The following is a 57,508-nucleotide window of genomic DNA, read 5'->3' on the forward strand; positions in this document are numbered from 1 at the left end:
CAAGTCGTACGGCCGGGGTGAGGGTTATCTCGACGCGGTCGCGAACCTCACCGAGGAGGAGCCGGGCTACGTCACCGCCGTCGTATACGGAAACGACACCTACGCGGTGGTCCTCGAATACGGAGCGGACGGCCTCACCGGCGACTGCGACTGCCCGTACGGCGAGCAGGGCTACTTCTGCAAGCACTGTGTCGCCGTTGGCCTCGCCTTCCTGCGCTCCGCCACGGCCCGCCCGGTCGAGGCAGCCGAAACCGCCGCGTTCGACCTCCGCGCCTACCTGGCCTCGCTCGATCCCCACGAACTCGTCGACCTCCTCGACGAGGCGGCCCGCAGCGACCCCGACCTGCGCCGACGGCTCACCCTGCGCGCGGCCCGCACCGACTGCGGCGCCGGCCCGGACATCACGTCGATCCGCGAGCACCTGGGCCGCGCGCTCCGCACCTACGGCTACCTGGACCGGCGCGGCGCCCACGCCTACGCCGAGGCGGTCGCCGACGTTTCCGAGACCCTGCGAGAGCTGCACGAGGGCGGCCATCACACAGCCGTCATGGATCTCTCCGGCCGCGCCCTGGCCCTGATCGGCTCAGCGCTCGGCGAGATCGACGACTCCGACGGCGGCATCACCGACGAAGGCGAAGTCCTGGTGGAACTGCACGCCGAAGCGTGCGCCGCCGCCCCGCCCGACCCGGCCGAACTCGCCGACTGGCTCCTTGCCTTCCAACTCGCGAACCACGATTGGCCGGAGCTGGCGCTCCGGGACTACACAGAGCCGCTCGGAGAAACCGGGATCACGCACTACGCCGCCCGACTGCGCGCCGTACAAGAAGACCGCGCCGGCCGCGACGACCACCGGTGGTTGATCCAGCACCTCCGTGAGGACCTCGCCAAAGTACGAGAAGACACGGACGCGCAGGTTGAGGCCCTCGCGGACAACCTCACCCACGGCTACGCCTACCTCCGCATCGCCGAGGTCCTCACCGCCGCCGACCGCAAGGACGAAGCCCTCTCCTGGGCCGAACGCGGCTTCGCCGAATACCCGAACGAATCCAGACTCGCCGACCACCTGACGCAGCGCTACAGCGCCGCAGGCCGGCATGCGGACACCCTGAAGATCCGCTGGGAGCAATTCCGCCACCAGCCGAGCGTCGCGCTCCACAACCAAGTCCTCGAAGCCGCCCGGGCGATCGGCGAACTCGACCACTACCGCGCGGAGACCCTGCGACTACTGCGCGAGGCAGCCGGCGAAACGCCCACCGGCACTTGGGCGGCCCGAGTCCTGATCGACGTCCTGCTCGCCGAGGAGCACTTCGACCAGGCATGGAAGGCAGCCGAAACCCTCGGCGCCAACCGCGACCAATGGCTGCGCCTCGCCGAAGTCTGCCAAACCACCCGCCCCGCCGAGGCCCTGGCCATCTACGTCCGAGAAGCCGCAGCCCTCATCAAAACCATGGGCAACGACGCCTATGCCCGCGCCGCCGACCTCCTGGCCCGCGCCCGAGAAATGTCCCGAGCCACCGGCCACGAGCCCGAGTGGCAGGAGCACTTCACCAAACTCCGCACCGAACACCATCGCAAACGAAACCTGACCACCCAACTCACCCGCCGGGGCCTCATATGAAGCCGCCGCTCGACCGAGTGGTTGATCGGATGTCGGAGGATCCGCGCCGTGGAGATCCGGGCACAGGATGGGCGCGGACAGCGCAACACAGCGAAAAGCGCCCGGCCCCAGTAGGACTGAGAGCGGACGCTTCGTCATCGCGTTCCTGCTGGTCAGGTCACACTTGCACACCCTGACCTCTGTGTGCCCCTGGCAGGATTCGAACCTGCGCACACGGCTCCGGAGGCGCCTGGAGACTATGGCATTTACGCAGGTCAGGGGTATGTCGGGTGTTGTGTTGGTGTGGCCACGCCACCAATACGCCGCAGGCTCGACCTTCTTGCCACACGAGTGATGGTTGGGGGTGGTTCCCTCCTCGGCCGGGTGTGCTTGCACGAGCCGGGGCGCTCGGTGGGTGGGGCGGTCGGGGTGTGGCCGCCCCACCCACCGAGGGGTCTGGTACGCCTCTGGCACCCGGCCGAGGAGGGAACCACCCCCAACCCCAAGGAACCACCCATGCACCGCAGCCGACCGTCAGGCCCACCCCTCCGAAGGCCCGGGGCGGGGTCCGGAGCCTTGCCCCGGCTGTACGAGTACATGACCGGCTGTCGCTCGCCCTGAAGCCGACGAGCAGCATGGAGGCGGAGGTGGCTCGGCGAGCGGGCAACAGCGTGGAAGTCCTGCTCAGCCGGTACGCGAAGTGCATCGATGGCCGGGACGAGCTGAACAACCGCAAAATCGAGGCGATGTTGCGCGACGACGCCTGAGCGACGGAGCATGAGTGGACCCCGGGTCTCCCGGGGTCCTTCGTCGTTTTGGGGTTGACCTGCGGCGATGCTTCAAGATCCCCGCCGCGTATACGCCGCAGCACCTGTCACAGGGCTGCATATCGCGACTCACGGTCGCACATGGTCTAGACCCTACAAACAGCGATGGCCCCTGGTGAGGGGCCATATCTGCTGGTCAAACGGTGTGCCCCTGGCAGGATTCGAACCTGCGCACACGGCTCCGGAGGCCGTTGCTCTATCCCCTGAGCTACAGGGGCTCGGGTGACGTGAACATTACCAGCTCTGGGGAGTGGGTTGCGAAGGGGTTGGTGGTTGGGGTGGGGGGAGGTGGGGGTGAGATGTGCGGATCGGGCCCGCGGGTGGGTGTGGGGGGCCTAACCTCACTGGCGTGGGCGGGATTGGTGGTGAGGCGGCGCGGGTGCTTGTCGTGGATGACGACGAGGTGATTCGGCAGCTGATCGCGGTCAATCTGCGGCTGGAGGGGTTCGTGGTGAGTACCGCGTGTGATGGTGAGGAGTGTTTGCGGCTCGTGCACGAGGTGCGGCCGGATCTGGTCACGTTGGATGTGGTGATGCCGCATTTGGATGGGATCGGGACCGCGGCGCGGTTGCGGGCGGATCCGCGGACCAGTGGGTTGAAGATATTGATGATCAGTGCCTGTGCGCAGGATGAGGATTTTTCTCGGGCGCGGGCGGTCGGGGTGGATGGGTATCTGACCAAGCCGTTTCATCCCGAGCAGCTCATTCGGCTTGTGCGGGCGTTGTCGCCGGGGCCGTTGCCGGCCGATCCCCTGGCGGATCTCTCGACCGATCCCGCGCCGGACGCCTAGGTCGAGCCCGCGGCCGTTCCCGCGGGGGATGCCTCGGCCGGTCCCTCGGCCGACCCCGCGGCGATTTCTTGACCGACCTCGCAGCGCACCCCGTGGCCGCGCACTCGGCTGACCCCCTGGCGGACTTGCGGCCGACCTCGCGCCGGACCCCGCCGACTCCGGGTCCACGCCGGCGGCCACCTCGCGCCGCAGCCCCGGTCCACCCCGCGCTCGCGCTCGGCAACCTTGCGCCCGGCCACCTCGCGCCCGCTCACCCGGCCGACCCCGCGCCCTCGGCCGAGCTCCTGCCGGACTCCCGGCCGTCCCCGTGCCCGCGGCCACCTCGCCGGCCCCGCCCGACCCTGCACCCGCCTCCTCAGCCGATCCCGCGCCGGACCCCAGGCCGTCTCGTACCGGCCCCCGGCCATCCCGCCCCGGCCCCCGGCCACCCCGCCCCGGCCCCCCGGCCCACCCCACCCGGCCCCCGCCCCCGCCCGACCCCGCCCGACCCGCCCCCACGACTCCCCCCGCTTCCTCCCCGGAGTGTCACTCGAATGACCGACCCCGCCCGCCGGGCGGGTTGGTCGGCGGGTCGCCTACGCTTGTCCCCGTGACCCCCGCAGAGCTTTCGCAGTCAGTGTTGTCCGCGGTTCGTGCCGCCGTCGAGGCGGGCGAGCTCGCCGTTGCCGTGCCCGAGAGCACGACGGTGGAGCGACCCAAGAACCGCGAGCACGGGGACTACGCGACGAACATCGCGTTGCAGCTCGCGAAGCCGGCCAAGCGACCGCCGCGGGAGATCGCCGAGTTGCTGGCCGCGCGGATCGCGCAGGCGCCCGGCGTGGCCAAGGTCGACATCGCCGGTCCGGGCTTCCTGAACATCACCTTCGACACGGCCACCCAGGGCGAGTTGGCCCGCACCATCGTCGAGGCCGGCGCCGAGTACGGCAGCAACAACGCGTTCGACGGGCTGAAGATCAACCTGGAGTTCGTCTCGGCGAACCCGACCGGGCCGATCCACATCGGCGGCGTGCGGTGGGCCGCCGTCGGTGACTCGCTCGGGCGGATCCTGCGTGCGTCCGGTGCGGATGTGACCACCGAGTACTACATCAACGACGCCGGCGTGCAGATCGACAAGTTCGGCAAGTCGCTGATGGCGGCGGCCAACGGTCGGCCCGTCCCCGAGGACGGCTACGTCGGCGCGTACATCAACGACATCGCCGCCGACATCGTCGCCGAGCACCCCGACGTGTCCGGCCTGGCCGAGGCCGAGCAGGAGAAGGTCTTCCGGGCCACCGGGCTCAAGCTGATGGTCGCCGAGATCCAGCGCTCGATGGAGAACTTCGGCGCGCACTTCGACGTGTGGTTCTCCGAGACCACGCTGCACGAGTCCGGCGCGGTGGAGAAGGCGATCGAGCGGCTGCGCGAGCAGGGCCACGTCTACGACGACAACGGCGCGATCTGGCTGCGCACCACGGACTACGGGGACGACAAGGACCGGGTCCTGGTCAAGTCCGACGGCGAGAAGACCTATTTCGCCTCCGACGCCGCGTACTACCTGAACAAGCGCGACCGCGGCAACGAGGTCGCCGTCTACATGCTCGGCGCCGACCACCACGGCTACGTCGGGCGGCTCAAGGCGATCGCGGCGTGTGCGGGCGACGACCCCGAGCGCAACATCGAGATCATCGTCGGCCAGTTCGTGAAGATGATGCGCGCCGGCGAAGAGGTCCGGATGTCCAAGCGCGCGGGCAACATCATCACCATCGACGACGTCGTCGAGTGGATCGGCGTCGACGCCGCGCGGTACTCGCTGGCGCGCTCGTCCACCGACTCCACCATCACGCTGGACATCGACATCCTCACGTCGCACAAGAACGAGAACCCCGTGTTCTACGTTCAGTACGCGCATGCGCGGATGTCCGCCGTCGAGCGCAAGGCGGCCGAACGCGGCATCGTCAAGGGCGAGTTCAAGCCCGAGCTGCTGTCCACCGAGTGGGAGTCCGACCTGCTCGGCATGCTCGGCGAGTTCCCGCGCGTGGTGGCCAAGGCCGGCGAGATGCGCGAGCCGCACCACGTCGCGCGTTACCTGGAGCAGCTGGCCGGCACGTACCACCGCTTCTACGACCACTGTCAGATCCTGCCCAAGGGCGAGGAAGAGGTCACCGACCTGACGCACGCCCGAATGTGGTTGGCCGAAGCCACGAAAACCGTGGTGGCCAACGGCCTCGCCCTGCTCGGGGTGTCCGCCCCCGAGCGCATGTGACGGATCGTCACAACGCAGGCGACAGGCCGAAGGCCGGGCACATGCCCGGCCTTCGGCCGTTCCGGGCCACCGGGCCACAGGCCACAGGACGCCGGCCGACAACCCCCGGCCGACAACCCCCGGCCACCGACCACCCACCGGGCGCCACCCCGCCGGCGCCCACCCCCGCGAGCGGTCCACCACCCCGCACGCGACCCACCCCACACCGACGCCCTCACCCCACGGGGAGCACCACGACATGAGCCGCTCCGCCCACCCCGCCGGTCCCCGCCACGCGGACGTCCTGCCCGACGGCGCGCCGCCGATCGCGCCCGAGGACCTGACCCTGCTCGACCCGAAGATCTGGCCCGCGGGCGCCGAGCGCGGCGCCGACGGTGTGGTCACCATCGCCGGCCTGGACGTACGCGAACTCGCCCGCGAGTTCGGCACGCCCGCCTACATCCTCGACGAGGCGGACTTCCGGGCCCGCTGCCGTGCCTGGCGCGAGGCGTTCGAGGGCGCCGACGTGTTCTACGCGGGCAAGGCCTTCCTGTGCCGCGCGCTGGTGCGCTGGATCGCCGAGGAGGGGCTGAACCTGGACGTGTGTACGGCCGGCGAGCTTGCGGTCGCGCTGTCCGCGGGCATGGACCCGGCCCGGATCGCCTTCCACGGCAACAACAAGTCCGCCGCCGAACTGGAGCGCGCGCTGGAGGTCGGCGTCGGCCGGATCGTGGTCGACTCGTTCGAGGAGATCAGCCGGCTCGCCTTCCTGGCCGACCGGCGCGGCGTCACCCAGAAGGTACTGGTCCGGATCACCGTCGGGGTCGAAGCGCACACCCACGAGTTCATCGCCACCGCGCACGAGGACCAGAAGTTCGGCTTCTCGCTGGCCGACGGCCAGGCGGCCGAGGCGGTCCGTCGGATCCGCAAGCTCGAATCGCTCGAACTGATCGGTCTGCACTCGCACATCGGCTCGCAGATCTTCGACACGGCGGGCTTCGAGGTGGCCGCACGCCGGGTGGTCGGCCTGCTGGTCGCGGTCCGCGACGAGCACGGCGTCGAACTGCCCGAGATCGACCTCGGCGGCGGTCTGGGCATCGCCTACACCTCCGCCGACGACCCGCAGTCGCCCGCGGTGATCGCCGCCTCGCTGCTGGACATCGTGCGCCGCGAATGCGCCGCCGCCGGCCTGGCCGCACCCCGCCTGTCGGTCGAACCCGGCCGCGCGATCGCCGGGCCGGGCACCTTCACGCTGTACGAGGTGGGCACGATCAAGCCGCTGGAGGGCCTGCGCACCTACGTCAGCGTCGACGGCGGGATGTCGGACAACATCCGCACCTCGCTCTACGACGCCGAGTACAGCGTGACGCTCGTCTCACGTGCGAGCGACGCGGCGCCGATGCTCTCCCGGGTGGTGGGCCGGCACTGCGAGTCCGGCGACATCATCGTCAAGGACGCCTACCTGCCCGCCGACCTGGCTCCCGGCGACCTGCTCGCGGTGCCCGCCACCGGCGCCTACTGCCGCTCGATGGCGAGCAACTACAACCACGTGACCCGCCCGCCGGTGATCGCGGTCCACGACGGCACCGCACGCGTCATCGTGCGGCGCGAAACCGAAGAGGACCTGCTCCGCCTCGACATCGGCTGAGCAAAACCTGATCGGCCGAGCAAGATCGGGCCGGCCGGGCAAGACCAGGCCGGCCGAGCAAGACCCGATCGGCCGGGCAAAACCCGACCGGCTGGGCAAACCCCGCGGCAGCGGATCGCCGACAGCGGCAGGATGCAATGCGCGGGCCCCGGCCGGGCACCACCCGGCACCCGCCGGGGGCACCACCCGGCACCCGCCGGACACCCGGCCCCGGTCGGACACAGCCGGCACGGTCCGGACGACCGCAGGAAAACGAGAACAACGAAACAAGAACAATGGAACGATCGGGGGTCGCCGCGTGGCGGCCCCCGGGCTCGGGAGAAAATCCCGTTGCCCGCATGTGAGGCCGCAAGAATTGTCGTCTCGGATCCTGGACCGGCCCCGGTTCGGCCAATGATCCGAGCGACACTTGTCGGCACTGCCTGTCTCCGGAAATCCCCCGGACGGCAGACTCGGACAACCTTTGTCTTCGAGAAGTGAGGTCGGATGATGCGTACGCAGCCGCTGAAGGTGGCGCTGCTCGGTTGTGGTGTGGTCGGCTCCGAAGTGGCCCGCATCATGACGACGCACGCGACCGACCTCGCCGCCCGAATCGGGGCCCCGATCGAGCTCGCCGGAGTGGCCGTACGCCGCGCCGGGCGCGAGCGCGCGGGCATCGACCCCGCGCTGATCACCACCGACGCGGTGGAACTGGTCAAACGCGACGACATCGACGTGGTGATCGAGGTGATCGGCGGCATCGAGCCCGCCCGCGGCCTGATGTTGTCCGCGATGGAGCACGGCGCCTCGGTGGTCTCCGCCAACAAGGCGCTGCTGGCCGAGGACGGCTCCACGCTGCATGCCGCCGCCGCGAAACACGGCGTGGACCTCTACTACGAGGCCGCCGTCGCCGGCGCGATCCCGCTGCTGCGTCCGCTGCGCGAGTCGCTCGCCGGGGACAAGGTGGAGCGGGTCCTGGGCATCGTCAACGGCACCACCAACTTCATCCTGGACCGGATGGACTCGACCGGTGCCGGCTTTGCCGAGGCGCTCGACGAGGCGACCGCGCTGGGCTATGCCGAGGCCGACCCCACCGCCGACATCGAGGGCTTCGACGCCGCCGCCAAGGCCGCGATCCTGGCCGGTCTGGCGTTCCACACCCGGGTGACCGCCGCCGACGTGTACCGCGAGGGCATCACCGAGGTCAGCGCCGCCGACGTGGCCAGTGCCAAGGCGATGGACTGCGTGGTCAAGCTGCTGGCGATCTGCGAGCGCGGCGCCGACGGGCAGAGCGTCAGTGCCCGCGTGCACCCGGCGATGATCCCGCGTACGCACCCGCTGGCGTCGGTACGCGAGGCGTACAACGCGGTCTTCGTCGAGTCCGAGGCGGCCGGGCAGCTGATGTTCTACGGCCCCGGAGCGGGTGGCGCGCCGACCGCGAGCGCGGTGCTCGGCGACCTGGTCGCGGTCTGCCGCAACAAGCTCTCCGGCGCCACCGGGCCCGGTGAATCGGCCTACGCCCAGCTGACCCCGCAGCCGGTGGGCATCGCCCGCACCCGCTACCACCTCAGCCTGGACGTGGCCGACCGGGCCGGCGTGCTGTCCCAGGTGGCCGCGGTGTTCGCCCAGCACGACGTGTCCATCGACACGGTCCGTCAGCAGGGCCGGGACGGGGATGCCACACTCGTGATCGTCACCCATACCGCCACCGACGCCGCCCTCGCGGCGACCGTCGCCGATCTGCGCGGTATGGACATCGTCCGTGACATCGCCGGCATCATGCGGGTCGAAGGGGAGTAGAGGGACCGTGAGCGCGCTCAAGGAAGGCGTCCGCACCACTCAGTGGCGCGGGGTCATCGAGGAATACCGCGACCGTCTGCCGGTCTCGGCGAACACACCCGTGGTCACCCTGCGTGAGGGTGGTACGCCGCTGGTCCCCGCCCAGGTGCTCTCCGAGCGCACGGGATGTGAGGTTCACCTCAAGGTCGAGGGCGCCAATCCGACCGGGTCCTTCAAGGACCGCGGCATGACGATGGCGATCTCCAAGGCCAAGGAGGAGGGCGCGCAGGCGGTCATCTGCGCATCCACCGGCAACACCTCGGCCTCCGCCGCCGCATATGCGGTGCGCGCCGGGATGGTCTGCGCCGTACTGGTCCCGCAGGGCAAGATCGCGCTGGGCAAGATGGGCCAGGCGCTCGTGCACGGCGCGCGCATCCTCCAGGTCGACGGCAACTTCGACGACTGCCTCACGCTCGCCCGCGATCTGGCCGAAAAGTATCCGGTCGCGCTGGTGAACTCGGTCAACCCGGTCCGCATCGAGGGCCAGAAGACCGCCGCCTTCGAGATCGTCGACATGCTCGGCGACGCGCCCGACATCCACGTGCTTCCGGTGGGCAACGCGGGCAACATCACCGCGTACTGGAAGGGCTACAACGAGTACGCCGCCGATGGCCTGGCCGGCCGCAGGCCGCGCATGTGGGGCTATCAGGCGGCCGGTTCGGCGCCGCTGGTCAACGGCGCGCCGGTGCTCTCGCCGCAGACGATCGCCACCGCGATCCGGATCGGCAACCCCGCCTCGTGGGACTTCGCGATCGCCGCACGGGACGAATCGGGGGGTCACATCGAATCGGTGACCGACCGTCAGATCCTCTCGGCGTATCGTCTGCTGGCCGCGCAGGAGGGCGTCTTCGTGGAGCCGGCGTCCGCCGCGAGTGTGGCCGGATTGCTCCAGGCGGCCGAACAGGGTCGCGTCGATCCCGGCCAGCGGATCGTCTGCACGGTCACCGGAAACGGCCTCAAGGACCCCGACTGGGCGGTGGCCGGCGCGCCCAAGCCGGTCGTCGTCCCGATCGACGCGTCCGCCGCCGCCGCCCAGCTGGGCCTCGGCTGACCCGCGGCACACCACCCGCAACACGCGTCGGCGGCTCGGACCACCGCTCCCGGCACCCGCCGAGGGCGACCCGCGCCGCCGACCCGCGCCGCGACCCGGAAAAACGCCGCGTCGCGGCACCGGGGGCGCAAGCCGGCCGGCCCCGCCGGGAAAAGCCCACTCCGGCCGGGAAAACCGAGCCCGCTCCGGAATGTCGGCCACCATCGGGGGAAAGCTTCCTATGCCGGGGAAAGCCGTCCCGACCAGGGAAAGTCGCCCCCAGGGGAGCCGTCCCGCCCCGGAAAGCCACATCCCGCCGGGGAAGGGAATGTGACCCCGCCCGGGCAAAGCAGACCCGACCCGGGAAAGCAGACCCCGCAACCGGGGTGGAAAGCGCCCGGAACCGACCGGGGCGGCCGACGATCCCCGTCGACAACGGCTTCCGCCCCCTTTCGATCCCATTTCCGGTACCAATCCCACGACGCGGTGGTTACGGTGTCCCGCGAGGGAACGCACCTTCGGTAGGCTGATCACCGGACGCGACCTTGCACTCGTTCCGCGGCACATGCCGCCCGAGTCTCGCGTCTGTTCCTGCCGTTCCGCAGCACCCGCGATTTCCCGAACGCGCCACCGGTTCGGACCGTCCCGTGAAGGTGCCCGGAACTCCACGAGGAGGAGTGTCCACGCGTATGGCCGGCCCCGCATTCCGTGCCGCCCCCGTCCGGGTTCGCATCCCGGCCACGAGCGCCAACCTGGGTCCCGGGTTCGACGCGTTCGGACTCGCGCTCGGACTGTACGACGACGTCGCCGTCCGGGTCGCGGACGAGGGCTTGTCGATCGACATCGCAGGTGAGGGCGCCGACGACCTGTCCCGGGACGAGAACCACCTGGTCGTGCGCGCGGCCTACGCCGCGTTCGAGGCGATGGGCGGCCGACCGCCCGGCCTGGACGTCGTGTGCGCCAATCGCATCCCGCACGGGCGCGGACTGGGCTCGTCCGCCGCGGCCATCTGTGCCGGCGTGATCGCGGCCCGGGCGCTGACGATAGGCGGCGCGGACCGTCTCGACGACGACGCCACCCTGGCCCTGGCGACCGAGCTCGAAGGCCACCCGGACAACGTCGCCGCGTGTCTGCTCGGCGGCTTCACGATCGCCTGGACCGACGAGGACGGCCCTCGGGCGGTGCGATCGACCCCCGACCGGGGTATATCTCCCGTCGTGTTCGTACCCTCCGTTCCGCTGTCCACCGAGGTCGCCCGCGGCCTGCTGCCGGCCAAGGTGACGCACCGCGACGCCTCGGCGAACGCGGGGCGCGCCGGCCTGCTGGTCACCGCGCTGACCTCGCGTCCGGACCTGCTGTTCGCCGCGACCGAGGACCGGCTGCACCAGACCTACCGTGCGCCCGCGATGCCCGCGAGCGCCGAATTGATCGACAAGCTGCGCGCACAGGGGATGGCCGCGGTCGTCTCCGGCGCGGGGCCGACCGTGCTCGCCCTGGTCACGCACGACCGCGTGGACGAGGCGATCGGCAGCGCCGGGCCCGATTGGGTGGTTCGGCAATTGCACGTGGACGGGGCCGGAGCAAGCGTCATGCCACTGGCGTGACCTGCGTACTCGCCGTTCGTTGGCAGTACGCCCGGTAGGCGGGAGCCGGCCCGACCGTGGACCCGGTGCGGCCGGGCGAGTGGTCGGCGACGGTGGTGGATCCGTTCACTCCACTGCACTACCGCAGGAAAAAAAGGGCTGCGCCGGGGGAGCGATGGGGTGGGGGAATGTCTCTTGGGTCCGGTAGTGTTAGCGTCATCACCGCACCAGATCCCCCGCCCGCATAGGGTTGGGCGCGTTCGGTGCTCTGTGGCCACGATCCTTTGGGAGTCTCCCCTCCTGCCTGTCCTTCGTGACGAACGTGGCTCCCCGATACAGACCGGCGGAACCACCGCGCCGCGTCGAGCTCATCCCGGGGACCCGAGGGCTGTTCCTTCACAGGAAATCGAGCCCCTACAGGAATACGAGCCCCCACAGGCATACATGAGCCCGATCCTCGCAGTACTGGGCACATTTTCGACGATTCCCGCCATCCGGCGGACCACCGCACCGGACCGCACTGGAAGCGGGACGGACAGCACAACCGGTCGCCGAGCCCCCTCAAGGCCGACGCCCGCTCCAGGGAAGGACCCTTCGTGAGCGACACCACCGAACTCATGGACGCAACGCCGCAGGCCGCGTCCGCCTCGGGTGACGCGGTTGCCACCGCGGACGCCCCCGCTCCCGCCACGCGGCGCCGCCGCTCGACGGGCACCGGCCTCAACGGCATGGTGCTGGCGGAGCTGCAGCAGGTCGCCACCGGGCTGGGCATCAGCGGCACCGGCCGTATGCGCAAGAGCCAGCTGATCGAGGCCATCCAGGCAAAGCAGGGTGGATCGGACGCCGCTCCCGCTGCCGCCGCCGCCACGAAGCCGGCCCGGGCGACCAGGGCCAAGGCCGCCGCTGCCGCCGCGGACAACGGCGCGGCGCCCGCCGAGGTCGCCGCGGAGGCGCCCGCCGAGGCGCCGGTCGCGGAGGCGCCCACCCGGGCCCGCCGGGCCGCCCGGACGCGGGTCGCGGTCGAGGCACAGCAGATCGAGATTCCGGAGCAGGCGGCTGCCGAGGCACCCACCAACGGCCGCACCCGGCGTGAGCAGGGCGAGCCCGCGGCCGAGGCCGTCGAGGCCCCGACGCGCCGTCGTGGCGAGCGCGCCGAGCGCGCCGAGCGCACCGGCGACGACCAGGGCGAGCAGCGCGAAGGCGGCGAGCGGGAAGGCCGTCGCGAGCGTCGCGAGCGCGGCCAGAACCGGCGCGACCGCGGCGAGCGCAACAACGAGCGCGGCGGCGAGCGCGCCGAGCGCCCGGAGCGCGGCGAGCGGGCCGAGCGCGGCGACCGCAACAACAACGAGCGCGGCGACCGCGGCGAGCGCGGCAACGACCGCGCCGAGCGGGCCGACCGCGGCGGTGAGCGCGGCAAGCAGCAGCAACAACAGCAGCAGGACAACGACCCGATGGGTCCGGACGACGACTTCGAGGGTGGCGGCCGTCGGCGCCGTGGCCGTTACCGCGACCGCAACCGTCGCCGCGGTGGCCGCGAGGGCTTCGAGACCAACGAGCCCGTGCTGGCCGACGACGACGTCCTGGTCCCCGTCGCGGGCATCCTGGACATCCTCGACAACTACGCCTTCGTGCGGACCTCGGGCTACCTGCCCGGCTCCAACGACGTGTACGTCTCGCTCGCCCAGGTCCGCAAGAACGGCCTGCGCAAGGGCGACGCCATCGTCGGCGCGGTGCGTCAGCCGCGCGACGGCGAGCGGCGGGAGAAGTTCAACGCGCTCGTGCGCCTGGACACGGTCAACGGCATGGAGCCGGAACAGGCGCGGCAGCGCTCCGACTTCAACAAGCTGACTCCGCTGTACCCGCAGGACCGGCTCCGCCTGGAGACCGACTCCAGCGCGCTGACCACGCGGATCATCGACCTCGTGTCGCCGATCGGCAAGGGCCAGCGTGGCCTGATCGTCGCGCCGCCCAAGGCGGGCAAGACGATGGTGCTCCAGGCGATCGCCAACGCGATCACCGTGAACAACCCCGAGTGCCACCTGATGGTCGTGCTCGTGGACGAGCGCCCCGAAGAGGTCACCGACATGCAGCGCTCGGTCAAGGGCGAGGTCATCTCCTCGACCTTCGACCGGCCCGCCGAGGACCACACGATCGTCGCCGAGCTGGCCATCGAGCGCGCCAAGCGCCTGGTCGAGCTGGGCCACGACGTGGTCGTGCTGCTCGACTCGATCACCCGCCTGGGCCGCGCGTACAACCTCGCGGCGCCCGCCTCCGGCCGCATCCTGTCCGGTGGTGTCGACTCGACCGCGCTGTACCCGCCGAAGAAGTTCTTCGGCGCGGCGCGCAACATCGAGAACGGCGGCTCGCTGACCATCCTCGCCACCGCGCTCGTCGAGACCGGCTCGCGGATGGACGAGGTGATCTTCGAGGAGTTCAAGGGCACCGGCAACATGGAGCTCAAGCTCGACCGCAAGCTCGCCGACAAGCGGATCTTCCCGGCGGTGGACGTGGACGCGTCCAGCACCCGCAAGGAAGAGATCCTGATGGCCTCGGACGAACTCGCGGTCGTCTGGAAGCTGCGGCGGGTGCTGCACGCACTCGACCAGCAGCAGGCCATCGAGCTGCTTCTGGACAAGATGAAGAAGACCAAGAGCAACGGCGAGTTCCTGATGCAGATCCAGAAGACGACGCCGATGCCGAACGACTAGTCGGGGTCGGGCGTGGGGTCCGGGGGTCGCCCCCGGACCGGCACGGCCGGAAGACGACGCCGATGCCGAACGACTGGTCGGGGTCGGACGTGGGGTCCGGGGGTCGCCCCCGGACCGGCACGGCCGGAAGACGACGCCGATGCCGAGGAGCGGATCCTCGGGTCGGTCGTGAACACGACGCAACACGCAACGACAAGGCACGGCGTCGGCCGGGAGGGAATGTCACGACCTCGGTCGTGGTTGGGCGGTACAGACCCTGATTTGGGTCCGGTCGCCCCCTCCTGGCAGACTGCTCTGTCGGCCCCGGTTCACGTGACGCCCACTCGGGCGTACGACCCGGTGCCCTCCCGAACCCAAGGAGACTCCTGTGAAGCCCGACATCCACCCCGAGTACGTGGAGACCACCGTCACTTGTGGCTGTGGCTCGACGTTCACCACGCACAGCACCGCGACCAGCGGCCAGATCCGCGTCGAGGTCTGTTCGCAGTGTCACCCGTTCTACACGGGCAAGCAGAAGATCCTCGACACGGGTGGCCGTGTGGCGCGCTTCGAGAAGCGCTTCGGCAAGCAGCCGGTGGCCGGCAACAAGTAGCGACCCTGCGGCGCCGGAGGAGCGGTGGGCCTTGTCCAAGGTCCGTCCCGCCCCTCCGGCGCCGTTCGTTTGTCCTCCCGTCCGGCGTCCCACCGATCCCGCCACCGCGTTACCGATCCCGCCGAGTTCGCGGCCATACCCCAGAGGAGCCCCCCAGTGTTCGAGGCGATGGACGACCTGCTCGCCGAGCACGCCGACCTGGAGCGGCAGCTCGCCGATCCGGCCGTGCACACGGACCAGACGCGCGCGCGCAATCTCGGGCGGCGCTACGCCGAACTGGGGCCGATCGTGGACGCCTACCGGCAGTGGTCCAGTGCCGCCGACGACGTCGAGGCCGCACACGAACTGGTCGCCGAGGACCCGGACTTCGCCGCCGAGGCGGCGGAGGCCGAGCAGCGCCGCGAGGAGTGCGCGGAGAAGCTGCGCCGGTTGCTCGTGCCGCGCGACCCGGCCGACGACAAGGACGTGATCCTGGAGGTCAAGGCGGGCGAGGGCGGCGAGGAATCGGCCCTGTTCGCCGGCGACCTGCTGCGGATGTACCTGCGCTATGCCGAGCGGGCCGGCTGGAAGACCGAGATCCTCGAATCCAACGAGTCCGATCTCGGCGGCTACAAGGACGTCCAGGTCGCGGTCAAGACCAAGGGCAACCCCGCGCCCGGCGAGGGCGTCTACGCCCGGCTGAAGTTCGAGGGCGGCGTGCACCGTGTGCAGCGGGTGCCCGCCACCGAGTCGCAGGGCCGCATCCACACCTCCGCGGCCGGCGTCCTGGTGCTGCCCGAGGCCGAGGACGTCGAGGTCGAGATCAACGCCAACGACCTGCGCATCGACGTGTACCGCTCGTCCGGCCCCGGCGGCCAGTCGGTCAACACCACCGACTCCGCGGTGCGCATCACGCACCTGCCGACCGGAATCGTGGTCTCCTGCCAGAACGAGAAGAGCCAGCTCCAGAACAAGGAGTCGGCGATGCGCATCCTGCGCGCCAGGATGCTCGCCGCGGCCCAGGAGGAGGCCGACAAGGAGGCCTCCGACGTGCGTCGCAGCCAGGTCCGCACGGTGGACCGCTCCGAGCGCATCCGGACGTACAACTTCGCGGAAAACCGGATTTCCGACCACCGCGTGGGCTACAAGGCGTACAACCTGGACCAGGTGCTCGACGGCGATCTCGATCCGGTCATCCAGGCGTGTGTGGACGCCGACATGGCCGCCCGGCTCGCCCACCAATAACGGAGACGAGATGAATCTGCTGCTCGCCGAGGTGGCCCAGGCCACCCTGCGACTGGCCGACGCGGGCGTTCCCTCTCCGCGCTTCGATGCCGAGGAACTCGCGGCGTTCGTGCACGGCGTCAAGCGTGGCGCCCTGCACACCGTCGCCGACGGCGACTTCGACGCGCGGTTCTGGGAGGCCATCGCGCGCCGGGAGGCCCGTGAGCCGTTGCAGCACATCACCGGGCGCGCGTTCTTCCGATACCTCGAACTCCAGGTGGGCCCGGGGGTGTTCGTGCCTCGCCCGGAGACCGAGGTGGTGGTCGGCTGGGCGATAGACGCGCTGCGCGCGATGGACGTGGCCGAACCGCTCGTGGTCGACCTGTGCACCGGCTCCGGCGCGATCGCGCTCGCCGTGGCCCAGGAGGTGCCGCGCTCGGTCGTGCACGCGGTCGAGCTGGACCCGGACGCGTACCGCTACGCCGCGCGCAACGCGAGCGGCTCGCGGGTGGTCCTGCACCGGGGCGACGCGCTCGCCGCGTTGCCGGAGCTGGACGGCACGGTCGACCTGGTGATCAGCAATCCGCCCTACGTCCCGCTGGACGAGCGGGACGAGATGGCGCCCGAGGCCCGCGACCACGACCCCGAACTGGCGCTGTTCTCCGGGCCGGACGGGCTCGACTTCATCCGGATCCTGTCCAAGACCGCCTACCGACTGCTGCGCCCCGGTGGTCTGGTGGTGGTCGAGCACGCCGACACCCAGGGCGGCGCGGTGCCGTGGATCTTCAACGAGGAAGCCGGTTGGGTGGACGCGGCCGATCACCGCGACCTGACCAATCGCCCGCGCTTCACCACCGCACGCAAGGAAGGCGCGTGAACCGCGCGCCCCGCACACTCGCAGCACCCGCATCACCGGCACCGCCCGCACCATCCGCACCGCCTGTGTCGCCCGCACCGCCCGTACCGCCCGCAGTGCCTGTATCGCCCGTACCGCCCGTACCGCTTCAGGAGGTAAGTGCCCGATGAGCCGACGCTACGACTGCTCCGACGCGATGGACCGTGGGCTCGGGCTGCGTGAGGCGACCGGGGCGATCAAGCGCGGCGACCTGGTCGTGCTGCCGACGGACACCCTGTACGGCATCGGCGCGGACGCGTTCACCCCGCATGCGGTGCACGCGTTGTTGGACGCCAAGGGCCGCGGCCGCAACATGCCCTCGCCCGTGCTCGTCGGCTCGCCGAACACGCTGCACGGGCTGGTCACCGGCTTTCCCGAGGTGGGCTGGGAATTGGTCGACGCGTTCTGGCCGGGTGCGCTCACCATCGTCGCGTTCCACCAGCCGTCGCTGATGTGGGACCTGGGCGATACGCGCGGCACGGTCGCGGTGCGCATGCCGCTGCATCCCGTCGCGATCGAGTTGCTCATCGAGACCGGACCGATGGCGGTCAGCAGCGCGAACCGGTCCGGCAATCCGGCGGCGACCACGGTCGACGAGGCCGAGGCCCAGCTCGGCGACTCGGTGTCGGTGTACCTGGACGGCGGCACGTGCCCCTCGACCGCGCCGTCCTCGATCGTCGATCTGACCGCCGGCCGCCCCCGGTTGCTGCGTGAGGGTGCCCTGTCGCTGGACACGTTGCGCGAGGTCGTTCCCGACCTGGAGGGCGTGAATTGACCCCGCCACCACCCGTGGGGCACTCCTACGGGCCGTACGGGTCCGCGGCCGACTCGTTTCGGATCCTGTTCGTGTGCACGGGGAGCATCTGCCGCTCGCCGATCGCCGAGCGGCTCGCCCGACTCGGCCTGGAGCGCCGGCTGGCCGCCGACGACGCGGTCCGGCTCAGCGTGCAGAGCGCCGGGACGTGGGGGCACGAGGGTGCGCCGATGGAGCCGCACGCGGCCGAGGTGCTGCTCGAATACGGCGCCGATCCGGGCGACTTCCACGGCCGCGAGCTGCTCGACGAGCACGTCGCCGAGGCGGACCTGGTGCTCACCGCGACGCTGGACCACCGCGCGCACGTGGTGTCCATGGGGCATGCCTCGGGGCTGCGTACGTTCACGCTCAAGGAGTTCACCCGGCTGGTCGCGGTGCTGGAGCGGGCGCCCTACCCCGAACGCGATCTGGTCCAGCGCGGCCGCTCGCTGGTGCGCGCCGCCGCGGCGCTGCGCGGCCGGTTGGCCGCGCCCGATCCGGAGTGGGACGAGGTGGCCGACCCGTACGGCGCGCCGCTGAGCGTCTTCCGGGCCTGTGCCTCCGACATCGGCTCGGCCCTGGATCCGGTGCTCACCGCCCTCACCGGACACCCCGCGCACAGCCTCTGACCGACGGGTCGGCGCGCGGGTCGCGAGCAGGTGCGCCGCGCGGTCGGCAACGGGCCGGAATCGACCCGGGAAGAGCCTGTCCGTGTCCGGACCCCCGGCATATGGTGGAGGCGTTCCTGCGGCCCGGTGCCACGCCCGGCGACGTTCACCCCGCCACGGCGCCCGGCAGGCACCTCGCCGCCCCGCCGAAACATCCGAGTACGTCAGGTACGCGAACGTGCCGGCGGCACGCCGATGCACCGCACCGAACACCGCGACGGGGCAAACGTTGCCGAGCGCGGCACTGGAGGCGCAGTCCCATGGGCACTCCCGACTCCACGTCGACTCCCTTCTGGGGACCGGACTTCGGCGCCCTCCACGAGGCGGATCCGGAGATCGCCGAGGTGCTCCTGGGCGAGTTGGCCCGGCAGCGCGGCGGCCTGCAACTGATCGCCGGCGAGAACTTCACCTCCCCGGCGGTGCTGGCCGCGCTCGGCAGCACGCTCGCCAACAAGTACGCCGAGGGCTACCCCGGGCGGCGCTACTACGGCGGTTGCGCCGAGGTGGACCGTGCCGAGGAACTGGCCGTACACCGGGCCCGCGCCCTGTTCGGCGCCGGGCATGCCAACGTGCAGCCGCATTCGGGTACCGCCGCGAACCTGGCGGCGTACGCGGCGGTGCTGGCACCGGGCGACACGATCCTGGCCATGTCGCTGCCGCACGGCGGGCACCTCACCCACGGTTCCCGGGTGAACTTCTCCGGCCGCTGGTTCCACGCGGTCGCCTACGGGGTCCGGGAGAGCGACGAACGCATCGACTACGACCAGGTCCGGGACCTGGCCCTGGCGCACCGGCCGCGATTGATCGTGTGCGGCGCCACCGCTTATCCCCGACTTGTCGATTTCGCGGCATTTCGACAGATCGCCGACGAGGTGGGTGCCTATGTGATGGTGGACGCGGCCCACTTCATCGGCCTGGTCGCGGGCGACGCGGTGCCCTCGCCGATCCCGTTCGCGGACATCGTCACGTGCACCACGCACAAGGTGCTGCGCGGTCCGCGCGGCGGGTTGATCCTGTGCCGGGAGGAATTCGCCGACCGGATCGACCGGGCGGTGTTCCCGTTCAGTCAGGGCGGCCCGCACATGCACGCGGTGGCCGCCAAGGCGGTCGCGCTCGGTGAGGCGGCGACCCCCGCGTACCGGGTGTACGCACGTCGTGTGGTGGCCAACGCGCAGGCCCTGACGCAGGGCCTGCAGGCCGAGGGTCTGCGGGCGGTCTCCGGGGGTACCGACACCCATCTCGCGCTGTTGGATCTGCGGCCGATCGGGGTCAGCGGCAGTGACGCGGAACGCCGCTGCGAGCGGGCGGGCATCACGCTGAACAAGAACGCCGTCCCGTTCGATCCGGCCAAGCCGATGATCGCGTCCGGGATCCGGGTCGGCACGGCCGCGGTGACCACGCAGGGCATGACCGAGACGGACATGAAGGAGATCGCCCTGCTGATCGGCCGGGCGGTGCGCGAGGACGACGAGGGCGTGCTGCGCGAGGTGCGGGTGGCGGTGGCCGAACTCGTCGCGACCCGCCCGGCGTACCCGCGCCGGTGAGGGACGGATTTCGGCGGACCCGGTTCCGACAAACCCGCCCCGGGGTGGCTGGGACCGGGGGGACTGTGGTTACGTGTGGGGCGACGGGCCGGTGGCGGCGCCACCGAGCATTGTGCGATCGTCCCTCGCCGGTGAAGATTGTCGATTCTCCCGGGGAGCGGCGGCACCTCTAGTCTGATGCCCGTGCTGCCGCTGGGATGTGCCGAAGCCGGGGACGGTTGAGTCTTGCGCGAATACCTGCTCACGCTGTTCGTCGCCGCCGCGGTGACCTACCTGCTGACGGGCGCGGTCCGCCGGTTCGCCATCGCCGCGGGTGCGATGCCCGAGATCCGCGCGCGCGACGTGCACAAGGAGCCGACCCCGCGGCTCGGCGGGTTGGCGATGTTCGGCGGCCTGTGTGCGGGTCTGTTGTTCGCGCGGCATCTGCCGGTGCTCCAGGACGTGTTCACCTCCTCGACCGACGTACAGGCGCTGCTGTCCGGCTGCACGTTGATCTCGGTGCTCGGGGTGATCGACGACAAGTGGGGCGTCGACGCGATCATCAAGCTGCTCGGTCAGGCGCTCGCCGCGGGCGTGATGGTCTGGCAGGGCATCGTGATCCTGTGGCTGCCCATCCCCGGTTACGGCACGGTCGGGTTGACGCCGACCCAGGGCACGCTGCTGACCATCGGGATAGTGGTCATCACGATCAACGCGGTGAACTTCGTGGACGGTCTGGACGGCCTCGCGGCCGGCATGGTGTGCATCGCCGCGCTCGCCTTCTTCGGCTACTCCTACCGGCTCTGGTTCGGTTACGGCGTCTCCGGCGCCGCCGCGCCGACGCTGTTCACCGCGTTGCTGATCGGAATGTGCCTGGGCTTCCTGCCGCACAACCTGCACCCCGCGCGGATCTTCATGGGCGACTCCGGCTCGATGCTGATCGGCCTGATGCTGGCCGCCGCGGCGGTCACCGTCACCGGTCGGATCGACCCGGGCGCGATCATGGCGCAGAACGACGGCTCGCTGACCTTCACCACGCACAAGCTGGTGCCGGTCTACATCCCCTTGGTGCTGCCCTTCGCGGTGCTGGTGGTGCCGCTGATGGACCTGGTGATGGCGGTCGGCCGGCGCGGTTGGGCGGGTCGCTCGCCGTTCGCCGCGGACAAGGGCCACCTGCACCACCGGCTCCTGGAGATCGGCCACTCGCACAGCCGTGCGGTGCTGATCATGTACTTCTGGTCCGGCCTGATCGCGTCGTTCACCGTGCTCATCTCGGTCCGCCCGGAACGGCGTCCGATCGTCTACGTGGGCCTGGGTCTGATCGCCCTGGGACTGGTGATCCTGATGTTGCCGCGGTTCAAGCCGCACGTGCCCACCGAGCTGCACAACGTGGTTCCGCCGCGCTATCGCCGGCTCCGTCGGCGCGGGCGCGGCGCGAACGTTCCGGTCGACCGGATGGTTCCCGGCGAATCAGACGGCGTACGGCCGAACGGAGCATCCGCCACACCCGCCACAGGCTCCACAGGAAATCCCGAAGATCCCTCCCGACCTGCGGATTTGCCGGTGGGTAGAGGGTCGCGAAAGGGTGGTGGAAGGCTGTGAGCTTGTACACACGAACGGGTAAAGCTCTGCTCAAATAGTTTGTGATATCGTTCACGAACCAGGATCAACGGCCGATGAACCCCCAGCAACGAGGGTTCTGACCCCCCACGGCCATTCCCGAGCGTTGCGTCGTCCCGAGCGCGTGCTCGGGCGGCTGATCCACCCCTTGCCCCCCACTGATGCCGGAGTCACCGACATGCAGGCCAATGACGTCCGCCTTCTCCGTGGTTCGGTCGTGTGCACGACCGCAGCCGGAGTAATCGCGGCCATCGCGGCCTTCTTCGCGGCCGGTGGCAAAGGACTTCTCGGCGCGGTGTTCGCCACCGTCGTCGTCCTGGCCTTCTTCGCGATCGGCCAGTTGGCGATCGGGCGTATCTCGCGCAACAACCCCCTCATGATGATGAACATGGCGCTCTTCACGTACATCGTGCAGATCCTGCTGTTGGGGTTGGTTTTGTTCCTGTTCAAGGACACCGAGGCGTTCGACACGAAGGTGTTCGGACTCACGATTCTCGGGGCCACGCTCGTCTGGGTCGCCTCGCAGGTCTGGGTCTTCACCCGGCTGAAGATCGCCTATGTCGAACCGGACGGAGAGCGATGACATACGAACGTCGTCGGTCGAGAGCGGCACGGGGTTCGCGGACCGGGTATGTAGACGCGACGCAGGTACTGCTAATGTCCGGGGCGTCATGAGCGAGAGAGGCCCCCGTCCACCGGACCGAGAGAATCGGGCGATGGACGGTGCCGCATGGTCGAGTGTCGGTTACCTGCTGAGCGGCATGCTGTTCTACGGCGGCATCGGCTGGCTGATCGACCGGTGGACGGGCCACTCCGCCCTGTTCCTGCCGATCGGCCTGGTCGTCGGAATCGCTCTGTCCCTGGTTCTTGTCTTTGTCCGCCACGGCAGGTCCTCCTGACCGGGCCCTGTTGCGTGCCGCTCCGTGGCCCTCGCCACGCCGACACATCGAGGTAGCCGAAATCATGCTTCACGACGAAGGAGTCGGTGGTGACTGCTGACGTCCAGACGCTCGCCAGCGAGAGCGGATGTCACCTGTTCTCCGGGTGCGGCTTCCCCTCGCCCGGGCTGAACGTCTTCGAGTTCAAGCCGATCTTCTCCATCGGGGCCTTCGACTTCACGAAGCCGATGTTGCTCGCGCTCATCTCGATGCTGCTGGTGATCGGCTTCTTCTGGAGCGCGTTCGCCAAGCCCAAGATGGTGCCGCGCGGCGCGCAGAACGTCGGCGAGTTGGGCTACCTGTTCGTTCGCGACAACATCTCGCGGGAGACGATGGGCAAGAAGGGCGACCCCTACGTCCCCTTCCTGTTCTCGATCTTCTTCTTCGTGTGGATCATGAACGTGATGGCGATCATCCCGTTCGCCCAGTTCCCCGCGACTTCGCGGATCGCCTTCCCGGCATCGATCGTCGGCATCGTGTACGTGACCTACCTGGTCCTGGGCATCAAGAACCAGGGCTTCGTCGGTTACTTCAAGAACATGATGTTCCCGCCCGGTCTGCCGAAGGCGATCTACTTCCTCCTCGCGCCGATCGAGCTGCTGCAGGGTCTGATCACCCGGCCGTTCACCATGGCGGTCCGACTGTTCGCGAACATGTTCGCCGGACACATGCTGATCGTCACCTTCAGCGTCGGTGCCTGGTACCTGCTCGGCTTCCACGTCGGGGCGCTCTTCTCGGCGACCTCGTTCCTCGTGGTCGTCATCCTGACCGCCTTCGAGCTGATGATCCAGGCGCTGCAGGCGTACATCATCACGCTGCTCGCGGCCTCCTACATCTCCAGCTCGCTCGAAGCCGAGCACTGAGAGACCCGCAGACCCCCTTCCCTCCTCGACCGTCGTCCGGTGGATCGTCCATCGGCCTCGAAAAAAGGATCAGTTCCCATGATGAACCTCGCCGCCGAAGGCGTTTCGGGCAGCCTCGGTTCCATCGGTTACGGCCTCGCCGCCATCGGCCCCGGTATCGGTATCGGCATCATCTTCGGTAACGGTGTCCAGGCCATGGCCCGTCAGCCCGAAGCTGCCGGTCTGGTCCGCCAGAACATGCTGCTGGGCTTCGCCCTCGCCGAGGCGCTCGCCCTCATCGGCGTTGTCATGCCGTTCGTCTACGGCACCTGATTCATCCGCTACGGACGGAAGGTCCTCACACCGTGATTTTCCTCGCCAACAGCGAAGAGAAGATGAACCCTCTTCTCCCGCCGCTCGACGAGATCATCATCGGTGGCGTGGCGTTCCTCATCGTCTTCGGCTTCCTGTGGAAGATGCTCCTTCCCAAGATCGCCAAGACGCTGGCGGACCGTACGGACGCCATCGAGGGCGGTCTCAAGCGTGCCGAAGAGGCGCAGGCCGAGGCCCAGGCCGAGCTGGAGCGTTACCGCGACCAGCTCGCCGAAGCCCGTCGTGAGGCCGGCCGCCTCACGGAGGACGCCCGCGAACAGGGTGCCGTCGCCATCGCCGAGATGCGCGCCGAGGGTCTGCGGATCAAGGACGAGATCGTCACCGCCGGCCACACCCAGATCGAGGCCGACCGCAACCAGGCCCAGAACGCGCTGCGTCAGGACGTCGGCAAGCTGGCCGTCGACCTCGCGTCGCGCATCGTCGGGGAGTCGCTCGAGGACGAGGCGCGTCAGCGTCGGGTCGTCGACCGCTTCCTCGAGGAGCTGGAGGCCAAGGCTTCCGCAACGGCGACCTCGGAGAAGGTGCGCTGATGCAGGGCGCCAGCAGGGAATCCCTCGCCGCGGCTCGTGAGCGCCTCGATGCGCTCGCGACCGCGACCGGTACCGACATGGTCCAGTTGGCCCAGGAGCTCGACTCCGTGGTCATCCTGCTCGACCAGACGGTGTCGCTGCGTCGAGTCCTCACCGACTCGACGCGCTCCGGGGAGGCCCGCGCGGCCTTCCTGGCGCAGCTCCTCTCCGGTCAGATCTCCGGTACCACGGCGGACCTGCTCGGCGGACTCGTCCGCACGCGTTGGTCGAGCCCGCGCGACCTGGTCGACGCGATCGACGAACTCTCGGTGTCCGCCGAGCTGATCGCCGCCGAGCGCGACGGGAAGCTCGACGACCTGGAGGACGAGCTGTTCCGTTTCGGTCGGATCGTGATCGGCGAGCGCGAACTGCGCTCGGCGCTGAGCGACCCGAGCGTGGCGAACGCGCGCAAGGCGGAACTGGTTTCCGGACTGCTGGACGGCCGGGCCCAGCCCGTCACCCGGCGGCTGATCACCAGGCTTGTCGCACACCCGCGCAGCCGTAACCTTGAACACGGGCTGGAGTCGTACGCGCGCCTCGCCGCCGATCGTCGGCGTCGCATGGTCGCGTTGGTCACGGTCGCACTGCCCCTCACCGAGGAGCAGCGCACTCGCTTGGCCGCGGCGCTGGGCCGGATGTACGGCCGCGAGGTCCACCTGAACGTGGAAATCGATGCCGACGTCATCGGCGGGGTCCGCGTGGAGATCGGTGACGACGTCATCGACGGCACCGTGACCACACGTCTCGAAGAAGCGGGCCGACGGCTCGCCGGCTGAGACACCGGACGACAGGGGCGTCGTCGTCCGCCCGGGGAAAACCCCCGAGCGGCACAGCGGCCCCCACAGCAGCACCGCGGTTCCGTACGACAAGCGACGGACAGCGGACCGTTAACCCCACCACCTAGGAGAGCAGGGACACCAGATGGCGGAGCTCACGATCCGGCCGGAGGAGATCCGGGACGCGCTGGAGCGCTTCGTCGCCTCGTACGAGCCGGAGACGGCCGCGCGCGAAGAGGTCGGTACCGTCACCGAGGCGTACGACGGTATCGCCAAGGTCGAGGGCCTGCCCTCGGTCATGACGAACGAGCTGCTCAAGTTCGAGGACGGCACCCTCGGTCTGGCGCAGAACCTCGACGTCCGCGAGATCGGTGTCGTCATCCTCGGTGACTTCAGCGGCATCGAAGAGGGCCAGAAGGTCCGTCGTACGGGCGAGGTTTTGTCGGTTCCGATCGGTGACGGCTACCTGGGTCGCGTCGTCGACCCGCTGGGCCAGCCGATCGACGGCCGGGGCGAGATCGCGTCCGAGGGCCGTCGCGCCCTCGAACTGCAGGCCCCCGGCGTGATGATGCGCAAGTCGGTGCACGAGCCGATGCAGACCGGCATCAAGGCGATCGACGCGATGACCCCGATCGGCCGCGGCCAGCGTCAGCTGATCATCGGCGACCGGCAGACCGGCAAGACCGCGGTCTGCCTGGACACGATCATCAACCAGCGCGACAACTGGCGCTCGGGCGACCCGAAGAAGCAGGTTCGCTGCATCTACGTCGCGATCGGCCAGAAGGGCACGACCATCGCGTCCGTGCGCCGCTCGCTCGAAGAGGCCGGCGCGCTGGAGTACACGACGATCGTCGCCGCCCCGGCGTCCGACCCGGCCGGCTTCAAGTACCTGGCCCCGTACACCGGTTCGGCCATCGGCCAGCACTGGATGTACCAGGGCAAGCACGTCCTCATCGTGTTCGACGACCTGTCGAAGCAGGCCGAGGCGTACCGCGCCGTGTCCCTGCTGCTGCGTCGTCCGCCGGGGCGCGAGGCGTACCCCGGTGACGTCTTCTACCTGCACTCGCGTCTGCTCGAGCGTTGCGCGAAGTTGTCGGACGACCTCGGCGGCGGTTCGATGACGGGTCTCCCGATCATCGAGACCAAGGCGAACGACGTGTCGGCGTACATTCCGACCAACGTCATCTCGATCACCGACGGCCAGTGCTTCCTGGAGTCCGACCTGTTCCTGCAGGGCGTGCGCCCCGCGGTCAACGTCGGTATCTCGGTCTCGCGAGTCGGTGGCTCCGCGCAGATCAAGGCGATGAAGAGTGTCGCGGGTCGACTTCGCGTCGACCTGGCCCAGTACCGCGAGCTGGAGGCGTTCGCGTCCTTCGGTTCCGACCTGGACGCCACCTCCAAGGCCTCGCTCCAGCGTGGTGCGCGCATGGTCGAGCTGCTCAAGCAGGGGCAGTTCGAGCCGTTCGCGATCGAGCTCCAGGTCGTCTCGATCTGGGCCGGCACCACCGGCAAGCTGGACGACGTGCCGGTGCAGGACATCCGCCGCTTCGAGAAGGAGCTGCACGAGTACGTGCAGCACAAGCACGCGGCCCTGCTGACCGGGATCGTCGAGACCGGCAAGCTGGAAGACGACACCGTGATGGCGCTCACCGACGCGGTGGATGCCTTCAAGCAGACGTTCACCAAGTTCGACGGCGAGCCGTTGATCCAGGACGTGACGCCTGCCGGGCTGACGAAGGAAGACGTCGGCCAGGAGAAGATCACCCGTCACGTGGCCAAGTCCGAGTAAAGAACGGAGAACCCTGACCAATGGGAGCCCAACTTCGGGTCTACCGGCGTCGGATCCGTTCCGTGTCGGCGACCAAGAAGATCACGCGCGCCCAGGAGCTCATCGCGGCGTCGCGGATCGTGAAGGCGCAGCAGCGCGTCGCGGCCTCCAAGCCGTACGCCGACGAGCTGACGCGCGCCGTTTCCGCGGTCGCCACCTTCTCCAGCACGCAGCACCCGTTGACCACCTCGGTGGAGCGGCCCACTCGGGCCGCGGTGCTGTTGGTAACCAGTGACCGCGGTTTCGCGGGCGGCTACAACTCGAATGCCATCAAGGCCGCCGAGCAGCTCACCAAGCTGCTCGAGGACGAGGGCAAGACGGTCAGCCGCTACGTGATCGGGTCCAAGGGCATCGGGTTTTTCCAGTTCCGCGACGTGGACCTGGCCGGGCAGTGGAAGGGATTCTCCGACCGCCCCGAGTACTCCGACGCCAAGAAGGTGGCAGGTGAGCTGATCGACGCGTTCGTGACGCCCACCGACGAGGGCGGTGTGGACGAGATTCACCTCGTCAGCACCGAGTTCGTCTCCATGCTCACGCAGAGCCCGGTCGCGGTGCGGGTGCTCCCGTTGGCGGTCGAGGAGACGGACGAGCCGCCGGCCGGCGGCCCCTTCCCGCTCTACGACTTCGAGCCCTCGGCCGAGGGTGTTCTCGACGCACTGCTGCCGCGGTACGTCGAAAGCCGCATCTTCAACGCCCTGCTGCAGTCCGCCGCTTCCGAGCACGCGGCCCGCCGACGGGCGATGAAGTCGGCGACCGAGAACGCCGAAGACCTCATCCGGACCCTCTCTCGCCTGGCGAACAATGCTCGCCAGTCCGAGATCACCCAGGAAATCAGCGAGATCGTCGGTGGCGCCAACGCCTTGGCCGACGCGACCGCGGGGAGTGATTAGACATCATGACTGCCACTGTTGAGACGGCCGCTGCCACGGGCCGCGTCGCCCGCGTCATCGGCCCGGTCGTCGACGTGGAGTTCCCCGTCGACGCGATGCCGGAGATGTACAACGCGCTGCACGTCGACCTGGACCTCTCGGGCCAGGGCGAGGGGGAGGGCAAGACCACGCTCACCCTCGAGGTCGAGCAGCACCTTGCCGACGGCATCGTGCGTGCGATCTCGATGCAGCCCACCGACGGCCTCGTTCGCGGCGCCGTCGTCACGAACACCGGCTCGCAGATCTCCGTGCCCGTGGGCGACGTCACCAAGGGCCACGTGTTCAACGCCCTCGGCGAGGTCCTCGACACGGACGCGGCGACCTTCGAGGTCACCGAGCGCTGGCCGATCCACCGGCAGGCGCCGGCCTTCGACCAGCTCGACTCGAAGACCGAGATGTTCGAGACCGGCATCAAGGTCATCGACCTGCTCACCCCGTACGTCAAGGGTGGCAAGATCGGTCTGTTCGGTGGTGCGGGCGTCGGCAAGACGGTGCTCATCCAGGAGATGATCGTCCGTGTCGCCCGTCTGCACGAGGGTGTGTCGGTGTTCGCCGGCGTCGGCGAGCGCACTCGTGAGGGCAACGACCTGATCGAGGAAATGAAGGAAGCGGGCGTCTTCGAGCAGACGGCGCTCGTCTTCGGGCAGATGGACGAGCCCCCGGGCACCCGTCTGCGCGTGGCTCTGTCCGGCCTGACCATGGCGGAGTACTTCCGCGATGTGCAGAAGCAGGACGTGCTGCTCTTCATCGACAACATCTTCCGGTTCACCCAGGCCGGTTCCGAGGTGTCGACGCTGCTCGGCCGGATGCCCTCCGCGGTGGGTTACCAGCCGACGCTCGCCGACGAGATGGGCACCCTCCAGGAGCGCATCACCTCGACCCGCGGTCACTCGATCACCTCGATGCAGGCGATCTACGTCCCCGCGGACGACCTGACCGACCCGGCCCCGGCCACGACGTTCGCGCACCTCGATGCCACGACGGTGCTCTCGCGTCCGATCTCCGAGCTGGGCATCTACCCGGCCGTGGACCCGCTGGACTCGACGTCCCGGATCCTGGACCCGCGCTACGTCGCGCAGGACCACTACGACTGCGCGATGCGGGTCAAGAGCATCCTGCAGAAGTACAAGGACCTCCAGGACATCATCGCGATTCTGGGTATGGACGAGCTGTCCGAAGAGGACAAGCTCACCGTGCACCGCGCGCGTCGCATCCAGCGGTTCCTGTCGCAGAACACCCACGTGGCGAAGCAGTTCACGGGGCTCGACGGCTCGGACGTTCCGCTGTCCGAGACCATCGAGGCGTTCAACGCGATCGCCGACGGCAAGTACGACCACGCTCCCGAGCAGGCATTCTTCATGCTCGGTGGGCTGGACGACCTCGAGAAGAAGATCGCCGAGCTCAACAAGGGCTGACGATCGCCTGATCGACGAGGGGCGGTCCCGAACGGGTCCGCCCCTCGTGTCGGTTCCCGGCAGGGCCCTGCGGCCCTTCCGGAAACCCGCCGGCGTTTGAGTCGGTTGGAGCCAGGCCCGTCCGGGCCACTATCCTTGAACACCACCCGTCCCGTGAGGGCGGAGGCGAAGACCAGCGTGTCTTCGACCCGACATGAGGAGCCACGTTGGCTGAGCTGCACGTCGAGCTGGTCGCGGCCGACCGCAAGGTGTGGTCCGGCGAGGCCACCATCGTCATCGCACGCACCGCGGACGGCGACATCGGCATCCAGGCCGGTCACCAGCCGGTTCTCGGAGTGCTCGAATCCGGCCCGGTGACGATCCGTCAGGCCGACGGTTCGGTCGTCATCGCGGCGGTCCACGGCGGGTTCATCTCGTTCGCGGACAACAACCTCTCGCTGCTTGCCGAGATCACCGAGCTGGCCGACGAGATCGATGTCGCCCGCGCGGAGCGGGCGCTCGAGCGCGCCGGCGCGGCGAAGGACTCCAGCGCCGAGCGGCGCGCGGAGACGCGGCTGCTCGCCGCCCAGCGGCGGGACTAGCCAGAAGACAGTCGCAGCACCAGAGCCCGGACCGACACACGGCCGGGACCACTGCTCAACGCGCGAACGAGGAGGTCGATCCGGATGGTCCTCGTCGTGCTGAGCGTGATTCTGGCCGTTGTCGTCGTATTGGTGGTCGGCGTCGCGGCATTCGCGCTGCGTCGCCGGCTGATCCAGCGACCCGGGGGCACCTTCGACTGTTCGCTTCGCATGCGGCCACCGGTATCCCAGGCCGGCGAAGCCGGATCGAACACCGCGGCGTCACCCGGGCAACAGGCCCCGGGGGGCGCCGCGTCGTCGTCCCCGGAGGCGGCCGAGCACGGTTCCGCGGCGGATCCGGCCGCGCCGTCGACCGATCCCGACCACGGCAAGGGCTGGGTCTTCGGGATCGCCCGATACAGCGGCGACCGGATCGAATGGTTCCGCGTGTTCAGTTACGCGCCGCGCCCGCGCCGGGTATTGCAGCGCGGCGGGATCCACGTGATCGGTCGCCGGGAACCGGCCGGCCAGGAGGAATTGGCGCTGCTTGCGGGCGCGGTCATCCTGGTCTGCGAACACGACGGCGCGCGCATCGAACTCGCCCTCAGCGACGACGCGTTGACCGGCTTCCTGGCCTGGCTGGAAGCGGCGCCGCCGGGGCAACGGGTCAACGTCGCATAGGGCCCGTCCCCTCTCGCGCCGCGGAGCCGACGCGAGATCGAGGACAGGCCCTGGCGGCGCCTCTTCGACGGTGCGCGGGCTCAGCGGTTGGCGCCCGGCACCCACAACACGTCGCCGACTTCGCGGTTCGCGTGCCTGGCCAGGATGAACAACAGGTCGGACAGGCGGTTGAGGTACTTCACCGTCAGCGGGTTCATCGAGTCGCCGTGCACCTCCAGGGCGCCCCACGTGGTGCGCTCGGCGCGACGGGCGACGGTCCGGGCCTGGTGCAGCAGCGCGGCGCCGGGAGTGCCGCCGTTGAGGATGAAGCTGCGCAGCTTCTCCAGGTTCTCGTTGTATTCGTCGCAGGCCGCCTCCAGGGCGTCGATGTAGCTCTGCTCCACCCGCAGCGGCGGGTACTTCGGGTCCTCGACCACCGGGGTGGACAGGTCGGCGCCCAGGTCGAACAGGTCGTTCTGGATGCGGGTCAGCAGCTTGACCACATCCTCGTCCAGGTTGCCGAGCGAGAGCGCGACGCCGATCACCGCGTTGGTCTCGTCCACGTCGGCGTATGCCGCGAGTCGAGGATCGGTCTTGGCGGTGCGCGACATGTCCCCGAGTGCGGTGGTGCCGTCGTCGCCGGTGCGGGTGTAGATCCGGGTGAGGTTGACCATGACGGCAAGATTAGGGCGTGTGGCCTGCGGATCGTCCGGAACAGGCCCTGGGCGCGCGCTTTGTCCGTGCTTGGCGTGGTCCGTGGCCGGGTCCGGGAATCAGTACGATTCTCCGATGGACAGGTTCCGGGTGACAGGTGGTCAGCGACTCGTCGGCGAGGTGCGGATCACGGGCGCGAAGAACAGCGCGCTCAAATTGATGGCTGCCGCACTGCTCGCGGAGGGCACCACGGTGCTCGAGGAAGCACCCCGGATCCTCGACGTGGAGATCATGAGCGAGCTGCTGCGGCGGCTCGGTTGTGAGGTCGAGGGGGAGACCACCGGGACGGTGCGGATCGGGGTGCCGGCGGCGCCGCGCTTCGAGGCGGACTACGACCTGGTGCGCAGCATGCGGGCGTCGATCTGTGTGCTGGGCCCGCTGCTCGCGCGCTGCGGCGAGGTGCACGTCGCGTACCCGGGTGGGGACGCGATCGGTTCGCGCGGTCTCGACATGCACATCGAGGGCCTGGTCAAGCTCGGCGCGACCGTGGAGAACTCGCACGGGGTGCTGATCGCCAAGGCGCCGAACGGCCTGAAGGGCACCACCGTCTGGCTGGACTTCCCGAGCGTGGGCGCGACCGAGAACATCCTGATGGCTGCGGTGCTCGCCGAGGGCCACACGGTGATCGACAACGCGGCCCGCGAGCCGGAGATCGTGGACATCTGCTCGATGCTCACCGAGATGGGCGCGCGGATCGAGGGCGCGGGCTCGTCCACGATCGAGATCGAGGGCGTCGAGGGGCTCAAGCCGGTGCGCCACCGCACGGTGCCGGACCGGATCGTGGCCTGCACGTTCGCGGTCGCGGCCGCGATGACGCTCGGCGACGTGACGGTACGCAACGCGCACCCCGAGCATCTGGAGATCGCGCTCGACAAGCTGACGCTGGCCGGCGCCGAGGTGTCGCACGTGCGGGACGGCTTCCGCGTGGTGATGGACCGACGGCCCAGGGCCGTGGACGTGGTCACCCTGCCGTATCCCGGGTTCGCCACCGACATGCAGCCGTTCTTCGCCGCGATGAACTCGATCGCCGAGGGCTCCGCGATGATCACCGAGAACCTCTTCGAGGCGCGGTTCGTGTTCCTTCAGGAACTGCTCCGGCTGGGTGCCTCGATTCGCACCGACGGACACCACGCGATCGTGCGCGGGGTCGAACAGCTCTCCGGCGCCCCGGTGTTGACCGCGGACATCCGGGCCGGGGCGGGACTGGTGCTGGCCGGCCTGGTGGCCGACGGGGACACCACGGTCAGCGGGGTGCACCACATCGACCGCGGCTACACCGGCCTGGAGGTGCAGCTCCAGTCGCTCGGCGCGAAGATCGTCCGGGAGCCGGAACCGGAGAGTACCTCGCGTTTCTGACGGATCGTCAGGTAGGGGTGCGTCGGTGCCGTCGAGGGCCCGGCTACGCTCCCGAGAGCACCGGCGTCCGCGGGACGTCGGTTCGGGATCGTGTACTGGAGAGGTAGCGCAGTGACCAACAAGATCGCCGTCATCGGGGCCGGGCTCATGGGGTCGGGCATCGCCCAGGTCGCCGCGCAGGCCGGCTACGACGTCGTCCTGCGCGATGTCACCGACGCCGCCCTGGAGCGCGGGCTGAGCGGGATCGCGGCCTCGTACGACAAGTTCGTCGCCAAGGGCAGGCTGACCGCCGAGGACGCCTCGGCGGCACTGGCCCGGATCACCACCACCACCGACCTGGAAGACGTCGCGGACGCGGACGTCGTGGTCGAGGCGGTGTTCGAGAAGGTCGAGGTCAAGCAGGCGGTCTTCGGCGAGCTGGACCGGATCTGCAAGCCCGGCGCGGTACTTGCCAGCAACACCTCGGCGATCCCGATCACCGAGATCGCCGCCGTCACCGATCGGCCCGAGTCGGTCGTGGGCATGCACTTCTTCTCGCCGGTGCCGCTGATGAGCCTGTGCGAGCTGGTTCGCGGCTTCAAGACCTCGGACGCCACGCTGGCCGCCGCGCGCGAACTGGCCGAGGCGATGGGCAAGACGTGCATCGTGGTCAACCGGGACGTGGCCGGCTTCGTGACCACTCGGCTGATCACCGCGCTCACGGTCGAGGCGGTGAAGCTGTACGAGGCGGGTGTGGCCACCGCCGAGGACATCGACATCGCCTGCAAGCTGGGCTTCGGGCACGCGATGGGCCCGCTGGCCACCGCCGACCTGACCGGCGTGGACATCATGCGCAACGCGACGAACAACATCTACACCGAGAGCAAGGACGAGAAGTTCGCCCCGCCGGAGCTGCTCAACCGCATGGTCGCGGCGGGGGACCTGGGTCGCAAGACCGGCAAGGGCTTCTACGACTACTGAGTCGTCGATCGAGTCGTGCACGACGGCCGCTCCGCGACCGGGCTTCCAGGGGCTCCGGAGGCACGGGGCGGCCGTCGGTCCGATGGGCCGGGGGCAATCGGCGCATCATCTGATGATTCGTCACCTGTACGAGTGAAGTCCGATGTGATGAGTGAGGATTATCGGGTTTTGGGTGTTCTTCTGGGAAGCCGAACCGTCATCGAACGGACGGATTCCCCAGGAGGAGACGATGCGCGTTTGGGGCGACCCGCGCGAAATGCACTTGGACGGTGTGCTCGACGTACGGGCCACCGCCGACGTCCGACTGGCGCTGCACGATGCGCTGGACCACGGAGACGGCGACCTGATTCTCGACCTCACCCGGGTGCCCGCCCTGGACACCACCGGCCTGGGCCTGATCGTCGGCGCACATCGGCGTGCGGGTCGGCGCGAGCGTCGCCTCGTGCTGACCGGGGTCGGTCCGGACGTGTACCGGGTGCTCGTGCTGACTCGATTGCACCGCATCCTCACGCTCCGCCAGCTCGCCGCGGTCTGATCCGGCCGATCGGGCCGACCCGGGCGACACAGTGTCAGGCCGACCGGGCAACGACTTGCGTGCTGTGGCCGAGCACACCCTGTCCGGAGCGGTTACCCGTCAGTACACTCCGTGGTAAGCAGGGCCGCACCAGGCGCGGTGACAGCGGACCAGCGGGACAGCCCAGGCCGGTAGTCGCCGAGCATCGGTCGGTCCGGAACCCTCCGGAGGTATTCCGTGGCGAGCCAGACGCCCTCAGCTCAGCCCTCGCAGCCGGCCACGCCGTCCCCGGCCGGTCGGCCGACCACTTCTCCGATCGAGCAGGCCCCGAACGAGCAGGCCTCGCCGACCGGGCGGGCTTCGGCCAAGCGTGATCGTCCCTGGGTCATGCGCACCTACGCCGGTCACTCCTCGGCCACCGCCTCCAACGCGCTCTACCGGCGCAACCTCGCCAAGGGCCAGACCGGTCTGTCGGTGGCCTTCGACCTGCCGACCCAGACCGGCTACGACCCCGACCACGTGCTCTCGCGCGGCGAGGTCGGCAAGGTCGGCGTGCCGATCTCGCACATCGGCGACATGCGGCAGCTTCTCGACGGCATCCCCGTCGAGGAGATGAACACCTCGATGACGATCAACGCGACCGCGCTGTGGATGCTCGCGCTCTACCAGGTCGTCGCCGAGGAGCAGGGCGCGGACATCGCCAAGCTCACCGGCACCACGCAGAACGACATCATCAAGGAATACCTGTCGCGCGGGACCTACGTCTTCCCGCCCGGGCCCTCGCTCAAGTTGATCACCGACACCGTCGCGTACACGGTCTCGCACATCCCCAAGTGGAACCCGACCAACATCTGCAGCTACCACCTCCAGGAGGCGGGCGCGACGCCGGTGCAGGAGATCGCGTACGCGATGTGCACCGCGATCGCCGTGCTGGATGCGGTCCGCGACTCGGGGCAGGTGCCGGCGGACCGGATGGGCGAGGTGGTCCAGCGGATCTCCTTCTTCGTCAACGCCGGGGTGCGGTTCGTCGAAGAGATGTGCAAGATGCGGGCGTTCGTGCAGCTGTGGGACGAACTGACGCTGGAGCGCTACGGCGTACAGGACGCCAAGCAGCGCCGGTTCCGCTACGGCGTGCAGGTCAACTCGCTCGGCCTGACCGAGGCGCAGCCGGAGAACAACGTCCAGCGCATCGTGCTGGAGATGCTGGCCGTGACGCTGTCCAAGGACGCCCGGGCGCGGGCGGTGCAGCTGCCCGCCTGGAACGAGGCGCTGGGCCTGCCTCGGCCGTGGGACCAGCAGTGGTCGTTGCGGATCCAGCAGGTCCTGGCCTACGAGTCGGACCTGCTCGAATACGGCGACATCTTCAACGGTTCACACGTGATCGAGGCCAAGGTCGCCGATCTGGTGGCGGGCGCGCGCGAGGAGATCGACCGGGTTCAGGCGATGGGCGGCGCGGTTTCGGCGATCGAGTCGGGCTACATGAAGTCGCAGCTGGTCGGCTCGCACGCGGCCCGGCGGGCCCGGATCGAGGCGGGCGAGGAGGTGGTGGTCGGGGTGAACCGGTTCGAGACCACCGAGGAGAACCCGCTCACCGCCGACCTGGACGCGGCGATCATGAGCGCCGACCCGGACGCCGAGCGCTCGGCGATCGAGAAGATCAAGGCTTGGCGCACCGGCCGCGACCCGGAGGCGGTGGACGCGGCGATGGCCCGGCTGCGCGACGACGCACGATCGTGGAAGGCGGCCTCGGCGGTCAACCTGATGCCGGCCACGCTGGCGTGCGTGCGGGCCGGGGTGACCACGGGGGAGTGGTCGCAGGCGCTGCGCGAGGAGTTCGGCGAGTACCGGGCGCCGACCGGGGTGTCCGGGGTGGTCGGTGTGCAGGATGGCGCGGGGCTCACCGAGGTGCGCGGGGCCGTGCGGCGGACCGGTGAGGAACTGGGCGGCCGGTTGCGGCTGCTGGTCGGCAAGCCGGGGCTGGACGGGCACTCGAACGGGGCCGAGCAGATCGCGGTGCGGGCGCGCGATGTCGGCTTCGAGGTGGTCTACCAGGGGATTCGGCTCACTCCGGAGCAGATCGTTGCGGCGGCGGTCGAGGAGGATGTGCACTGCGTGGGGCTGTCCATCCTGTCCGGGTCGCACCTGGAGCTGATCCCGGACGTGCTCTCGCGCATGCGCGAAGCGGGGATCGGGGATGTGCCGGTGATCGTCGGCGGGATCATTCCGTCCGCTGACGCGGTGGTGTTGCGGTCGCAGGGGGTCGCTGCCGTCTTCACGCCGAAGGACTTCGGGATCACGGACATCATGGGGCGGATCGTGGAGGTCATTCGCGAGGCGAACGGCCTGGCGACCGAGGCCGCGGTGTCGGTGGGCTGAGCGCTCGCGCGCCTGGGCTGCGGCCGTTGCTGGTCCTCAAACGCCGGACGGGCCGGCTTTGCTGTGGCCGAGCTGGAGCGATGTGGCTCGGGATTGCGGGTTGCGTGGCTTTACGGGTGTCCTCAAACGCCGGACGGGCTGGAATTGGCGTGGACGGGCTGGGTTGGCCCGTCCGGCGGTTGAGGGATGTGGCTCGGGTTTGCGGGTTGCGTGGCTTTACGGGTGTCCTCAAACGCCGGACGGGCTGGAATTGCATCGGGCCGGGTTGGTGTGGACGGGCTGGTTCGGCCCGTCCGGCGGTCGAGGTGGGCTTGGTTTACGGGACCGGGTGGCCCATGTCGGTGGTGATTTCGGTGGGGGTCAGGGGGCGGTTGTAGATGCGGACGTCGTCGATCAGGCCGGCGAAGTATTCGCCCCAGACGCTGTTGCCGCCGATCCGGAGTGCGCCGCCCGCGTCCACGATCGGGCCGGTGTGTGCGGTGGCTCCGACCTGGACGCCGTTGACGTACAGGCGCAGCGTGGTGCCGTCGTAGGTGGCCGCGATGTGCGCCCACGCGCCGGTGGGCAGCGATGCGGTGCCGTCGGCGTAGGTGTCGTTGTTGGTGCCGGTCGTGTTGATGGACGTGTTGGGCGCGGCGGTGCCGTTCGCGTACAGCGCGTAGGACAGGCCGCCGCCGCGTTCCTTGAGCAGGACGGTGCGCCAGTTCGTGATCGCCGTGGGTTTGACCCATGCCTCCAGGGTCATTCCGCCGGTGAGCGTGAGGCGGGCGCTGTGCGGCACCGTCACCATCGATGAAGTGCCGTTGAAGGAAAGCGCGTTGCCGGAATGGCCGGTGACCCAGGTGCCGCCGGCGACGGTGCCGTTGTTGCCCTGGCCGGCGTCGTCCGTGACGAGCGTGCCGCTGGTGGCGTTGAAACCGTAAGCGGCCATCAGACCGGCCGGCGGTCCGTCGACCTCGCGATAGGTGGCGGTCAACGTGATCGGCGTCGCGGGTGCGGTGATGTTGTGCGCGGCGGTGCCACCGTCCGACCAGGAGACGAATTCGTAGTTCTTGCCGTTCAGGGTCTGTGTCGTCGGCGCGGCGATCGAGGATGTGCCGCCCACGATCACCGTGCTGGTGAACGGCGCCGGGCGCTGCGAGGAGAACAGGCCCAGGGTCAGGCCCGGCGGGTCGGAGGCGAGCGTGATGTCCACGGTCTTCGGGTTCAGGCGCACGCTGGTGGTGCCGGTCAGGCCGCCGGAATCGGTGGCGGTCAGCCGCAGTTCGAGCCACGACGGATACTCGTGGTCGACCGCCGTGAAGGTGCCCGAGGTGCCGCCCTGGCCGGTGATCTGGTGTTCGTGGCAGTTGGTGGGCGTGGTGCAGTGATGCATGATGATCTGCCAGTTCAGCCCGGTGCCCGGGATGGTGCCGTCCTGCGGGTCGCTCGCGTGTCCGCTGAAGGCGATCGGGTCGCCCACCTTCCAGGTCAGCGTCGCGGTCGGGGTGTCGATCACCGGCGTAGGTGGTGCGTTGCCCGCCGAGATGGTGATCGGCGCGGAAACCCCGGTCAGGCCCACCGGATCGGTGACCCGCAGTCTGACGGTGTAGCTGCCGGGCGTGGTGTACGTGTACGACGGGTTCGCCGCGGTCGAGTCGTCGAACGCGCCGTCGCCGTCCAGGTCCCAGGCGTGGGTGAGGGTCTCGCCCGGGTCCGGATCGGTCGAGGCCGAGCCGGTGAACGCCACGGTCAGCGGCGTCGTACCGGTGGTGGGGGTGGCCGAGGCGACCGCGTTGGGCGCGCTGCCGGTGTAGCGGATCCGGTGGATCGCGCCGTCCTCGAAGCCGATGTAGTACACGTCGCCGTCAGGGCCGGTGGTCAGCTGGACCGGGTTCGCGTTGCTCACGAACACCTGGCGCGTGGACGGGTCGGGGAGTCCGTCGGGACCGGCCAGCATGCTCCACACGCAGCGCCGACTGTGGTCGGCGAAGAACATCGCGTTGCGGTAGGCCGCCGGGTAGCGCTGTCCCGAGTAGAAGGTCACCCCGGAGATCGCCGAGCCGTTGCCGGTCGGGCAGCCCTCGCCCGGGACCACCACGGCGCCGTGCCGGTAGGCGTAGTAGGGCGTCTTCACCGCGCCCGGACCTTCGGCGTACAGGTTGTTGCACAGGTTCAGGCCGATCGACTCGTAGCCGCCCTGGCGGGCCGAGCCCTCGTAGCAGGGCCAGCCGAAGTTGGCCACGGCGCTGCCGGAGGGCGTGAGCCGGTCGATCTCCTCCCAGCTGCCCCAGCCGACGTCGCCCACCCACAGCTCGTTCGTGCCGGGCCGGAAGCCGAATCGGAACGGATTGCGCAGGCCGGCCGCCACCAGGCGGCGGGCGTTGGCGTCGGCGTTGCCCGCGAGCGGGTTGCCGGGCGCGCCGGCACCGGTGTTCGGGTCGATCCGGATGATGCTGCCGTTGAGCGCGAACGGGTCACCCGAGGTGCGGAAGTCCTGTGCGCGCAGCGCGCCGCCCTCGGCGGTCGGCGCGGTCAGTACGGTGCCGACCGCACTGGTGCCGTCGGCACACGGGTTCGCCGGAATCGGTTCCTTGCCCGGGATCGGGCCGCTCGCGGTGCTCTGGCCGTAGTCCGCCCAGTCGAAGCTGGCGCCGTCCCCGGCGGATGCGTAGAGGTAGCCGTCCGGGCCGAAGGCGAGGCTGCCGGTGGCGTGCGACGGGAACTGCTGGCACCAGCCCTCGACCAACACCTGCTCGGGGCCCGCGGTGTCGCCGGTCGCGGTCAGTTTGGCGATCCGACCGGTGATCAGACAGCCCTTGGCCTGTGCGCCGGGCGGGTCCGGGCAACCGTCGTCCAGACCGGTGGCGGTGCCCCAGTAGGGGGCCGAGCCGCCGGGGCGCGCGTCGTGCGCGTACATCACGTAGACCGACGGATCCGTCGGGAAGTTCGGGGCCAGGGCCAGGCCGAGCAGGCCGCGGTCCCAGAAGTTGTGCACCTTCGCCCGCAGGTCGGTGAACACCGTGGGCGTGGGGTCGGTGAGCGAGTCGAACACCTTGACGACGCCGGATTTCTCGGCGACGAAGACCCGTCCGTCCCCGGCGAAGGCCACGTCGACCGGCTGGGTCAGGCCGGTGATCACCGAATCGTCGGAGAACTTCGGCGGCACCGTGCCGGCCTGCGCGGAGGCGGCACGCGCGGTCGGTGTCGAGCCGAACAGTTCCGGACCGGGTGGGCGGGACGATGTGTCGGAGACGACTGCGGACGAGGCCGGCGACGCGCCGGCCGAGGGTATCGACAGTGCCAGTGAGGCGAGCAGCGCGGCGGCGCAGGCGAACCGGGTCCGGTGCCGGTTCACCCGCCGTCCCGTGCGTCGCAATCCTATGGAGCCGGACGTGCTGGAACCGGACATGCATGTCCCCCTGTTCCCCCTGGACGCCCGACTGTTGTGGCGCCCCTTGTGCACCATAGGGCGACTCGGCGGGCATGCACCGACTTTTCGGTAAGCCCACGACGCCCCCGGGACCGGCTCGGCAGGATCGTCCCGTGACCACTCGAAGGCGCGCGCGTTGTTGTGAAGAGGGAGCGAAGGTCGGCCCGGACCCGGTCCGCTCGACGGCAGGAGGTGGCAAGGTGGGACGCGGTACGGCGAAGGCATGCGCGGCCCATGGTCGGCCGCCCCGCCGTTCGACGCGTCGGTGCTCAACGATCTTGTCACGAACCCGGCGCCGGGTATCGGTGTGCCGGCCGCGCCCGGCACACTGATCACCGGTTTCCGCCCCCGAGTGCCCGGGCTTCGTCCCCGGCCGCACCGGTGCGTCGAGGAACCACGACGGGGAGCACAGGGAGTGGCATGAACGGCGGCGGCAGGCAACGGCCGGAAGACGACGGCGAAAAGCGCGTCGAGGACGACCCGCTCGCGCCCCCGGCCGGTGCGCCGACGGATGCCGTCGGCGACTCGATGGACGCCTACGGCGATTCGATGGACTCCGTCGGTGGTTCGTGGGGTGACGACGCCTATTTGGACGAGCTGTTCGGGCCGCGTCCGGGCGCGGGTGCGCAGGGTGCGCAGGGTGCGCAGGGCGCGCAGGGCGGGTCGCAGGGGAGCGGGTCGGGTGGGGCCGGGTTCGAGCCGTCGGCGGCGGAGGCGGCGGAGTCGGCCGAGTCGGCGGCCGAGTTCGGGGCCGGGGGTGCGGCCGATCCGCCCGCGTCGGGGGCCGCGGACGGGTTTCCGCCTTCGTTCGGGGAGTTCCCCGCAGCCTCGTTCGGATCCACCTCCGGGCCCTTCTCCGCACACGCTTCCGCGCCTTCCTCCGCATCGTCCTCCGCACCGCGGATCGGTCGGGGCGAGCCGATTCGGATCGACGACTGGTCGGACCCGGCCTCCGAGGCCGATCGGGGCGGGGCCGGGGAGTCCGCGCCGGGGGTGCTCCAGCTGATCGCGGGCGACCTGCTGCTCACCTTCGGCGGGGTGGACGGCACCGACGTCGGGCCGATGCCCGCCGGCGCCCGGTCGCCGCGCCCGTCCAGGCTGCCCGGTTCGGTGCCCTCGAGCGATCCGCCGCCGCTGGGACGCGGCGTCGAGATCGCCGAGCTGACCGGTCTGTTGCAGCGCGGCACGTCGGTCCGGATCGGCGGACCGTCGTCGAGCGGGCGCAGCACGCTGCTGCGCCACCTCGCCGCGCTCGATCCCGCGGGTGCACCGGACGGGGTGATCCTGCTCGACGGCCGGCGCCGCGGCCTGGACGACCTGTTGCAGCAGCTGCACGACGCGTGCTTCGCCGGGCCGGCGTACCGACCCACCCGCGAGCAACTGGTCGGGATCCTGGCCGGCGTGGCCGCGCTCGTGGTCGTCGACGACCTGGAGCTGGGCCAGGAGGACGTGGTCGAACTCCTGCGGATGGCACCCGAATGCGCGTTTCTGGTGGCCGGTCCGGAGGTGGTCGATCCGATCGTGCGCCGGGATTCGCCGCTGCACGAGATCACCCTGGGCGGGCTCCCGCAGGAGGCGTCCTTCGACCTGCTGCGGCGTACCGCCGGGCGCGAACTCGACGACGAGGAACTCGCCTGGGCCTCCGCGCTGTGGTTCCAGGTCGGCGGCCATCCGGGGCGGTTCGTCCAGGCCGGAGCGTTGCTCGGCCGGCGTGAGCGCGGGCGGGCCGGCTACGGGCTGCTCGACGACGGCGCGGCGGACAGCTCGGGCGAGTTGCCCTCGCCCGGCGAGCCGCGGCAGTTCGTACCGCGCCTGGTCCCGCTGGTGTCCGCGTCGGCACAGCAGGTGCTGCGGCTGGCCTCGGCCCTGGAGGGCGAACTGCCGGACCCGGTACACCTGCCCGCCCTGACCGGCGCGGTGGACGCGGTGGGGGCCGCCGACGAGCTGGTCGAAGCCGGGCTGGCGGCACACGAGTTCGGCCGGTATCGGCTCACCGGGGGCACCGCCGAGGCGGTCGCCGCGATCGTGCGCGGGCCGTCCTCGTGGGCGGTCGCGGCGATACAGCACTTCACCTGGTGGGTCTCGCACCCGTCGGTCACCCCCGCCGAGATCGCCCGTGAGGCGGACACGATCCTGGCCTGCCTGCGCGAGTCCGAGCGGCTGGGCAAGGCCGGTTCGGCGCGCGCGCTGGCGCGGGCCTCGGCGCCCGCGTTCGGCGCCTCGGCCCGCTGGGACGCGTGGGGCGAGGTGCTCGATCTGGGGCTGTCCTCGGCACGTGACGCGGGGGCCTCGGCGGCGTCCGATCACGCCTGGTTCCGGCACGAGTTGGCCATCCTGGCGCTGTGCACGGGCGATCCGCAGGGCGCGCGCGAGGAGGCCGCCGCCGCGACCCGGATGCGTGACGTCGGCTCGGACAAGCGCGGACTCGCGGCGGACCGCCGGGTGTTGGCCCTGGCCGGCGGCGACCGGACGGTGGTCGCGGCGAGCACGGAGGGCGGAGCCGGCGCGTCGCGCGGCGGGATAGGCCGACGCGGCGTGCTGATGACGGCGGGTGCGGCGGTGGTGCTGGTGGTCACCCTGGCCGCGGTGGTCGCGATGGGCTCGGACTCGCCGGACAAGGGCGACCACCGCAGGCCGGTGGGCTCCACCGGCTCGGCGGCCTTCGACCCGAACACGCCCAACCGAGGCGCCGAGGTCGACCCCAAGGCCGACCGGGACAAGCCGGCTCCGCCGACCGGCAGCCACAAACCGGGCTCGACCGGGACGACGGCCACGACCACCACGACGGCACGGGAGACGACCACGGCCACGACCTCGGCGCCGGCGAACCCGCCGCGATCGTCGAGCCCGGCCAACTCCACGTCTCAGGGCAGCACTTCGGCCCCGGCAACGTCGACGTCGGCACCACCGCCGACGGCGACCACGCCCCCGCCCACCTCGTCCGCCCCGGCCCTGCCACCGGCAGGCGTCGATCCGTTGTGACCCGGGCCGCCGATCGTCGTCGGATCCCCGTTGCGGGATCCGACGACGATCGGATCAGAACAGCTTGAGCTTGTCGTCCTCGGTGCCGCGCAGCGCGTTGTAGTCCAGCGTCACGCACGCGATGCCCCGGTCCACCGCGAGCACGCGGGCCTGGGGCTTGATCTCCTGCGCGGCGAAGACGCCCTTGACCGGGGCGATCAGGGTGTCCCGGTTGAGCAGCTCCAGATAGCGGGTGAGCTGCTCGACGCCGTCGATCTCGCCGCGGCGCTTGATCTCGACCGCGACGGTGGTGCCGTCGGCGTCCCGGCACAGGATGTCCACCGGGCCGATCGGCGTCGGGTATTCGCGCCGGATCAGCGTCCAGCCGGCGCCGAGTGCGTCGAGGCGGTCGGCCAGCAGTTCCTGGAGATGCGCCTCCACGCCGTCCTTGACCAGGCCGGGGTCGACGCCCAGTTCGTGCGAGGTGTCGTGCAGGACTTCCTCGATCGTGATGATCAGCTTCTCGCCGGCCTTGTTGATCACCGTCCACACACCGTCCCCCTCCTTGAGGGAGCACGGCGGACTCATCCAGTTCAGCGGCTTGTACGCGCGGTCGTCGGCGTGCACGGACACGCTTCCGTCCCGCTTGACGAGGATGAGCCTGGGGGCGGACGGCAGGTGGGCGGTGAGTCGCCCGACGTAGTCCACGGAGCAACGGGCGATGACGAGACGCATACCCCCGACGCTACCGCCTCCGAAGCCCCTCCCCCCGCCACCCCCGCACCCCGGGCCCGACTCGTGTGACGCACCTCATCGCCCATCCTCCGGTCGACTCGAAACCAACGCATGGTTTAGCGTCGCGAACGCAGCGCGACGATGAATGGGGGCGGCGGCGGCATGAAGGACGACATACTGCGCGTGTTGGATCCGGGACGGGATTCGCAGACAGCCGGGGATCCGGTGTCGCCGCCCGCCCGCGCGACCGGGACGAGCATTACGGCGGGCAAGCCACTTCGGGTCACGCCCGAACTGGTGCAGGCCGCGGCCACCGCGCTGGAGGGGCTGCGCGGCGAGTTCTCCACGGTCGCGACGCAGCCCGGCGAATCGGCCGAGAGCGCCGCGAGCGGCCTGCCGGGCTGGGAGACCGCGGCCGCCCTGCTGTACGTCGCGCAACGCTGGCGCAGCCAGTCGGGCGACCTGGGCGCCATGTTGTCCGCCGGAGCGGCGAAGCTCGCCGAGGGCGCGCGTACGTACAAGGACGTCGACGAGCGGTCGGCCGACGAGTTCGCGGGTTGGTGGTGACCGGCATGCCGACGATCGCCCAAGTGCTGGACGCCAGGTTGGCCGGTCTGGAGCAGGCCGCGCTGACCTGGGAACGGGTGGGCCGAGTGGTGAGCGACCTGGGCGAGCGCTTGGCCGGCGACGTCACCCGCCAGGTCTCGGGCGCGTGGCGCGGCGGCATCGCCGCACCCTTGGCCCAGCGCGAGATCGGCCGCTCCGGCGAGCAGTTCGACGCCGCCGGTGCGGAGATCCACGCCGTGGCCCGGACCATGAGCACGGCGGCCGACCGGCTCCGCGACCTGCAGCGCAGACTCGACGGCGTGCTTCAGGAAGCCGCCGCCCGGAAGTTGGCAGTCTCGCGGGAGACCGGCGCGGTGACCTGGGGACCGTTGGAGTCCGCAGGCGGCGAACCGACCACCCCCGAAGCGGTCGTCGCCTACCAGGCGGAGCGGGCTCGGGCCGCCGCCGACCTCACCGCCGACATCACTCGGATCCTCCAGGAAGCGGCTCGAATAGACACCGAGACCGCCGCCGCGCTGCGGATGAACGTCGGAGGCGACCCGAAGGACTTCAACGCGACGCCCGACCGGAGCATCGCGCCGGACATCGCGCAGGCCACGACGCTCCTGCGCAAGCCCGACCTGGATGCCGCCGAATTGGAGCAACTCACCACGCTCTTGGCCACATACGACGGCGACGAGGTGTTCGCCGAGGCGCTCGTGCGCGAACTGGGTCCCGAGCGGCTGCTCGGCGCGCAGACGACTCTGGCCTCCTGGCCCACCGGTGAGAGCTCCAGCATGGCCCAGAGTCTGCTCGGCAGCACACTCGCCACCGCGAGTCCGGCGCTGGCCAAGGACCCGGACTGGATGCGCAGGCTGCTCGCTGCTGGTCGTGGCACGATCTCCGGGCCCACCGCCGGGCCGTTCGGGCGGTCCGGCGGTCCGATTTTCGGCTACCAGAGTCTGGGGGTGCTGCTGCGGAGCGGTGTGTACGACCGGTCCTTTTTGGAACAGGTCGGCACGGACATGCTCCGGATGGACAAGGACGGCGACCGAGGCAAGATCTGGATGCGCGTCCTCGCCCCGCCTGGTGTAACCCCCTTCGCGGGGGCGTGGGCCGCGGACGGCACGATCAAGCTGCAAGGACTGGGCAACGAGGACCTCGGGTACGACCCGATCACCGGCCTGATGAAGGCCTTGGCCGACAACCCGGACGCTGCGTCCTCGTTCTTCGCCACGGGTGGCGACGAGCGCATGCGGTATCTCCTCACCGAACGCGACCCCGCGGCCGACTCGATCGCCCGCGACGAATCCGGCAAGCCGTGGCGGTCCTCGGTCACGGCCACCGGCGACGCGCTCGTCGCGGCGACCGGCGGCAGGCCGGTGACGGAGGAGATGGCCAAGGTGTTCGCAAGTTCGGTGCACGTGCTCGGTGAGCACGTACCGCCGAAGAGCCTGGCACCGGAACTCGAAGCCGGCGTCGTCGAGATGGTGGGCAACAACATCCAGTCGGTGCACGCGACGATGAGCAATCCGACGGACAGGCGACAGCCGATGCACGACCCGCTGTTCCCCGGCGCCCCTGACTATCTCGCTCCCGTGGACCGAAGCGATTTGGCCCGCGTCATCTCGGAGATCGCAAAGAACCCGGGCAGCATGGCGGAACTGGTCGAGAAGGAAAGCGCGTTCACCGGGCTCGGCCTGCGGGCGATCGCGGAGCAGCATCCACCCGGTGTCACCGCGGAGGGCTTCCTCGGCGACTCCGCCAAGGTTTTCGGACTCTTCGACGCGGCGACGGCGCACAACATCAGCATCGATCAGATCACCGGCGACAAGGCTGCCAACGACAAGTTCGCGCTCTACACCAAGACGGCCGGTTCCATCTTCGGTGGTGTGGTTTCGCTCGTCGGCGACAACGCCGGTGACGTCATCGAACGCGGCGTCAATATCGGAGTCGAGTGGCTCGTGGCCAAGCATCAAACCGACACCTCGGAACAGGCTCGACGGCAGATCGCCCAGGTCTTCGGCAACGGACGCGAGTATGTGTTCGGTTTGTCGGACCAGTGGCTCGACGCGACCGGCACGAGGATCCCGGTATATCAGGTGGATTCTTCCTATTCGTCGGGTGGCGAGATCCTGCGCGGTGCCCTCGGATTGGAGCCCTGATGCCATCGATCGGTCGCGGTGTCCTTGCAGTGGTGGGGGTGATCGTCCTGAGCGGGTGTTCCTCGGGCGGCACATCATCCTTCGTGGAGACCCGGAGTTGTAAGGGACTCGTCGACACCAAGGTCGTCCGGGACCTGCTGGGATCCGGCGAGATACAGCGCGAGGGAGGGGGAAAGCTGCTGTTTCCTCAATTCGGCGACCAGTGCAGCGTGCGCATGAAGGACGGCGATCGGGAGAAGGCCTTCAGCTTCACCTTCGGTCCCGGGACGATTCGATCGGAGCCGACGGGGGAGGAAATCGAGGCTGAGCATGCCGACCCGCTCGGACGCGGATTGGTGGGATTCGCCGGCGACCGCTGGGCATGGGTGCAGATGCCGCCCTGTCTCGAGGGCGGCCCGACGACCCAGGGTGCCCTGACCGCCTCACTGATCCCGCGAGCCGACGAACCGGTGGCACCCGCCAGGCCCGGAAACCGTGCTCTCCTCGTCGACACCCTCGTCCGGATCGCCAACGCGGCCTTGGACAAGGCCGGTTGTACCGCCGGACGGCTGCCCGGGGCGTAGGTGGGTTCGTCGACGGTTCGCTATGGAGCAATGTGTGTCGGATGTCCTACGGTGAGTCGGGAGACGGTGCGGGCCGAGCGGATGGGCGTTCGGGCGTGTCGTGATCGCTGCATGGGCGCCATCTGCCACGTACGAGACACGACCCGAACCGCCGGGCGGACTTGCGTACGCCCCGGCCGGAAGGAGCACCGATGTCGCTCGATGTGCCTGCGAAGCTGTTGGAACAGGCCGAACGCGGTGACGTGGACGAGGCCGAGTTCGTCGACTGTGTGCGCACCTCGCTGCCGTACGCCTGGAATCTCGTCTCCTCGCTGGTGACGCGACTCCAGGTGGATGGCGGCCCGTTCGCGGACAATCAAGTGCCGCCCAGCACCGAGACCGAGCGCGGGCAACTGCTGCGCGCGTTGGCCTCGGATGCCATTCGCGGCTCGATGGAACGGCATTTCGGCGTCAGGCTGGCGTTCCAGAACTGCCACCGCGTGGCGGTCTTCCCGGTCGAGGGTCTGGACGCGGACCGGTACGCCAAGTTCACCTCCATCCGGGGGCAACTGCTCAACCAGTCACCGACGTTGCGCGACTGCTGAGACCTCGGCGAAACCCTTCGGCGGCGCGGGCGGGCCTGGACGGCGTGCCCGCGCCTCCGCATACCCGCTCCCCTCCCGCGCCCGCCGGCGCCCCGGCCGGCCGCCGCCCGGTCGTCCTCCCGCCTCGACCGTCCCGCACGGCCGCACCCCTCCCCTCCCACGCGAGGAGCAGTCCATGGGCATCACCCAGCCAGTGCACCGATGGGCCCAACAGACGCCGGAGCGCACGGCCGTGATCGACGGCGCCGCGGGCACCACGTTTCGCGAACTGCGGGAGCGGGTGGCCGGGTTCGCCGGTGCGTTGCGCGGGCTGGGGGTCGGTCCGGACGACCGGGTCGCGATCCTGGCCCTGAACTCGTCCCGCTACCTGGAGTGTCTGAGCGCGATCCCGTGGGCCGGTGGCGTGCTGAACCCGGTGAACATCCGCTGGAGCGCGGCCGAGGTCGCCTTCTCGCTGGACGACTCGCAGACCTCGGTACTGATCGTCGACGATACGTTCGCCGGTCTGGTACCCGCGCTGCGGGCCGCCTCGTCGAGCGTGCGCGAGGTCGTGCACATGGGCAACGCGCCGACCGGGCCCGGGATGCACGACTACGAGGCGCTGCTCGCCGCGGCCGAGCCGATCCCGGACGCGAACCGCGGCGGTGACGACCTCGCCGGGATCTTCTACACCGGCGGCACCACCGGATTCCCCAAGGGCGTGATGCTCTCGCACGACAACGTGCTCGCCTCCGCGATGGGCGGACTGATCGTCACCGCGGCCTACCGGCTCACCCCGGACGCCCGCGTCCTGCACGCGGCCCCGCTGTTCCACATCGCCGGGTTCGGCGTCTCGCTGATGACCTCGATCGTCGGCATACCGCAGGTGGTGCTGCCCTTCTTCGACCCCGAACAGGTCGCCGCGACCATCGAGCGCGAACGCATCACCGAGGTCTTCCTGGCCCCGACGATGTTGCAAATGATGCTGGAGCACCCGAAGTTCGCCGACCACGACCTGTCCTCACTGCGACTGCTCACCTACGGTGCGTCCCCGATCACCGCCGCGCTGCTCGACCGGGTGCTCGCGGCACTGCCCGGCACCGCCCTGATCCAGGCCTACGGACAGACCGAACTCTCGCCGCTGGCAACGCTGTTGTCGCCACGGGACCATCTGGACGCCGATCCGGCGAAGCTGCGCTCGGCGGGCCGCCCGTGTTTCCACGCGGAGGTGCGGATCGTCGGCCCGGACGAGCGGGAACTCGCCCGCGGCGAGATCGGCGAGATCGTCTCGCGCGGGGACCACGTGATGCAGGGGTACTGGAACCGGCCGGAGGAGACCGGACAGGCGCTGCGCGGCGGCTGGATGCACACCGGCGATCTGGGCTTCATGGACGCCGAGGGCTACGTCACGGTGGTCGACCGGCTCAAGGACATGATCGTCACCGGCGCGGAGAACGTGTACAGCGCCGAGGTCGAGAACGCGGTCGACGCGCACCCGGACGTCGCGGGCTGCGCCGTGATCGGCCTGCCCGACCCCGAGTGGGGCGAGCGGGTGCACGCCGTCGTGGTCCTGTACCCGGGCCGCGAGCTCACGGCCGAGCTGCTGCGGGCCCACGTGAAGACGTTGATCGCCGGCTACAAGGCGCCCAGGAGCGTCGAGTTCGTCGACGCGCTGCCGCTGACGGCGGCCGGCAAGGTGCGGAAGTCCGTGTTGCGCGAAAGAACGAACCAGCCGTGATCACGACCCTGGAGGGAGACCTCCGCGTCGTTGGATCCGGTCACCGGCAAGGAGCCGGCGACCGGATCACCGGCAAGGAGCCGGCCCGCCACCCGATCCACGACACCGAGCACGTGCGCGCGGCGGTGGACCGGGCCGGCGCGCCGGACGGACCCGACCCGATACCTCCGGGCCCGTCCGTCCGCCCGCCGCGCCCGACCGGCGTCACTCGCGCCCGACTCGAACGAACTCTCGACAAACCCGCGCCCAGCGGGCACGATCGCGGCTTATGACGTTGACCCGGGGCATCGTGACGTACGCGGCCATCGTGACCTTGTGCGCCGAGGCGGTGGCGGCGGTCGCCTGTTGCGGCGTGGTCGCGCCGATGTTGGTCCTGCGTGTCACCCGGGACCGGGAAGTGGACAGCCGCCCCCTGGTGAGCGGCCTCGGCATCGCCTTCTTCGCCCTGCTGGGCCTGGTGATCGTGATCTGGTCGGTGTGGGCGGTGAAGAATCTGCGGGAACGGCGGCACACCGGCTCGTCCTCCCGGGTCGGCCTGATCGGCGCGGCCGGCCTGCACGTGGCGGGCTCGGCGGTCGCGCTGCTCGTCCCGCTCGTGCTCGCGGTGACCCTGCCGGCCCTGGCGTTGCTGCTCGCGGCGACCTTCGTGACCCGCTCCCGGCGCCCGATCGGTCGGCGGATGGCCACGGGTCGGGACGCGGCCGCCGAGTGCGGCTCTACCGTCGCCGGGTGATTCGCCGTTGCCCGCGGCTGTTCCAGCACGGGCGATGCCAGTGCCGACGCTCCTCGACCCGCCCGTCCGCGGACCACGCGACCACGTGCGGGACGCCCGGCGGGATCTCGTGGTCGCATCCGGGACATCGATAGGTCTTGGTCGCCGCCTGACCGCTGATCGGACGCACCAGCCATTCCCCATCGGCCCCCGACTCGCGCTCCTCGAAGCCGAGGCTGGGGTCGCGGGGCTCGTCCCGGTCTACGGTCCGGGAGCGGCTGGTGGGCTTGTTACGACGCGGCACACAAAAAGGGTACGGGTGCACGCGGTGCGTACGCCCGTACCCCTCTCGTACTACTTACGTCCCGACGTCCCGACGTCCCAGCCTCCCGGCCTCCCGACGCCCGCGCCGGTCCGCCCCGCCCTACCGCTTCGCGTAGTCCCGGAAGCCGCGACCGGTCTTGCGGCCGAGATAGCCCGCCGTCACCAGGTGCTCCAGCAGCGGCACCGGCGACCAGCCCGGCTCGCGGAACTCGGCGAACAGCACCTTCTGAATGGCCAGCGAGACGTCCAGCCCGACCACATCGAGCAGTTCGAACGGACCCATCGGGTAACCGGCGCCCAGCTTGATCGCGGTGTCGATGTCCTCGGCCGTCGCGTAGTTGGCCTGGAGCATGCGCACCGCGTCGTTCAGGTACGGGAACAACAACGCGTTGACGATGAAGCCCGCGCGGTCCCCGCAGTCCACCGCGTGCTTCCTGGTCCGGCGACAGACCTCGTGGATGGTGGCCACCACGTCGTCCGTGGTGGCGACCGTACGCACCACCTCGACCAGCTTCATCACCGGCGCCGGGTTGAAGAAGTGCATGCCGACCACGTCGCCGGGCCGCGAGGTGGCCACCGCGCAGTCGATCACCGGCAGCGAGGAGGTGGTGGTGGCCAGGATCGCGCCGGGCTTGCAGATCTCGTCGAAGTTCTCGAACAGGGCCTGCTTGACCGACAGTTCCTCGACCACGGCCTCCACGACCAGGTCCGCGAAGGCGAGGTCGTCGAGCCGGGTCGAGCCGATCACCCGGGCCAGCGCCTCGGCCTTGGCCTCCTCGGTCAGCCGGCCGCGCTGGATCTGCTTGTCCAGCGAGCGGACCAGCGCCGTACGCACCCGCTCGACCTTCTCCTGGCTGCGCGCGACGTAGACCACGTCGTAGCCGGACTTGGCGAACACCTCGACGATGCCCGTGGCCATCGTCCCGGTGCCCACCACGCCCACCGCGCGCACGTCGCGCGGAGTACCGGCGACCGCCGCGGACTCGCCGGCCTCGGCGACCACGACCGGCGAGCCGGCCTGCTCGTAGGTGTAGAAGCCGCGACCGCTCTTGCGCCCGAGCAGGCCCGCGGTACGCATCTGCTTGAGGATCGGCGCGGGCGCGTGCAGGCGATCGCGCGACTGGCGATACATCTGCTCCAGGATCTCGTACGCGGTGTCGATCCCGACCAGGTCGAGCACCGCGAGCGGGCCCATCGGCAGACCGCAGCCGAAGCGCATCGCCGCGTCGATGTCCTCGCGCGTGGCGTACTTCTGCTCGTACATCGACGCCGCGTGGTTGAGGTACGCGAACAGCAGCCCGTTGGCGATGAACCCGGCCCGGTCGCCGGCCACCACCGGCGACTTGCCCAGCCGCTCGGCGAGCGCGACGACGTCGGCGAGCACCTCGGGCTCGGTGACCACCGTGCGCACCACCTCGACCAGCTTCATCACCGGCGCGGGGTTGAAGAAGTGCAGTCCCACGACGCGCGAGGAACGCGCGGTGGACACCGAGAGCTCGGTGACCGACAGCGAGGAGGTGTTGGTGGCCAGGATGGTCTCCGGCCCACAGATCTTGTCGAGCCGGGCGAAGAGCTCCTGCTTCTGCTCCAGCTGCTCGGGTATCGCCTCCAGGACCAGGTCCGCCGCGGCGACCGCGTTCAGGTCGGTGCCGAGGGTGATGCGGTCGAAGATGTCTCGCTGCTGGTCCTCGGTCAGCTTCCCGCGCGCCGTGGCGCGGGAGGTCGACTCGGCGATCCGGGCCCGGCCGCGCGCGACGGCCTCGTCCGAGACGTCCACTCCCACGACGGTGATTCCCGCCCGGGCCAGAACCTCGACGATGCCGGCGCCCATGGTGCCCAGGCCGACCACGCCGACCGTGCTGATGTCACGGGTCATCTGCTGTGCTCCTCGCTGCTGAAATGGCGTCTCCCGAGCGGGAGTACGCCTTGGTTACTGCGAAGTAGTACCGCGGGGTTCCAGGAGTATGGCAGCCCCTGTCGGACAGGCACAGGCCGGTGGGATGTGCCGTTCGCCTCGGTCCGTCCCGAATGGGTGTTCGGGTGCGCACTCGGGCATTCCGGTCGACGGTCGTCGGTCGGCGGTGGGTGTGATCGTCGGCCCTCGGTCGTCGATCGGTTCGCGGTGGCCGCCCGTCGGTGGTCGTCGGTCGGCTGCCGGTGTGCCCTGCCGATAGCCGCCCGGTCGGGCGGAAAACCATCAGCGGTGAAGGATTACCTCCGAGGTCCTTCGAGCGTTGTGTTGTCGTGGGCGCCCCGCCCCACGCCCCGTTCCGCCGCCGTCGGCCTCGGCCGGCCGCTGGGCCGACGGGGACACGACGAGGAGGACGCGATGAAGTTGGGCATCTTCCTGCTGGCGGCACAGTTCGACGCGGGCGATCACGGTGAGGTGCTCACCGCTGCCATGGACGCGGGAATCGCCGCGGAGGAGGCCGGGTTCGACGAGGCGTGGATCGCCGAACACCATTTCGTGCCGTATGGGTTGTGCCCGTCGGCGGTCACCTTCGCCTCCATGCTACTGGGGCGTACGCACCGAATCGGGGTGGGGACGGCCATCAGCGTGCTGTCCAACCAGCATCCGGTCGCTCTCGGTGAGCAGGCCGCCCTGCTGGACCAACTGTCCGGAGGCCGATTCACCCTGGGCGTCGGGCGCGGCGGGCCGTGGGTGGACCTGGAGGTCTTCGGCACCGGTCTGCGCCGGTACGAGGATGCCTTCCCCGAATCGCTGGACCTGCTGATGCGCTGGCTCACCCACCAGCGGGTGGGCGCGGAGGGCGAGCACTTCGCGTTCCGCAAGGTGCCGGTGGTGCCGCGTCCGCACACCTACCCGCACCCGCCGGTGATCGTCGCGTGCACCTCGAGGGAGAGCGCCTCGCTGGCCGCCCGACACGGCCTGCCGATGCTCCTGGGCATGCACGCCGACGACGCGGAGAAGGCCGCGATGGTCCGCACCTACGAATGCGCCGCATCCGCGTGCGGCCGGGACCCCAAGGCGGTCGAGCACGCCGCCGCGAGCGTCGCCTTTGTCGCGGACACCCACCGCGAGGCCGCCGACACCCTGCGCCGCGCGATGCCCCGGTGGTTGCGCCGGGGCCTGTCCGCGCACGTGACCGTGGACGACCGCCAGCGCCACATGCGCGACCCCGCCGAGTACACCGACTTCCTGTGCCGCATCCACCCGGTCGGCTCCCCGACCGACTGCGTCCGACGCCTCTCCCGCACCGCCGAACGCACGGGCATCACCCGCTTCCTGCTGTTCACCGAGGGCGCGGGCGTGCCGTCGACGACGTTGGAGAACGTGAACCGCTTGGGGAAGGAGGTACTGCCGGAACTGGCGCGCTGAGCACGCGGCTCCGTGGTGAGTGTCCGGCTCCGCGGTGAGTACTTCGGCTTCGACGGGAGCGGGGACGACAGTGCCCTGGCCTGCATGGCGCGGCTTCGCTCGCCTTGAGTTCAGGGAGTATCGCTACCGGGCACCGCCGAGACGCCACTCTGCCCTTCGGGCAGCCGCTCCAGACAGGGGCTGGAAACCATGATCATGATTTCCTCCGGTGGGGAAGTGGTCTGGAGAGTGATCCTGAAGCCGTCCGCGGATTTCATCGCCATCATTTTACCGGCCTCCGCACCCGCAACCGAATGCGTCTCGAATTCGCTGGTTTTGAAACCCATTCCCTCAATGATGTCGCGGGCCTTCTGGAAAGCTGCAATCTGCGCTTGCGGGGACACCACGACGTTCTCTACGTGGAGTGCCCAGAAGTTCTTCTTCGTGGAATTATCGTCTCCACACGGACTCGTACCGCTGTCCGGTCGACTCTTGGCTTTGGGGGCTCCAAGACTCTCGACGAACTGCCTGGCGTACTCCTCGGTAATGGTTTTGGCTTGTTCTTCAGACATTTTCGGTACCTTGGTTCCCGGTTTGTTCACCGAACCTCCACATGCCGACGTCAAGCTCAACAGAATCACCACCGGTAGGATGACGAACCGACCGGACGGGCGGCGGAAAATCACGAGGTGCACCCTTACTTACTTGAGTTGCGGGTGTTGGAGCGGATTCGGGTCGTTGTACATCCCCATGACGACGCTTGCCTGATTGGACAGGCTTCGGCTCCCCGGATCCCAGTACTCGTCATGTGCATGGGCATCCCCACTCATGACGTCGGGGTCAGCTTTCCGGCCACGAATTGCATGGCGTCGATCCGCTTGATTCCGCCTTCCAGGCCGTCGGTGACGGTCGCGCCGGTCCCGGGTACCGAAACAGAGACATGCTTGGCTTTGTCGGGGTCGCCGATGGACATGACCACCTGGCCGTCAAGGAACTTGTCGCCATCAACTCCTTGCCGGGCGGTCGGGCATACCCGGCAACCAAGGCCTTGTTGATAGCCGTGAGATTGTCCCATCGCGTTTGTCGTGACCGGGAGATTTGCCGCCGGCCAGTGCAGGTGAAAACTCGGTCAAGCGTTGATCCAGCGCCGTGCGATTTGCCTTGTCGCGGACGGCCGCCGGCAGGCCGTCCATGCTTCCCAGCTGTTCTGGATATGCGGCCAAGTATAGGGCTCGCTGCTTTCCGGACAGCCCTCGCCACCAGCCCGCCGTCTGGGTGCATGCGAAGGTTCGGCCGGCGGAATTATGTTGCTTCCGGGAGGGCCGCTCGTCGGGTCGATGCGGAAGTATTCGGGCGACATGATTCGATTTATGGGAGTGTCTTCCATCTGCTGTTCAGGCATTTCCGGTACTCTCCTGCGAACCCTTGCATAATTGTGGGTGAATCCGACAATTTATAAGGAAGGTGCTCCGAGTGCGTCGGTTGGATCGGCGCGAAACACGCTATGGATTGGTTGGTGGGCGGCACACGCCGATCCGGAGTGACGGCAGGATTTCGATGGCGGTCCGGAATCATGGGTTCCGATAGGTGCCCGGCGATAAGCTGACAAAGTGTGCGGAATTTGGGATTCCGCACGGCTCATTGCCCGGAAAGCCAGGGCTCGGCGGCGTTGTTGCGTGATCTTCCGCGATCGGCCGGCGGTGGAGATTCCGGGAGGATCCGGGCCTGGCCCTGACCTGCGCGGGTGAACTCCGGTGGGTCCGAATCGGGTGTATGCCGATTTCGGTTGGCGGCCCACCTTGCGATGGGGTTCTGCGTTGGGTGGGCTGGTCGTGGCGGGTGGTCAGACTTCGGTGGGCTCCTTGGTGGGTGCGGTGTCTCGGTTCGGGAGTTATCCGCCGGGGCGGCCCGGGAGGAGGAGGCAGAGGGGGATGGCGGCGGCGGTGAAGGCGGTGGCCCACCAGAAGGCGTTGCCGAATCCCGAGGCCAGGGCGGCGGGGGTGCGGGCGCCGGTGGAGGTGCGCTGCAGGATCACGGCGAGCAGGGCGGTGCCCGCCGAGCCGCCGATCTGCTGGGCGACGCGGCTGATGCCGGAGCCCTGGGGGATCTCCTCGGGCTTCAGGCCGACGAAGGCGGCGCCCATGATCGTGATCATGGCGGCGCCCAGTCCGATGCCGCGCACGAACAGCACGGCCATCAGTGCGGTGTTGTCGGTGGAGGCGGTGACGAAGCCGAACGGCACGGTGGCCACGCAGGTGAGGGCGAAGGCAGCGATGGCGACCGGGCGCGGTCCGAAGCGGTCCATGTACCGGCCGGCGAGCGAGCGGGAGAGGAGCGTGCCCACGCCCTGTGGGATGAGGAGCAGTGCGGCGCCGAGGGCGTCCTCGCCGCGTACCTGCTGCCAGTACAGCGGCAGCAGCATCATGGTGCCGTACAGGGCCGCGCCGGACAGGAAGACCAACACCGACGAGGAGGCGAGGGCGCGGTGGCGGAACAGCCTCACGTCGATCAGGGCGTGCGGTCCGCGCCGCAGCGCCCAGCCGAGGTAGCCGAGCAGGAGGGCGAGCCCGGCGACGAGGGGCAGCCCCACGGTGAGGCCGGCCGGCCCCTCGGAGCCGCCGATCCGGGTCAGGGCGTAGATGACGGCCGCGATGCCGGGTGAGAGCAGCAGCATGCCGACGACGTCGAGGCGAGGGCGGGGACCGGGCCGGTCCCGGGGCAGGTTGCGGGCGGCGAGGTAGGCGCCGACGACGCAGAAGGGCACGTTGAACAGGAAGATCCAGCGCCAGTCGCCCAGGTGCAGGATGGCGCCGCCGATCACCGGGCCGAGGACCGGGCCGAGGGCGGTGGGCACGGTGATCAAGGACATGATCCTGCCGATGTTGCGGCCCTTGGCCGCCTGCATGATCAGCGTGGTCATCAGCACCATCATGATGCCGCCGCCGAAGCCCTGGACCACCCGGAAGACGATCAGGCTCGGGGCGTTCCAGGCCGTGGCGCACAGCAGCGACCCGACGAGGAACAGGCCGAGCGCCGCGATCCACAGGCGTTTGCCGCCCAGGGCCGCCTGTAGCCAACCGACCGCGGGCATCACGGTGGCCAGGGCCAGCAGGTAGGCGGTGCTCACCCACTGGGCGGTGGCCAGGGAGGCGTGCATCCGTCCGGCGAGGTCGTCGATGGCGACGCTCATGATCGTGGTGTCGAAGATGACCGCGAGCGCGCCGATGATCAGGGTGAAGGTCATGCGGCGCAGGGCCGGGTCGATGCGGTCGGGGTCTGCGGCAACGGAAGGCAACCGAGTGTTGTCGGCCTTCATGAGTGCTCCTTAAGATAACATGTCTATCTTATGGAGGTCAGAGTAGGGCGCTAGAATAAGATAGGCAAATCTATCCAAGGGAAGGTTGCGGATGACGGAGCGGCGCCGCGGGGCGGCATTGGAGAAGGCTCTCCTCGATGCGGCCTGGGAAGAGCTGACCATCCACGGCTACGCCAAGTTCACGATGGACGCCGTCGTCAAGCGCGCGGGTACCAGCCCGCCCGTCCTGTACCGCCGCTGGTCCGATCGCGACGAACTCGTCCGGGCGGCCATCGCGCACACCCTGAAGGAGTCCCGCCTGGAGATTCCCGACACGGGAAGTCTGCGTGGGGACGTCCTCACCCTCATGCGGGCGATCAACGCCACCCGCGTCCAGCTCGCGACCGTCATGATCGCGCACCTGGCCGCCTACTACCAGGCGACCGGGACTCGCCCCAGCGACCTGACCGATCCGCTCACGACCGGGCGCAAGGAAGCTGTGGACACGCTCTTCGACCGAGCCGTCGAGCGCGGTGAGGTCGACCCGGAGCGTCTCACCGAGCGCATCAAGTCCCTTCCCTTCGACCTGTTGCGGCACGAATTTTTGACGACCTTCGCCCCTGCGCACGATCGTGACCTCGAGGAGATCGTGGACGGGATCTTCCTGCCTTTGGTGCGGTGATGTGTTCGGGTGGGGCGGGCTGGGTTGGCCTCAAGCGCCGGCCGGGCTGGGTGGCCGCAGGCGCCGGCCCGGCTGCTTGGCCTCGACACGCTCAACCGCCGGGAGAGCCTCGAGAAGAAGTAGGGCGCAGGGGGAATCGCAGAGAGT

The 57,508-nt window shown here is 69.7% G+C and carries 47 protein-coding genes and 1 tRNA gene (1 of these 48 running past the window's edge); 39 read left to right on the forward strand and 9 right to left on the reverse strand.

The window, feature by feature from the left end:
- Window positions 1–1,618: the 3' portion of an SWIM zinc finger domain-containing protein gene (locus ACIBM5_RS12395; RefSeq protein ID WP_396006820.1), read on the forward strand. It extends 62 nt beyond the left edge of the window; the window shows 1,618 of its 1,680 coding nt (coding positions 63–1,680); its start codon lies off the left edge, out of view; it ends in the stop codon at window positions 1,616–1,618.
- 952 nt (window positions 1,619–2,570) lie between these two features.
- Here ACIBM5_RS12395 and ACIBM5_RS12400 read toward each other — a convergent pair.
- Window positions 2,571–2,642: transfer RNA gene (locus tag ACIBM5_RS12400), tRNA-Arg, on the reverse strand.
- 131 nt (window positions 2,643–2,773) lie between these two features.
- Here ACIBM5_RS12400 and ACIBM5_RS12405 point away from each other — a divergent pair.
- The 25 genes from ACIBM5_RS12405 to ACIBM5_RS12525 all read left to right on the forward strand — a co-directional run bounded on the left by ACIBM5_RS12405 (window position 2,774) and on the right by ACIBM5_RS12525 (window position 30,447).
- A complete protein-coding gene (locus tag ACIBM5_RS12405; RefSeq protein ID WP_396006821.1) occupies window positions 2,774–3,214 on the forward strand; it encodes a response regulator transcription factor in 441 nt (146 codons plus the stop codon).
- 589 nt (window positions 3,215–3,803) lie between these two features.
- Complete coding sequence (gene argS, locus ACIBM5_RS12410) at window positions 3,804–5,456, forward strand: arginine--tRNA ligase (protein WP_396006822.1); 1,653 nt, start codon at window positions 3,804–3,806, stop codon at window positions 5,454–5,456.
- 238 nt (window positions 5,457–5,694) lie between these two features.
- Window positions 5,695–7,083, forward strand: coding sequence for a diaminopimelate decarboxylase (gene lysA / locus ACIBM5_RS12415; protein WP_396006824.1), 1,389 nt, complete (start codon window positions 5,695–5,697; stop codon window positions 7,081–7,083).
- A gap of 489 nt (window positions 7,084–7,572) precedes the next feature.
- Window positions 7,573–8,862, forward strand: coding sequence for a homoserine dehydrogenase (locus tag ACIBM5_RS12420; RefSeq protein ID WP_391581772.1), 1,290 nt, complete (start codon window positions 7,573–7,575; stop codon window positions 8,860–8,862).
- A gap of 7 nt (window positions 8,863–8,869) precedes the next feature.
- The gene (thrC, locus tag ACIBM5_RS12425; protein ID WP_391581222.1) at window positions 8,870–9,952 is read left to right on the forward strand and encodes a threonine synthase; all 1,083 of its coding nucleotides are present in this window, start codon (window positions 8,870–8,872) and stop codon (window positions 9,950–9,952) included.
- Window positions 9,953–10,620: 668 nt separating this feature from the next.
- Window positions 10,621–11,535: a homoserine kinase gene (thrB, locus tag ACIBM5_RS12430; protein ID WP_391581223.1), complete on the forward strand. Its 915-nt coding sequence runs from the start codon at window positions 10,621–10,623 to the stop codon at window positions 11,533–11,535.
- 575 nt (window positions 11,536–12,110) lie between these two features.
- Window positions 12,111–14,222, forward strand: a complete 2,112-nt coding sequence (gene rho / locus ACIBM5_RS12435) for a transcription termination factor Rho (protein ID WP_396006825.1) — start codon at window positions 12,111–12,113, stop codon at window positions 14,220–14,222.
- A gap of 367 nt (window positions 14,223–14,589) precedes the next feature.
- A complete protein-coding gene (rpmE, locus tag ACIBM5_RS12440) occupies window positions 14,590–14,814 on the forward strand; it encodes a 50S ribosomal protein L31 (RefSeq protein ID WP_355543038.1) in 225 nt (74 codons plus the stop codon).
- A gap of 156 nt (window positions 14,815–14,970) precedes the next feature.
- Window positions 14,971–16,038 carry a peptide chain release factor 1 gene (gene prfA, locus ACIBM5_RS12445; RefSeq protein ID WP_396006826.1) on the forward strand — a complete coding sequence of 356 codons (1,068 nt, stop codon included), beginning with the start codon at window positions 14,971–14,973 and terminating at the stop codon, window positions 16,036–16,038.
- Window positions 16,039–16,048: 10 nt separating this feature from the next.
- Window positions 16,049–16,894: a peptide chain release factor N(5)-glutamine methyltransferase gene (gene prmC / locus ACIBM5_RS12450; RefSeq protein ID WP_391581225.1), complete on the forward strand. Its 846-nt coding sequence runs from the start codon at window positions 16,049–16,051 to the stop codon at window positions 16,892–16,894.
- Between the two features lie 145 nt (window positions 16,895–17,039).
- Complete coding sequence (locus ACIBM5_RS12455; RefSeq protein ID WP_396006828.1) at window positions 17,040–17,687, forward strand: L-threonylcarbamoyladenylate synthase; 648 nt, start codon at window positions 17,040–17,042, stop codon at window positions 17,685–17,687.
- On the forward strand, window positions 17,684–18,334 hold the full coding sequence (locus ACIBM5_RS12460; protein ID WP_379988075.1) for a low molecular weight phosphatase family protein: 651 nt from the start codon (window positions 17,684–17,686) through the stop codon (window positions 18,332–18,334). The genes ACIBM5_RS12455 and ACIBM5_RS12460 overlap by 4 nt, the downstream gene beginning before the upstream one ends.
- Before the next feature lie 299 nt (window positions 18,335–18,633).
- Window positions 18,634–19,917, forward strand: a complete 1,284-nt coding sequence (gene glyA, locus ACIBM5_RS12465; protein WP_396006829.1) for a serine hydroxymethyltransferase — start codon at window positions 18,634–18,636, stop codon at window positions 19,915–19,917.
- A gap of 225 nt (window positions 19,918–20,142) precedes the next feature.
- Entirely contained in the window at window positions 20,143–21,498 is a 1,356-nt protein-coding gene (locus ACIBM5_RS12470; protein WP_396006830.1) for an MraY family glycosyltransferase, read from the forward strand.
- A 124-nt stretch (window positions 21,499–21,622) separates the two neighbouring features.
- On the forward strand, window positions 21,623–22,099 hold the full coding sequence (locus ACIBM5_RS12475) for a hypothetical protein (protein WP_396006831.1): 477 nt from the start codon (window positions 21,623–21,625) through the stop codon (window positions 22,097–22,099).
- A 133-nt stretch (window positions 22,100–22,232) separates the two neighbouring features.
- Entirely contained in the window at window positions 22,233–22,415 is a 183-nt protein-coding gene (locus ACIBM5_RS12480; RefSeq protein WP_020549132.1) for an AtpZ/AtpI family protein, read from the forward strand.
- An 86-nt stretch (window positions 22,416–22,501) separates the two neighbouring features.
- Window positions 22,502–23,317: a F0F1 ATP synthase subunit A gene (atpB, locus tag ACIBM5_RS12485; RefSeq protein ID WP_391581230.1), complete on the forward strand. Its 816-nt coding sequence runs from the start codon at window positions 22,502–22,504 to the stop codon at window positions 23,315–23,317.
- Window positions 23,318–23,395: 78 nt separating this feature from the next.
- Window positions 23,396–23,629, forward strand: coding sequence for an ATP synthase F0 subunit C (gene atpE / locus ACIBM5_RS12490; RefSeq protein ID WP_201260819.1), 234 nt, complete (start codon window positions 23,396–23,398; stop codon window positions 23,627–23,629).
- A 32-nt stretch (window positions 23,630–23,661) separates the two neighbouring features.
- Window positions 23,662–24,219 carry a F0F1 ATP synthase subunit B gene (locus ACIBM5_RS12495; protein WP_391581231.1) on the forward strand — a complete coding sequence of 186 codons (558 nt, stop codon included), beginning with the start codon at window positions 23,662–23,664 and terminating at the stop codon, window positions 24,217–24,219.
- Window positions 24,219–25,034: a F0F1 ATP synthase subunit delta gene (locus tag ACIBM5_RS12500; RefSeq protein WP_391581232.1), complete on the forward strand. Its 816-nt coding sequence runs from the start codon at window positions 24,219–24,221 to the stop codon at window positions 25,032–25,034. The genes ACIBM5_RS12495 and ACIBM5_RS12500 overlap by 1 nt, the downstream gene beginning before the upstream one ends.
- 145 nt (window positions 25,035–25,179) lie before the next feature.
- Window positions 25,180–26,823 carry a F0F1 ATP synthase subunit alpha gene (atpA, locus tag ACIBM5_RS12505; RefSeq protein ID WP_391581233.1) on the forward strand — a complete coding sequence of 548 codons (1,644 nt, stop codon included), beginning with the start codon at window positions 25,180–25,182 and terminating at the stop codon, window positions 26,821–26,823.
- 20 nt (window positions 26,824–26,843) lie between these two features.
- Entirely contained in the window at window positions 26,844–27,752 is a 909-nt protein-coding gene (locus ACIBM5_RS12510; protein WP_355543075.1) for a F0F1 ATP synthase subunit gamma, read from the forward strand.
- 5 nt (window positions 27,753–27,757) lie between these two features.
- Entirely contained in the window at window positions 27,758–29,206 is a 1,449-nt protein-coding gene (atpD, locus tag ACIBM5_RS12515; protein ID WP_396006832.1) for a F0F1 ATP synthase subunit beta, read from the forward strand.
- A gap of 206 nt (window positions 29,207–29,412) precedes the next feature.
- A complete protein-coding gene (locus ACIBM5_RS12520) occupies window positions 29,413–29,787 on the forward strand; it encodes a F0F1 ATP synthase subunit epsilon (protein WP_360318886.1) in 375 nt (124 codons plus the stop codon).
- Window positions 29,788–29,871: 84 nt separating this feature from the next.
- A complete protein-coding gene (locus ACIBM5_RS12525; protein ID WP_396006833.1) occupies window positions 29,872–30,447 on the forward strand; it encodes a DUF2550 domain-containing protein in 576 nt (191 codons plus the stop codon).
- Window positions 30,448–30,527: 80 nt separating this feature from the next.
- On the opposite strand, the gene ACIBM5_RS12530 is transcribed toward ACIBM5_RS12525, so the two are convergent.
- A complete protein-coding gene (locus ACIBM5_RS12530) occupies window positions 30,528–31,100 on the reverse strand; it encodes a cob(I)yrinic acid a,c-diamide adenosyltransferase (protein ID WP_391581236.1) in 573 nt (190 codons plus the stop codon).
- 115 nt (window positions 31,101–31,215) lie between these two features.
- On the opposite strand from ACIBM5_RS12530, the gene murA reads away from it, so the two are divergent.
- The 4 genes from murA (at window position 31,216) to ACIBM5_RS12550 (ending at window position 36,346) form a co-directional block, all read left to right on the forward strand.
- Window positions 31,216–32,496 carry a UDP-N-acetylglucosamine 1-carboxyvinyltransferase gene (gene murA / locus ACIBM5_RS12535; protein ID WP_391581237.1) on the forward strand — a complete coding sequence of 427 codons (1,281 nt, stop codon included), beginning with the start codon at window positions 31,216–31,218 and terminating at the stop codon, window positions 32,494–32,496.
- 111 nt (window positions 32,497–32,607) lie between these two features.
- Window positions 32,608–33,456 (forward strand): 3-hydroxyacyl-CoA dehydrogenase family protein, encoded by an 849-nt coding sequence (locus ACIBM5_RS12540; protein WP_396006834.1) that lies wholly within the window; start codon window positions 32,608–32,610, stop codon window positions 33,454–33,456.
- Between the two features lie 229 nt (window positions 33,457–33,685).
- Window positions 33,686–33,991 carry an STAS domain-containing protein gene (locus ACIBM5_RS12545; RefSeq protein ID WP_396006836.1) on the forward strand — a complete coding sequence of 102 codons (306 nt, stop codon included), beginning with the start codon at window positions 33,686–33,688 and terminating at the stop codon, window positions 33,989–33,991.
- Between the two features lie 366 nt (window positions 33,992–34,357).
- Window positions 34,358–36,346 carry a protein meaA gene (locus tag ACIBM5_RS12550; RefSeq protein WP_396006837.1) on the forward strand — a complete coding sequence of 663 codons (1,989 nt, stop codon included), beginning with the start codon at window positions 34,358–34,360 and terminating at the stop codon, window positions 36,344–36,346.
- A gap of 316 nt (window positions 36,347–36,662) precedes the next feature.
- Here the strand turns inward: ACIBM5_RS12550 and ACIBM5_RS12555 are convergent, their stop codons facing one another.
- A complete protein-coding gene (locus ACIBM5_RS12555; protein WP_396006838.1) occupies window positions 36,663–39,683 on the reverse strand; it encodes a LamG-like jellyroll fold domain-containing protein in 3,021 nt (1,006 codons plus the stop codon).
- Window positions 39,684–40,178: 495 nt separating this feature from the next.
- Here ACIBM5_RS12555 and ACIBM5_RS12560 point away from each other — a divergent pair, with 495 nt between their 5' ends.
- The gene (locus ACIBM5_RS12560; protein ID WP_396006839.1) at window positions 40,179–42,740 is read left to right on the forward strand and encodes a hypothetical protein; all 2,562 of its coding nucleotides are present in this window, start codon (window positions 40,179–40,181) and stop codon (window positions 42,738–42,740) included.
- 54 nt (window positions 42,741–42,794) lie between these two features.
- Here ACIBM5_RS12560 and nucS read toward each other — a convergent pair whose 3' ends face one another.
- A complete protein-coding gene (gene nucS, locus ACIBM5_RS12565) occupies window positions 42,795–43,454 on the reverse strand; it encodes an endonuclease NucS (RefSeq protein ID WP_391581243.1) in 660 nt (219 codons plus the stop codon).
- Between the two features lie 162 nt (window positions 43,455–43,616).
- Between nucS and ACIBM5_RS12570 the strand changes: the two genes are divergently transcribed.
- The 6 genes from ACIBM5_RS12570 to ACIBM5_RS12595 all read left to right on the forward strand — a co-directional run bounded on the left by ACIBM5_RS12570 (window position 43,617) and on the right by ACIBM5_RS12595 (window position 49,762).
- The gene (locus ACIBM5_RS12570) at window positions 43,617–44,021 is read left to right on the forward strand and encodes a WXG100 family type VII secretion target (RefSeq protein ID WP_396006840.1); all 405 of its coding nucleotides are present in this window, start codon (window positions 43,617–43,619) and stop codon (window positions 44,019–44,021) included.
- A 5-nt stretch (window positions 44,022–44,026) separates the two neighbouring features.
- On the forward strand, window positions 44,027–46,165 hold the full coding sequence (locus ACIBM5_RS12575) for a hypothetical protein (RefSeq protein WP_396006841.1): 2,139 nt from the start codon (window positions 44,027–44,029) through the stop codon (window positions 46,163–46,165).
- A complete protein-coding gene (locus tag ACIBM5_RS12580; protein ID WP_391581246.1) occupies window positions 46,165–46,728 on the forward strand; it encodes a hypothetical protein in 564 nt (187 codons plus the stop codon). Before ACIBM5_RS12575 ends, ACIBM5_RS12580 begins: the two co-directional genes overlap by 1 nt.
- Before the next feature lie 191 nt (window positions 46,729–46,919).
- A complete protein-coding gene (locus ACIBM5_RS12585; RefSeq protein ID WP_396006843.1) occupies window positions 46,920–47,312 on the forward strand; it encodes an SCO5389 family protein in 393 nt (130 codons plus the stop codon).
- A 175-nt stretch (window positions 47,313–47,487) separates the two neighbouring features.
- A complete protein-coding gene (locus ACIBM5_RS12590; RefSeq protein ID WP_396006844.1) occupies window positions 47,488–49,029 on the forward strand; it encodes a long-chain-fatty-acid--CoA ligase in 1,542 nt (513 codons plus the stop codon).
- A gap of 268 nt (window positions 49,030–49,297) precedes the next feature.
- On the forward strand, window positions 49,298–49,762 hold the full coding sequence (locus ACIBM5_RS12595) for a hypothetical protein (protein WP_396006845.1): 465 nt from the start codon (window positions 49,298–49,300) through the stop codon (window positions 49,760–49,762).
- Here the strand turns inward: ACIBM5_RS12595 and ACIBM5_RS12600 are convergent.
- Entirely contained in the window at window positions 49,746–50,045 is a 300-nt protein-coding gene (locus ACIBM5_RS12600; RefSeq protein ID WP_391581250.1) for a hypothetical protein, read from the reverse strand. The genes ACIBM5_RS12595 and ACIBM5_RS12600 overlap by 17 nt on opposite strands.
- A 120-nt stretch (window positions 50,046–50,165) precedes the next feature.
- Window positions 50,166–51,941: a 3-hydroxyacyl-CoA dehydrogenase family protein gene (locus ACIBM5_RS12605; RefSeq protein WP_396006846.1), complete on the reverse strand. Its 1,776-nt coding sequence runs from the start codon at window positions 51,939–51,941 to the stop codon at window positions 50,166–50,168.
- A 453-nt stretch (window positions 51,942–52,394) separates the two neighbouring features.
- On the opposite strand from ACIBM5_RS12605, the gene ACIBM5_RS12610 reads away from it, so the two are divergent.
- A complete protein-coding gene (locus ACIBM5_RS12610) occupies window positions 52,395–53,405 on the forward strand; it encodes an LLM class flavin-dependent oxidoreductase (RefSeq protein ID WP_396006847.1) in 1,011 nt (336 codons plus the stop codon).
- 110 nt (window positions 53,406–53,515) lie between these two features.
- Here the strand turns inward: ACIBM5_RS12610 and ACIBM5_RS12615 are convergent, their stop codons facing one another.
- From ACIBM5_RS12615 to ACIBM5_RS12625, 3 genes are all read right to left on the reverse strand, one after another.
- Window positions 53,516–53,956, reverse strand: a complete 441-nt coding sequence (locus tag ACIBM5_RS12615) for a hypothetical protein (RefSeq protein WP_396006848.1) — start codon at window positions 53,954–53,956, stop codon at window positions 53,516–53,518.
- A 254-nt stretch (window positions 53,957–54,210) separates the two neighbouring features.
- A complete protein-coding gene (locus tag ACIBM5_RS12620) occupies window positions 54,211–54,459 on the reverse strand; it encodes an alpha/beta hydrolase (protein ID WP_396006849.1) in 249 nt (82 codons plus the stop codon).
- Between the two features lie 816 nt (window positions 54,460–55,275).
- A complete protein-coding gene (locus ACIBM5_RS12625; protein WP_396006851.1) occupies window positions 55,276–56,700 on the reverse strand; it encodes an MDR family MFS transporter in 1,425 nt (474 codons plus the stop codon).
- Between the two features lie 91 nt (window positions 56,701–56,791).
- Between ACIBM5_RS12625 and ACIBM5_RS12630 the strand changes: the two genes are divergently transcribed.
- Window positions 56,792–57,361: a TetR/AcrR family transcriptional regulator gene (locus tag ACIBM5_RS12630; protein WP_391581254.1), complete on the forward strand. Its 570-nt coding sequence runs from the start codon at window positions 56,792–56,794 to the stop codon at window positions 57,359–57,361.
- Window positions 57,362–57,508: the final 147 nt, after the last annotated feature.

The organism is Embleya sp. NPDC050493, assembly GCF_044458105.1.
Classification (GTDB): domain Bacteria; phylum Actinomycetota; class Actinomycetes; order Streptomycetales; family Streptomycetaceae; genus Embleya.

Excerpts from the sequence above, each read along its gene's own strand:
- lysA (WP_396006824.1), top strand. The coding sequence starts at position 5,695 with ATGAGCCGCTCCGCCCACCCCGCCGGTCCCCGCCACGCGGACGTCCTG.
- ACIBM5_RS12420 (WP_391581772.1), top strand. The coding sequence starts at position 7,573 with ATGCGTACGCAGCCGCTGAAGGTGGCGCTGCTCGGTTGTGGTGTGGTC.
- thrB (WP_391581223.1), top strand. The coding sequence starts at position 10,621 with ATGGCCGGCCCCGCATTCCGTGCCGCCCCCGTCCGGGTTCGCATCCCG.
- prmC (WP_391581225.1), top strand. The coding sequence starts at position 16,049 with ATGAATCTGCTGCTCGCCGAGGTGGCCCAGGCCACCCTGCGACTGGCC.
- ACIBM5_RS12455 (WP_396006828.1), top strand. The coding sequence starts at position 17,040 with ATGAGCCGACGCTACGACTGCTCCGACGCGATGGACCGTGGGCTCGGG.
- glyA (WP_396006829.1), top strand. The coding sequence starts at position 18,634 with ATGGGCACTCCCGACTCCACGTCGACTCCCTTCTGGGGACCGGACTTC.
- ACIBM5_RS12480 (WP_020549132.1), top strand. The coding sequence starts at position 22,233 with ATGGACGGTGCCGCATGGTCGAGTGTCGGTTACCTGCTGAGCGGCATG.
- atpE (WP_201260819.1), top strand. The coding sequence starts at position 23,396 with ATGATGAACCTCGCCGCCGAAGGCGTTTCGGGCAGCCTCGGTTCCATC.
- ACIBM5_RS12500 (WP_391581232.1), top strand. The coding sequence starts at position 24,219 with ATGCAGGGCGCCAGCAGGGAATCCCTCGCCGCGGCTCGTGAGCGCCTC.
- atpA (WP_391581233.1), top strand. The coding sequence starts at position 25,180 with ATGGCGGAGCTCACGATCCGGCCGGAGGAGATCCGGGACGCGCTGGAG.
- ACIBM5_RS12510 (WP_355543075.1), top strand. The coding sequence starts at position 26,844 with ATGGGAGCCCAACTTCGGGTCTACCGGCGTCGGATCCGTTCCGTGTCG.
- atpD (WP_396006832.1), top strand. The coding sequence starts at position 27,758 with ATGACTGCCACTGTTGAGACGGCCGCTGCCACGGGCCGCGTCGCCCGC.
- ACIBM5_RS12525 (WP_396006833.1), top strand. The coding sequence starts at position 29,872 with ATGGTCCTCGTCGTGCTGAGCGTGATTCTGGCCGTTGTCGTCGTATTG.
- ACIBM5_RS12530 (WP_391581236.1), bottom strand. The coding sequence starts at position 31,100 with ATGGTCAACCTCACCCGGATCTACACCCGCACCGGCGACGACGGCACC.
- murA (WP_391581237.1), top strand. The coding sequence starts at position 31,216 with ATGGACAGGTTCCGGGTGACAGGTGGTCAGCGACTCGTCGGCGAGGTG.
- ACIBM5_RS12545 (WP_396006836.1), top strand. The coding sequence starts at position 33,686 with ATGCGCGTTTGGGGCGACCCGCGCGAAATGCACTTGGACGGTGTGCTC.
- ACIBM5_RS12550 (WP_396006837.1), top strand. The coding sequence starts at position 34,358 with ATGCGCACCTACGCCGGTCACTCCTCGGCCACCGCCTCCAACGCGCTC.
- ACIBM5_RS12560 (WP_396006839.1), top strand. The coding sequence starts at position 40,179 with ATGAACGGCGGCGGCAGGCAACGGCCGGAAGACGACGGCGAAAAGCGC.
- nucS (WP_391581243.1), bottom strand. The coding sequence starts at position 43,454 with ATGCGTCTCGTCATCGCCCGTTGCTCCGTGGACTACGTCGGGCGACTC.
- ACIBM5_RS12570 (WP_396006840.1), top strand. The coding sequence starts at position 43,617 with ATGAAGGACGACATACTGCGCGTGTTGGATCCGGGACGGGATTCGCAG.
- ACIBM5_RS12575 (WP_396006841.1), top strand. The coding sequence starts at position 44,027 with ATGCCGACGATCGCCCAAGTGCTGGACGCCAGGTTGGCCGGTCTGGAG.
- ACIBM5_RS12580 (WP_391581246.1), top strand. The coding sequence starts at position 46,165 with ATGCCATCGATCGGTCGCGGTGTCCTTGCAGTGGTGGGGGTGATCGTC.
- ACIBM5_RS12585 (WP_396006843.1), top strand. The coding sequence starts at position 46,920 with ATGTCGCTCGATGTGCCTGCGAAGCTGTTGGAACAGGCCGAACGCGGT.
- ACIBM5_RS12590 (WP_396006844.1), top strand. The coding sequence starts at position 47,488 with ATGGGCATCACCCAGCCAGTGCACCGATGGGCCCAACAGACGCCGGAG.
- ACIBM5_RS12595 (WP_396006845.1), top strand. The coding sequence starts at position 49,298 with ATGACGTTGACCCGGGGCATCGTGACGTACGCGGCCATCGTGACCTTG.
- ACIBM5_RS12605 (WP_396006846.1), bottom strand. The coding sequence starts at position 51,941 with ATGACCCGTGACATCAGCACGGTCGGCGTGGTCGGCCTGGGCACCATG.
- ACIBM5_RS12610 (WP_396006847.1), top strand. The coding sequence starts at position 52,395 with ATGAAGTTGGGCATCTTCCTGCTGGCGGCACAGTTCGACGCGGGCGAT.
- ACIBM5_RS12615 (WP_396006848.1), bottom strand. The coding sequence starts at position 53,956 with ATGTCTGAAGAACAAGCCAAAACCATTACCGAGGAGTACGCCAGGCAG.
- ACIBM5_RS12620 (WP_396006849.1), bottom strand. The coding sequence starts at position 54,459 with ATGGGACAATCTCACGGCTATCAACAAGGCCTTGGTTGCCGGGTATGC.
- ACIBM5_RS12625 (WP_396006851.1), bottom strand. The coding sequence starts at position 56,700 with ATGAAGGCCGACAACACTCGGTTGCCTTCCGTTGCCGCAGACCCCGAC.
- ACIBM5_RS12630 (WP_391581254.1), top strand. The coding sequence starts at position 56,792 with ATGACGGAGCGGCGCCGCGGGGCGGCATTGGAGAAGGCTCTCCTCGAT.